Annotated in this window: 47 protein-coding genes and 1 tRNA gene (2 of these 48 only partly in view); 33 read left to right on the forward strand and 15 right to left on the reverse strand. The window is 68.1% G+C overall.

Features of this window, described 5'->3' with window-relative positions:
* Positions 1-479, forward strand: the 3' portion of a protein-coding gene (tpiA, locus tag HV742_RS00260; protein ID WP_026382285.1) for a triose-phosphate isomerase. The gene continues 268 nt to the left of window position 1, outside the view; only the last 479 of its 747 coding nucleotides appear in the window; its start codon lies off the left edge, out of view; the stop codon is at positions 477-479.
* Positions 480-500: 21 nt separating this feature from the next.
* Complete coding sequence (gene secG / locus HV742_RS00265; protein WP_059269463.1) at positions 501-992, forward strand: preprotein translocase subunit SecG; 492 nt, start codon at positions 501-503, stop codon at positions 990-992.
* An 89-nt stretch (positions 993-1,081) separates the two neighbouring features.
* On the opposite strand, the gene HV742_RS00270 is transcribed toward secG, so the two are convergent.
* Complete coding sequence (locus tag HV742_RS00270; RefSeq protein ID WP_049071878.1) at positions 1,082-1,261, reverse strand: hypothetical protein; 180 nt, start codon at positions 1,259-1,261, stop codon at positions 1,082-1,084.
* 332 nt (positions 1,262-1,593) lie between these two features.
* Here HV742_RS00270 and HV742_RS00275 point away from each other — a divergent pair.
* Positions 1,594-1,678: transfer RNA gene (locus tag HV742_RS00275), tRNA-Leu, on the forward strand.
* Between the two features lie 296 nt (positions 1,679-1,974).
* On the forward strand, positions 1,975-4,083 hold the full coding sequence (locus tag HV742_RS00280) for a PhoX family protein (RefSeq protein ID WP_175144262.1): 2,109 nt from the start codon (positions 1,975-1,977) through the stop codon (positions 4,081-4,083).
* 147 nt (positions 4,084-4,230) lie between these two features.
* Here HV742_RS00280 and HV742_RS00285 read toward each other — a convergent pair whose 3' ends face one another.
* Entirely contained in the window at positions 4,231-4,536 is a 306-nt protein-coding gene (locus HV742_RS00285) for a hypothetical protein (RefSeq protein ID WP_175144263.1), read from the reverse strand.
* Positions 4,537-5,058: 522 nt separating this feature from the next.
* On the opposite strand from HV742_RS00285, the gene HV742_RS00290 reads away from it, so the two are divergent.
* Together HV742_RS00290 and HV742_RS00295 are read left to right on the forward strand one after the other, a co-directional pair.
* Complete coding sequence (locus HV742_RS00290; RefSeq protein WP_175144264.1) at positions 5,059-5,658, forward strand: nitroreductase family protein; 600 nt, start codon at positions 5,059-5,061, stop codon at positions 5,656-5,658.
* Between the two features lie 207 nt (positions 5,659-5,865).
* Complete coding sequence (locus tag HV742_RS00295) at positions 5,866-6,480, forward strand: hypothetical protein (RefSeq protein ID WP_054417559.1); 615 nt, start codon at positions 5,866-5,868, stop codon at positions 6,478-6,480.
* A 14-nt stretch (positions 6,481-6,494) separates the two neighbouring features.
* Here the strand turns inward: HV742_RS00295 and HV742_RS00300 are convergent, their stop codons facing one another.
* Both HV742_RS00300 and HV742_RS00305 read right to left on the reverse strand, forming a co-directional pair.
* Positions 6,495-7,427 (reverse strand): hypothetical protein, encoded by a 933-nt coding sequence (locus HV742_RS00300; RefSeq protein ID WP_175144265.1) that lies wholly within the window; start codon positions 7,425-7,427, stop codon positions 6,495-6,497.
* Positions 7,428-7,507: 80 nt separating this feature from the next.
* Positions 7,508-8,293, reverse strand: coding sequence for a substrate-binding domain-containing protein (locus tag HV742_RS00305; RefSeq protein ID WP_175144266.1), 786 nt, complete (start codon positions 8,291-8,293; stop codon positions 7,508-7,510).
* A 184-nt stretch (positions 8,294-8,477) separates the two neighbouring features.
* Here HV742_RS00305 and proA point away from each other — a divergent pair, with 184 nt between their 5' ends.
* The 5 genes from proA to HV742_RS00330 all read left to right on the forward strand — a co-directional run bounded on the left by proA (position 8,478) and on the right by HV742_RS00330 (position 19,757).
* The gene (gene proA / locus HV742_RS00310; protein ID WP_175144267.1) at positions 8,478-14,462 is read left to right on the forward strand and encodes an anti-phage protein ProA; all 5,985 of its coding nucleotides are present in this window, start codon (positions 8,478-8,480) and stop codon (positions 14,460-14,462) included.
* 401 nt (positions 14,463-14,863) lie between these two features.
* A complete protein-coding gene (locus HV742_RS00315; protein ID WP_198512915.1) occupies positions 14,864-15,592 on the forward strand; it encodes an META and DUF4377 domain-containing protein in 729 nt (242 codons plus the stop codon).
* 148 nt (positions 15,593-15,740) lie between these two features.
* A complete protein-coding gene (locus HV742_RS00320; RefSeq protein ID WP_006389156.1) occupies positions 15,741-16,268 on the forward strand; it encodes a sigma-70 family RNA polymerase sigma factor in 528 nt (175 codons plus the stop codon).
* 6 nt (positions 16,269-16,274) lie between these two features.
* Positions 16,275-17,225, forward strand: a complete 951-nt coding sequence (locus HV742_RS00325) for a FecR domain-containing protein (RefSeq protein WP_175144268.1) — start codon at positions 16,275-16,277, stop codon at positions 17,223-17,225.
* Positions 17,226-17,312: 87 nt separating this feature from the next.
* A complete protein-coding gene (locus tag HV742_RS00330; RefSeq protein WP_175144269.1) occupies positions 17,313-19,757 on the forward strand; it encodes a TonB-dependent siderophore receptor in 2,445 nt (814 codons plus the stop codon).
* Positions 19,758-19,781: 24 nt separating this feature from the next.
* On the opposite strand, the gene HV742_RS00335 is transcribed toward HV742_RS00330, so the two are convergent.
* Positions 19,782-20,867: a M48 family metallopeptidase gene (locus HV742_RS00335; protein WP_175144270.1), complete on the reverse strand. Its 1,086-nt coding sequence runs from the start codon at positions 20,865-20,867 to the stop codon at positions 19,782-19,784.
* Entirely contained in the window at positions 20,851-22,026 is a 1,176-nt protein-coding gene (locus HV742_RS00340) for a YjgN family protein (RefSeq protein ID WP_175144271.1), read from the reverse strand. The genes HV742_RS00335 and HV742_RS00340 overlap by 17 nt, the downstream gene beginning before the upstream one ends.
* 262 nt (positions 22,027-22,288) lie before the next feature.
* Between HV742_RS00340 and HV742_RS00345 the strand changes: the two genes are divergently transcribed.
* The 9 genes from HV742_RS00345 (at position 22,289) to HV742_RS00385 (ending at position 34,005) form a co-directional block, all read left to right on the forward strand.
* Entirely contained in the window at positions 22,289-23,248 is a 960-nt protein-coding gene (locus tag HV742_RS00345) for a hypothetical protein (RefSeq protein WP_254600894.1), read from the forward strand.
* Positions 23,249-23,530: 282 nt separating this feature from the next.
* Positions 23,531-24,046 (forward strand): sigma-70 family RNA polymerase sigma factor, encoded by a 516-nt coding sequence (locus HV742_RS00350; protein WP_254600896.1) that lies wholly within the window; start codon positions 23,531-23,533, stop codon positions 24,044-24,046.
* A 40-nt stretch (positions 24,047-24,086) separates the two neighbouring features.
* Entirely contained in the window at positions 24,087-25,106 is a 1,020-nt protein-coding gene (locus HV742_RS00355; RefSeq protein ID WP_175144273.1) for a FecR family protein, read from the forward strand.
* Positions 25,107-25,230: 124 nt separating this feature from the next.
* A complete protein-coding gene (locus HV742_RS00360; protein WP_175144274.1) occupies positions 25,231-28,164 on the forward strand; it encodes a TonB-dependent receptor in 2,934 nt (977 codons plus the stop codon).
* Positions 28,165-28,483: 319 nt separating this feature from the next.
* Positions 28,484-28,819: a hypothetical protein gene (locus HV742_RS00365; RefSeq protein ID WP_175144275.1), complete on the forward strand. Its 336-nt coding sequence runs from the start codon at positions 28,484-28,486 to the stop codon at positions 28,817-28,819.
* 116 nt (positions 28,820-28,935) lie between these two features.
* Positions 28,936-31,704 carry a magnesium-translocating P-type ATPase gene (mgtA, locus tag HV742_RS00370; RefSeq protein ID WP_081330412.1) on the forward strand — a complete coding sequence of 923 codons (2,769 nt, stop codon included), beginning with the start codon at positions 28,936-28,938 and terminating at the stop codon, positions 31,702-31,704.
* Between the two features lie 18 nt (positions 31,705-31,722).
* Positions 31,723-31,917 carry a hypothetical protein gene (locus HV742_RS00375; RefSeq protein WP_100505510.1) on the forward strand — a complete coding sequence of 65 codons (195 nt, stop codon included), beginning with the start codon at positions 31,723-31,725 and terminating at the stop codon, positions 31,915-31,917.
* A gap of 388 nt (positions 31,918-32,305) precedes the next feature.
* Positions 32,306-33,385, forward strand: a complete 1,080-nt coding sequence (locus HV742_RS00380) for a sensor histidine kinase (protein WP_175144276.1) — start codon at positions 32,306-32,308, stop codon at positions 33,383-33,385.
* Entirely contained in the window at positions 33,382-34,005 is a 624-nt protein-coding gene (locus tag HV742_RS00385; protein ID WP_175144277.1) for a response regulator transcription factor, read from the forward strand. The genes HV742_RS00380 and HV742_RS00385 overlap by 4 nt, the downstream gene beginning before the upstream one ends.
* Positions 34,006-34,130: 125 nt before the next feature.
* Here the strand turns inward: HV742_RS00385 and HV742_RS00390 are convergent, their stop codons facing one another.
* From HV742_RS00390 to HV742_RS00405, 4 genes are all read right to left on the reverse strand, one after another.
* The gene (locus tag HV742_RS00390) at positions 34,131-35,213 is read right to left on the reverse strand and encodes an ABC transporter substrate-binding protein (protein ID WP_175144278.1); all 1,083 of its coding nucleotides are present in this window, start codon (positions 35,211-35,213) and stop codon (positions 34,131-34,133) included.
* Complete coding sequence (locus HV742_RS00395; protein ID WP_217482363.1) at positions 35,203-36,609, reverse strand: sensor histidine kinase; 1,407 nt, start codon at positions 36,607-36,609, stop codon at positions 35,203-35,205. Before HV742_RS00395 ends, HV742_RS00390 begins: the two co-directional genes overlap by 11 nt.
* 4 nt (positions 36,610-36,613) lie before the next feature.
* Positions 36,614-37,312, reverse strand: coding sequence for a response regulator transcription factor (locus tag HV742_RS00400; protein WP_068950191.1), 699 nt, complete (start codon positions 37,310-37,312; stop codon positions 36,614-36,616).
* Positions 37,313-37,545: 233 nt separating this feature from the next.
* Positions 37,546-41,592: an autotransporter domain-containing protein gene (locus HV742_RS00405; protein WP_175144280.1), complete on the reverse strand. Its 4,047-nt coding sequence runs from the start codon at positions 41,590-41,592 to the stop codon at positions 37,546-37,548.
* A gap of 389 nt (positions 41,593-41,981) precedes the next feature.
* Between HV742_RS00405 and HV742_RS00410 the strand changes: the two genes are divergently transcribed.
* Both HV742_RS00410 and phbB read left to right on the forward strand, forming a co-directional pair.
* Positions 41,982-43,322, forward strand: a complete 1,341-nt coding sequence (locus HV742_RS00410; RefSeq protein ID WP_100505516.1) for a CitMHS family transporter — start codon at positions 41,982-41,984, stop codon at positions 43,320-43,322.
* Between the two features lie 39 nt (positions 43,323-43,361).
* Positions 43,362-44,102, forward strand: a complete 741-nt coding sequence (phbB, locus tag HV742_RS00415) for an acetoacetyl-CoA reductase (protein ID WP_054417571.1) — start codon at positions 43,362-43,364, stop codon at positions 44,100-44,102.
* A 52-nt stretch (positions 44,103-44,154) separates the two neighbouring features.
* On the opposite strand, the gene HV742_RS00420 is transcribed toward phbB, so the two are convergent.
* Positions 44,155-44,919, reverse strand: coding sequence for an SDR family oxidoreductase (locus HV742_RS00420; protein WP_063583005.1), 765 nt, complete (start codon positions 44,917-44,919; stop codon positions 44,155-44,157).
* 167 nt (positions 44,920-45,086) lie between these two features.
* Here HV742_RS00420 and HV742_RS00425 point away from each other — a divergent pair, with 167 nt between their 5' ends.
* Entirely contained in the window at positions 45,087-45,446 is a 360-nt protein-coding gene (locus HV742_RS00425; protein ID WP_054417573.1) for a hypothetical protein, read from the forward strand.
* A 16-nt stretch (positions 45,447-45,462) separates the two neighbouring features.
* On the opposite strand, the gene HV742_RS00430 is transcribed toward HV742_RS00425, so the two are convergent.
* Positions 45,463-45,918, reverse strand: a complete 456-nt coding sequence (locus HV742_RS00430) for a hypothetical protein (RefSeq protein WP_175144281.1) — start codon at positions 45,916-45,918, stop codon at positions 45,463-45,465.
* 440 nt (positions 45,919-46,358) lie between these two features.
* On the opposite strand from HV742_RS00430, the gene HV742_RS00435 reads away from it, so the two are divergent.
* The 3 genes from HV742_RS00435 (at position 46,359) to HV742_RS00445 (ending at position 47,394) form a co-directional block, all read left to right on the forward strand.
* Positions 46,359-46,562 carry a cold-shock protein gene (locus tag HV742_RS00435; RefSeq protein WP_049071966.1) on the forward strand — a complete coding sequence of 68 codons (204 nt, stop codon included), beginning with the start codon at positions 46,359-46,361 and terminating at the stop codon, positions 46,560-46,562.
* 47 nt (positions 46,563-46,609) lie between these two features.
* Positions 46,610-46,867: a hypothetical protein gene (locus HV742_RS00440; RefSeq protein ID WP_049071968.1), complete on the forward strand. Its 258-nt coding sequence runs from the start codon at positions 46,610-46,612 to the stop codon at positions 46,865-46,867.
* Positions 46,868-47,040: 173 nt separating this feature from the next.
* A complete protein-coding gene (locus tag HV742_RS00445) occupies positions 47,041-47,394 on the forward strand; it encodes a gamma-glutamylcyclotransferase family protein (RefSeq protein ID WP_049071971.1) in 354 nt (117 codons plus the stop codon).
* 84 nt (positions 47,395-47,478) lie between these two features.
* Here the strand turns inward: HV742_RS00445 and HV742_RS00450 are convergent, their stop codons facing one another.
* Entirely contained in the window at positions 47,479-47,787 is a 309-nt protein-coding gene (locus HV742_RS00450) for a DUF1272 domain-containing protein (RefSeq protein ID WP_175144377.1), read from the reverse strand.
* Between the two features lie 166 nt (positions 47,788-47,953).
* On the opposite strand from HV742_RS00450, the gene HV742_RS00455 reads away from it, so the two are divergent.
* Positions 47,954-48,865 carry a DUF808 domain-containing protein gene (locus tag HV742_RS00455; RefSeq protein ID WP_054417575.1) on the forward strand — a complete coding sequence of 304 codons (912 nt, stop codon included), beginning with the start codon at positions 47,954-47,956 and terminating at the stop codon, positions 48,863-48,865.
* A 30-nt stretch (positions 48,866-48,895) separates the two neighbouring features.
* Here HV742_RS00455 and axcR read toward each other — a convergent pair whose 3' ends face one another.
* Complete coding sequence (axcR, locus tag HV742_RS00460) at positions 48,896-49,780, reverse strand: putative beta-lactamase transcriptional repressor AxcR (RefSeq protein ID WP_175144282.1); 885 nt, start codon at positions 49,778-49,780, stop codon at positions 48,896-48,898.
* A 100-nt stretch (positions 49,781-49,880) separates the two neighbouring features.
* Here axcR and blaAXC point away from each other — a divergent pair, with 100 nt between their 5' ends.
* On the forward strand, positions 49,881-50,777 hold the full coding sequence (gene blaAXC / locus HV742_RS00465) for an AXC family carbapenem-hydrolyzing class A beta-lactamase (RefSeq protein ID WP_254600898.1): 897 nt from the start codon (positions 49,881-49,883) through the stop codon (positions 50,775-50,777).
* A 54-nt stretch (positions 50,778-50,831) separates the two neighbouring features.
* On the opposite strand, the gene HV742_RS00470 is transcribed toward blaAXC, so the two are convergent.
* Entirely contained in the window at positions 50,832-52,988 is a 2,157-nt protein-coding gene (locus HV742_RS00470) for a TonB-dependent receptor family protein (protein ID WP_175144284.1), read from the reverse strand.
* Between the two features lie 292 nt (positions 52,989-53,280).
* On the opposite strand from HV742_RS00470, the gene HV742_RS00475 reads away from it, so the two are divergent.
* The 5 genes from HV742_RS00475 to HV742_RS00495 form a co-directional block, all read left to right on the forward strand.
* Positions 53,281-53,706 carry an Lrp/AsnC family transcriptional regulator gene (locus HV742_RS00475; protein ID WP_047992161.1) on the forward strand — a complete coding sequence of 142 codons (426 nt, stop codon included), beginning with the start codon at positions 53,281-53,283 and terminating at the stop codon, positions 53,704-53,706.
* 601 nt (positions 53,707-54,307) lie between these two features.
* On the forward strand, positions 54,308-55,171 hold the full coding sequence (locus HV742_RS00480) for an alpha/beta hydrolase family protein (protein ID WP_059269488.1): 864 nt from the start codon (positions 54,308-54,310) through the stop codon (positions 55,169-55,171).
* A gap of 58 nt (positions 55,172-55,229) precedes the next feature.
* Positions 55,230-56,174, forward strand: a complete 945-nt coding sequence (locus HV742_RS00485) for an ABC transporter permease (RefSeq protein WP_006393367.1) — start codon at positions 55,230-55,232, stop codon at positions 56,172-56,174.
* Positions 56,171-56,992: an ABC transporter permease gene (locus HV742_RS00490; protein WP_049071983.1), complete on the forward strand. Its 822-nt coding sequence runs from the start codon at positions 56,171-56,173 to the stop codon at positions 56,990-56,992. The genes HV742_RS00485 and HV742_RS00490 overlap by 4 nt, the downstream gene beginning before the upstream one ends.
* Positions 56,989-57,511, forward strand: partial view of an ABC transporter ATP-binding protein gene (locus tag HV742_RS00495; protein WP_175144285.1) — the 5' end (the start) only. The gene runs 1,133 nt beyond the window's last position; the window shows 523 of its 1,656 coding nt (coding positions 1-523); its start codon is at positions 56,989-56,991; its stop codon lies off the right edge, out of view. The genes HV742_RS00490 and HV742_RS00495 overlap by 4 nt, the downstream gene beginning before the upstream one ends.

A 57,511-nucleotide genomic window follows, 5' to 3' on the forward strand; every position in this document is an offset into this window, starting at 1 on the left:
TCGGCTGCCGTTATGCGCTGGCCGGCCACTCCGAGCGCCGCGTGCTGCACGGTGAAACCGACCAGATGGTCGCCGACAAGGCGCGTGCGGCCCTGGCCGCCGGCCTGACCCCGGTGGTGTGCGTGGGCGAGTCCCTGGCCGACCGCGAGGCCGGCAACACGCTGGCCGTGATCGAGCGCCAGCTCAAGCCGGTGCTGGCGCTGGGCGCCGAGGCCGTCTCGCGCATGGTGCTGGCCTACGAGCCCGTCTGGGCCATCGGCACCGGCCGCACCGCCAGCCCCGAGCAGGCGCAGGAAGTCCACGGCGCCATCCGCGCCGCCCTGGCCGCGCTGGGCGCGGCCCAGGTGCAGGTTTTGTACGGCGGCAGCGTCAAAGCTGCCAATGCCGCCAGTTTGTTCGCCATGACTGATATCGACGGAGCCCTGGTCGGCGGCGCGTCGCTCGTGGCCGAAGAATTTTTGCGAATCGCCGCCATCTAAGTTTCCGTTCCGGAGTCTGTAATGCCCTTGATGCTCAAACTTCTGCTGGCCGTCCAAGTGATCTCGGCGCTGGCTATCATCGTGCTGGTCCTGCTGCAGCAGGGCAAAGGCGCCGACATGGGGTCCGCGTTCGGCAGCGGCTCGTCGGGCAGCCTGTTCGGCGCCACCGGCGCGGCCAACTTCCTGTCGCGCGCCACCAAGTGGGCCGCGGTGGTCTTCTTTGCCTCCACGGCCGGCCTGGCCTATGTCAGCCACAAGGGCACCAGCGGCCCGGCCGTCGACTCCGGCGTGATGCAGAACTTCCCGGCCGACCGTTCCGTGCCGCAGGTGCCGGGCGCCGCGCCCGCTCCGCAGGGCGCCGGTGCGTCGTCGGTGCCGGGCGCCTCGTCCGTGCCGGGCGCGGCCTCGTCGGTGCCTGGCGCCGGTTCGGCCCCGGCTGCCAAGCCGGACGCCTCGGTGCCGTCGGCCCCGGCCGCTTCGGGCGACAAGCCGGCTGAAACGCCGGCCAAGTAAGCCTCGACAGCATGAGAAAGGCCGGCGGATCGCCGGCCTTTTTTCTTGGTGGCGCCGCAGCGGCGCCGGTTGGTGGGGCAAGGATGCGTTCAGGCGCCCGGCAGCATGTGGCGCGCCGACACCGCCAGGATGCGTTCAGCGGATTCGCGCAGCTGGCGCGCTTCGCGGTAGGCCCGCAACGACAAAACGGCGTCGTAGCGGCGCGAACTGCGCGGGCCGGCGAGCAGCGTGGGGCGACGAGCCAGAATGGGGGAGATCAGACGTTGCATGGTGGAACCTTTCTACGGGCCTGAGGCCCTGTTGTGTATGGCTGGCATCGTAAGCCGGCCAGGCATGCGCGCCAACGAATTCCCTTTCATATGAATATCCGGAGGAAATTCCCCGGGAACAACCCCGGGTGTGCGCATGAGGATGCCAGTATTGCCGGGCGACATGACAGATTGATGCCAGCGGCCGTCGCGCTTGTAAGGGCTTGTTGCCCGAGCGGGAAGGGCCTGTTCGGCAGCGGCGGGGTGAGCGACGTGCCGGGACGAATTGACGCGAAGCGGCAATTGCGTGATAGAATGTTCGACTTTCCAGGAAAGCACTGCTTTTCCGAGAAGCCGACGTGGTGAAATTGGTAGACACGCTATCTTGAGGGGGTAGTGGCGAAAGCTGTGCGAGTTCGAGTCTCGCCGTCGGCACCAGGAATTCCTCGTGAAACGCCCGCTGAAACGCAAGTTCCAGCGGGCGTTTTGCATGGGCGCTCCATATATGGCCCCGGTGTGGCCTGCCCCAACGTCGCTGGCGCATGGCGCTAGGCGCTAGGCGCATGGCCGATCCTTGCGCGCGAGCCCGCCTTCTGCTTTACCCCTCCTGCTTTACCTTTCCTTCACCAACCTTTCATTTAGCTGTTATTCCCACGTCATGTTGGGGAACGATCATGCCGCCAGGCTGGATCGCGGGTGAACCGGCCAGAACATCGAAAATGACAGGAAATCTGATGAGCGTTTCGGACCAGGACGACATCCCGTCCAACCCCTCCACGGCACCGCATTTCAATGAAGTGGTGCGACGCGCGGTGTCGCGTCGCGGTTTTCTCAAGGCTGGCCTGGGGGCTGGCGCCGTCGGCTTCATGGGCGCGGGCCTGACCGCCTGTGGCGGGGATGACAACGATGACGATTCCCCCGCCGGCGAAAATCCCGGCGCCACCAACCCCGGCGGCGAAACGCCCGCCAAGCCGGTGGAACTCAATTTCAAGGCCGTGCCCATCAGCACCGCCGACACCGTGGTGGTGCCCGAGGGCTACCAGTTCGCCGTGATCAGCCGCTGGGGCGATCCGCTGTTCGCCGGCGCGCCGGCCTTCAAGGCCGATGCCAGCAACGGCGGCGACGACCAGGCCCGCCAGCTGGGCTACAACCATGACGGCCTGCATTTCTTCCCGATCGACGGCACCGATAGCGTCAATGGCAGCAGCGTGGAAGGCCTGATGGTCACCAACCACGAATACACCACGCCCGAGTACTTCTATCCCGTCGGCGTGCAGCCCGGCAACGCGCAGTGGAACCTGGACTGGGTGCGCAAGTCGCAGCACGCGCACGGCGTGTCGGTGCGCCATCTGCGTCTGACCAATGGCAAGTGGGAAGCGGTGCTGGATTCGCCCTTCAACCGCAGCGTCAATGCCAACGTCGCCATGCAACTGGTGGGACCGGCCGCCGGCAACCGCCTGGTGCGCACCAACGCCGACCCGTCGGGCACGCGCTGCTTCGGCACCTTCGGCAATTGCGGCAACGGCTACACGCTGTGGAACACCTACCTGACGTGCGAAGAGAACTTCACCGACTACTTCGGCGTCGGCACGGCCGACCCGGCCACGGTGAACTATCCCGACGCCGAATACCAGGCGCACATGGAGCGCTACAAGGGCTCGGGCAAGACCTCCAGCAGCTCGTACCGCTGGGATCACTACGACAACCGCTTCAACTGGGCGATGGAGCCCAACGAATACAACCGTTGCGGCTGGGTGGTGGAGATCGATCCGTTCGATCCGAACTCCACGCCCAAGAAACTGACCGCGCTGGGCCGCTTCAAGCACGAGAACGCGGCGATGACGCTGGCCGATGACAAGCGCGTGGTGGTCTACATGGGCGACGACCAGGTCAGCGAGTACATCTACAAGTTCGTGTCCGACGGCAAGTACGACCCGGCCCGCCCGGCGCTGAACCGCCTGCTGCTGGACAAGGGCACGCTGTACGTCGCGCGCTTCCTGGACGGCGCCGCGCAGGGCGATGCCATGGGCGTGGGCGAGTGGATCCCGCTCAAGCTCGACACGCCGGCGCTGGCCGGCGGCACCCTGGGCGCGCTGTTCAACCAGGACATGGGCGAACTGCTGGTCAAGACCCGCCAGGCCGCCGATGCGGTGGGCGCGACGCCGATGGACCGGCCCGAGTGGATCACCACCCACCCGACCACCCGCGAAGCCTACGTCACGCTGACCAACAACAGCTCGCGCGGCAGCAGCAGCGCGCGCTATCCGGGCGGCCCCCAGCATCCGGGCGCCAACGATGCCAACCCCCGCACCGGCAACCAGTACGGCCAGATCGTGCGCTGGCGCGAGAAGAACGGCGATCCGGCGTCGCTGACGTTCGAGTGGGACATCTTCGTGCTGGCCGGCAACCCGACGCTGTATCCGCGCACCGACCTGCGCAGCGGCTCGGCCAACGTCACGGCGGACAACACCTTCAACAGCCCGGATGGCCTGGCTTTCGACAAGCGCGGCCTGCTGTGGATCGAGACGGACGGCAACTACTCCAACACCGGCGCCTACGCCGGCCAGGGTAACAACCAGATGCTGGTGGCCAATCCGGCCACCAAGGAAATCCGCCGCTTCATGACGGGGCCCATCGGGTGCGAAGTGACCGGCCTGACCTGGACGCCGGACCAGAAGTACCTGTTCATCAACATCCAGCACCCGGGCGAAGGTCCGAGCGTGACGGATGCGCAGAACAATCCGCTGATGGCATCCAAGTGGCCCGACGACGCCACCGCCACGCGGCCGCGCCCGGCCACGGTGGTGATCTGGAAGCAGGACGGCAGCGCCGTCGGCACCTGACGACGATGCGCCGGATGGCGGCGGGCCGCGTGCCCGCCATCGTCGTGGCGCAGGCGTGAATGGCCGGCACCTTGTGTGCCGGCTTCTTTTTTTTGGGGCGGCGGCGCGCTGCCGGGCGTGCGTGGGAAAAGCGCCGTCCGCCTGCCGTCAATGCAGGTTGTGGCCGAAGGCAATGGCCGCGGCCACGAAGGTCGCGGCGCCGATGCCGGCCAGCCAGTAGGCCCGCCGGGCCGCCATCGCCTCATTGCGGCCGAACGCCACCAGCAGTGCGATCAGCGACCAGATGCCGGTGAAGGCGAGCAGGGCGAGGGTGTAGACGAAACCGGACAGGTCGTAGCCCCCGCCGCCGATGGACGGATAATCCGGGCTGCGCGGCCAGAGCAGGGCCACGTGCGGCACGGTGACCAGCGCGAACACGGCCAGCCAGATCAGGAATCGGCGGTCTTTCAGCATGGGTGGGCTCCGGATGGGGGAAACCGTAGTCTGACACCATTTGCGCCAGATCCGGCGCCGCCGTCGGCGCGGCCGCGACTCACACGGCGGCCGGCGCTTCGCCCTGGTAGGCGTGGTGCAGCATCGCAATGAAGTCTTCGGCCTTGGGCAAGACCGCGTGCACCACCCGGCTGACGGCCATGCCGGGGGGGCAGGGAGTTCATCACCGGGGAGGGGGACGGGGCGGCGCGGGACAGGCTGCGCTTGCGCGCACTATCCGGGATCGCGCGAGGTCCGGGAAACGAATGTTGCTTAAGGGATCTTCAAGCGGAACTTGACGATCAGCGTCGTGGCGCGGAGGCGCGGCGCCGACGTATCGCTGCACGGGGCCAGGCATTCGAGGTCATTGGCTACAAAACTGGAACAGTTTGTTCCGGGAAAAATCGCCGTTTTTGGCCCGGGGGCGGTGGTCGCCCGCGATGGCGGCCAGTAGAATTTGCTCACTCCCTACCCCTCTATCTACCAGTCGAAAGGCATATCCTCATGAGCAACGCATACCTCGACGCACTGAAGAAGCGCCGCACGCAGTATTCGCTGGGCCGCAACCTGTCCGCCTCGAAAGAGGAACTGGCGTCCCTGATCCAGGAAGCGATCAAGCACAGCCCCTCGTCGTTCAATTCGCAGAGCTCGCGCGCCGTGATCCTGTTCGGCGCCGAAAGCGACAAGCTGTGGAACCTGGCCACCGAGGAAGTGCGCAAGGTCGCTCCGGCCGAGAGCTTCCCCCAGACCGAAGCCAAGCTCAAGAGCTTTGCCGCTGGCGTGGGCACCGTGCTGTTCTTCGAAGACCAGGACGTGGTGCGCAGCCTGCAAGAGAAATTCGCGCTGTACGCCGACAACTTCCCGGTGTGGTCGGAACAGGCGGGCGGCATGGCCCAGCTGTCGGTCTGGACCGCGCTGGCCAACGCCGGCGTGGGCGCCAGCCTGCAGCACTACAACCCGCTGATCGACGCCGCCGTGGCGCGTGAATGGAATGTGCCCGCCAGCTGGAAGCTGCGCGCGCAGATGCCGTTCGGCTCCAATGAAAACGGCTTTGGCGAAAAGGCCTTCATGGACGACGCCGAGCGCTTCCGCGTGTTCGGCTGATCCGGCGGGCGCCTAGCGCGCCCGGCTTCGGACCGCCAGACCCGCACATCCCGTTCACGGGGTCTGCGGGTTTTTTCATGCAATGCGCCCGTCCGCCATGGATCGGGAAAACCCGCGGGCCCTGCGGACACGCCAGCGGCCTGGGGCCTGTCGGGGCTGCGGACAGGCATAATCCGAGGTTTTGTCCGTATCCAGAAAGGCCCCGCCGTGACCGACGCCGTCCCCATCAGCCAAGCCGACTACGACCTGCCCCTAGAAACGCTGGAGGCCCATCTGCTGGCGCAGCGCCAGCGCGCCGCCGACGTGGTCAACGCGGCCACGCGCACGTGGACCTGGATCCGCCATGGGTCGTTTCTCGCGTCCATTGTCATCGTCGGCATCGAGAAGCTGACCACCGGCAAGGTGGGCGCCCATACCGCCGTGTTCGCCAGCGTGATGCTGTTGATGGCGCTGAGCTTCATCGCCGCCGCCAAGACGCGCCGCATCATCAAGGGCCTGGGCAACGGCCAGCCCACGCCCAAGTGGGTGCTCAAGCGCATGATCCGCAAGACCATCTTCAAGGGCGCCGCCAGCCTGAAGGGATCGGCGCGTTTTTATGCGGACCGCTTCGTGCTGGATCAGAATGGCAGCCATTTCGAGTCCGCCTACGAGAACGACAAGATCGAATTGATCGCGCTGACGCCGGATTATCTGCAGATCATTCCGGTGCAGCGCCAGGACGTGCCGGACGAGGTGTATTTCATTCCGCTGGCGCAGGTCAGCCAGCCCGAGGAACTGCTGAAGTTCCTGGGCGGCAAGCCGAACTACGTGGATGCGGCCTGAGGGCCGGCGCGGGTCTACTCGTAGGCCCGCTTCTGCGTTGACCACTTGAAGGTGCGCTTCCACTTGCCGCCCTGCTGGCGCAACTGGATGTCGAAGTAGCCGCCGGTCTTGCCCGGCAGCATCACCAGCGCGTTGCTGGCGTCGGATTCGTCGTGTTGGCGCGTGCCGTCCGGGTTCCAGTCGCCGGCAATGCTCTTGACGAACGACATGGGCTGGGCGAACACCACTTCCAGGGCAGCGCCCTCGATGCGGAACAGGTACAGCGCCTCGAAGTCGGCGCCGCCGCCGGCGTAGCCTTCGCTCCAGCCGGCGCGCAGGCCGAAGGCGGTGGCGTCGGGGGAGATGCGGTAGGGCGCCAGGTCGAAGCGCTTCCAGCTTTCGGGCGTGGACAGCATCGGCGCGCCGGCATCCTGCATCGCCAGGTCCATGGGCGGGTCGATGTCGGTGTCGCTCCAGTCGGTCGGCGCCGTCACCGGCGTCTCGGTGCGGGCCACCAGCCGGGGCGCCGCGCCGGGCGCCGATTCGAATACCCCGACCCACACTTCATTCTTGTCCTGGTCGCGCGACAGGTTGGCGCAATCGCCGCCGCCGAACTGCTTGAGCCGTTCCGCGCGTTCGGCGCTGGCCGCCAGGCACACCAGCGCGACATAGGATCCGGGGCGCTGCGGCCAGGCCTTGGCGCCGGCCACGAGCAGGCGCTTGGGATTCTGGCCAGGCGCCAGCTGCCGCAGCAGGAAAGCGTCGCTGAAGCCCGGCGGCAGTGGCGCGCCCAGGCCGTCGGGCCGGGGCGCGCCGCTCATCTGGCTGTCGTACATCTTGCGGGCGTCCTGCGTTTTGATGGCGCCGGGCACCTGGTCCAGGGATTGCACCCGGGTGTCGGCGCGCGCCATCGGGGCGTGCGGGGCAAGGGCCAGCGGGCAGAGCAGCAAAGCGGCGCGGATACGCATCGGCGTGGCCCGGCGGCTGGCCGGGCGGTAGTGGGGGTGCCCGATTATCGCTGAACGCCGCTGACACGCCGCCGTCGGCATCAGTCGGTCTTCCAGCCCCACTTCTTGAAGATCGCGCGGCCCTCGGCGGAAGCAAGGTAGTCGACGAAGGCCTGCGCCTGCGGGTTGGCCTTGCCGTGGCGCGTGACCACCGCGCCGGCGTCGCGATAGATGCGGTAGGGCTCCTCCACCGGCACCACGTCGGCCAGCGTGGGATTGGAGACTTGCCAGATGTTCCAGATCAGCCAGGCGTCGATGCGCTTGTCTTCGGTCCACTGGGTGCGCGCCTGGGCGCTGTTGCCGGCCTCGGGCAGCACCAGGTTGGCGCGGAACGCACGCACGGTCTCGACGTCGCCGAGGCGGCCGGCCACGTCTTCCCATAGGCCGGTCTGGCCCGCGCCGGAGACGGCCATGACCTTGATGCCGGGCTTGAGCAGATCCTTGAAGCCCTGGATGCCCTTGGGATTGCCGGGCCGCACCAGGATGGCCGATGGCCGCAGATACAGCGTTCGCGCCTCGCGCAGATCGAACACGCCGGGCAGGGCGGCGGTAAAGCCGCTCATCATGTTCTCGGCGCCGCTGAACAGCACGTCGGCATCCTGCCTGGCCTGTTCGGCCCAGGCGGGCGTGGGGCCAGCGGTGACTTTCACCTGGATGCCGTGCTGCCTGCCGAATGCCTCGGCCGCTTCCTTCACGGCCGGGGCGGGGCCACCCGGACCATAGACGTTCAGGTCCTGCGCGGCCCAGGCGGCGGGGCTGGACAAGGCGGCCAGCGCCAGCAGGGCGCCGGCCAGTCGTTGCTGCAACATCGATCGATGCGATTTCATGTCGGGGATTCTCCGGCGGGCCGGTCGGTGCCCGGACTGTGGCTGACCGGCGGGTTGGCATTGGGGGGCGTGGCGCCATCGCGGCGCGGGTCCCACCTGTTGTGGACGTTGTGGCGGCCGCGAATATTCCCTCGATTCGGTATAGTCCCTGCCCAATGGCGATGAACCGAGCAGAGAGCGATCGATGGACAAGCGACTAGAGCTGGAACCCGCGGCGATTCAGGAGGGCGCGGCGCATGCCGGGCCGGCCGGCCCGGCCCCGGGCACGCCGGACGCGGTCGCGATCGAGATCGAGGCCGATCCGACGCTGGGCTACGCGTCGATCCAGAACGCGGTGCCGGTCCTGCGCTCGCTGCGACTGACCAACCGCTCGCAGGAGACGTTCGAGGACGTCGAGGTCCACATCCGTTGCAATCCGGCCTTCGCGCAGCCCGTGCGGCTGCGCTTCGACGCGCTGGTGCCGGGCGAAATCCGCCGCATCGCGCCGCTGGACCTGGCGCCCGACCATGCCTACCTGGCCGAGCTGCAGGAGGCCCAGCGCGCCGCCATCGAGGTGACGGCGCTGGCCGGCGGGCGCGAAGTGGGCCGGGCCGCGCAGGCCGTGGCCGTGCTGGCCTACGACCAGTGGGCCGGCACGCGCGCCCTGCCGGAACTGCTGGCCGCGTTTTCCATGCCCAACAACCCGGCCGTGGATGGCTTGATCGGCAAGGCCGCCCGGCTGCTGCGCGAGCAGCACAACGACCTGACCATGAACGGCTACCAGTCCAAGAGCCGCGACGTGGTCTGGAAACAGGTGTCGGCGATCTACAGCACGCTGGCGGCCGAATCGCTGCATTACGCCGAGCCGCCCGCGTCGTTCGGCGTCGACGGCCAGAAGATCCGCACGCCCGACCGCATCCTGGAGGCCCGCGTGGCCACCTGCCTGGATCTGGCCATGCTGTTCTCGTCCTGCCTGGAGCAGGCCGGGCTGCGTCCCGTGATCCTGATGAAGGAAGGCCACGCCTGGGTGGGGGTGTGGCTGCATCCGGCCTGCTTCGCCGACCCGCTGACCGATGACGTGCAGGCCGTGCGCAAGCGCGTGGACAGCGGCGAGTTCCTGGCGTTCGAAACCACGGGCATCGCCCAGCATCCGAATTTCCGGCCGTCGCTGCGCCTGGCGTTGGAACAGGGCGCGGCCCACCTGCGTGAAGACGACGCTTTCCGCTATGCCATCGACGTGCATCGCGCGCGCGAATTGCAGATCAAGCCGCTGCCGTCGCGCGCCGGCGCCACGGCGCCGGAGGGGGGCGACGCCGCCGAGGCGCCCGCCGCGATCGAGCCGACGCCCGACCTGCCGCCGCTGGACCCGGAATTCGTCATCAGCCTGGAGCCGGCCGACGACAGCCCCGAGGGCCGCCTGGCCAAATGGAAGTCGCGCCTGCTGGACCTGACGCTGCGCAACCGCCTGCTGAATTTCAAGAACACCAAGTCGACGCTGCCGCTGGTGGCGCCCGACCTGGCCCGCCTGGAAGACGCCATTGCCGATGGCAGCGAGTTCCGCATCCGTCCGTTGCCGGCGGCCTTGATGGAGGGCGGCGATCCGCGCGTGGCGCAGGTGCATGTCGACCGTGGCGGCCGCGCGCCGCTGGACGACATGGCGCTGGAGGCCCTGGGCAACCAGGAGCTGATCGCGCGCGTGCCGCAGGAGGCGCTGGATGCCAACCTGCTGACCCTCTTCGGCGCCGCGCGCACCGGCCTGGAGGAGGGCGGCGCCAATACGCTGTACCTGGCGATGGGCATGTTGCGCTGGACCGAGCATCCCGCCGCCGAGAGCGCCCACCTGGCGCCGCTGATCCTGATGCCGGTGTCGCTGCAGCGCCAGTCGGTGCGCAGCGGTTTCCGGCTGGTGCGCCACGATGACGAGACCATCATCAACCCCACGTTGTTGCAGATGCTGCGCAACAACTACGAGCTGCGCATCCCCGGCCTGGACGTGCTGCCGACCGACGACAAGGGCGTGGATGTGGCGCGAGTGCTGCAGGCGTTCCGACTGGCGGTGCGCGAGATCGCCGGTTGGGAAGTGCTGGAGCAGGTGCATCTGGGGATCTTCTCGTTCACCAAGTACCTGATGTGGAAGGACCTGCAGGACCGCAGCGGCCAGCTCAAGGCCAACCGCGTGGTGCGGCACCTGATCGACCATCCCGGCCAGGCCTTCGCACAGGAGCCCTGGGATCCGCGTTTCGAGCGCCTGGACGAGAGCTACCGGCCGCAGGACCTGTTGACGCCGCTGCTGTCGGATTCTTCGCAATTGAAGGCGATCTGCGCGGTCGACGCCGGCCGCGACCTGGTGCTGGAAGGCCCGCCCGGCACCGGCAAGAGCCAGACCATCACCAACCTGATCGCGCACCTGCTGGCGCGCGGCAAGACCGTGCTGTTCGTGTCGGAAAAAATGGCGGCGCTGGAGGTGGTGCACCGGCGCCTGGCCAACATCGGGCTGGCGCCGTTCTGCCTGGAGCTGCATTCGTCCAAGGCGCGCAAATCCGAAGTGCTGCAGCAGCTTGGCCGGGCGCTGGAACTGGGCGGCCAGCGCACCAGCGAGGAGTGGAACCGCGAGGCCGAACGCCTGGGCGTGCTGCGCCAGGAGCTGAACGGACTGGTCGAAGCGCTGCATCAGCGCCACGCCAATGGCCTGACGGTCTATGACGCCATCGGCACCTGCATCCAGCACGCTGGCCGGGAGGCGTCGCCGATGTACTGGCCCGATGCCCAGGCGCACGACGAGAAGGACCTGGAGCGGCTGCGCGAGGCGGCGCGGCGCATGTCGACGTTGTCCGGGGAGCTGGGGGCGCTGCACGGCCACGCGCTGGCGCACATCGGCATGACCGAGTGGAGCCCGAGCTGGCAGGACGCGCTGCTGGCGGCGGCTCAGGCGCTGGACCAGGCGGTGGACGCGTTCAAGACCTGCGTGGAGGCCGCCGGCGAGGAACTGGGCGTGCCGGCCGCGGGCTTGAGCCTGGACGCCTACGCGCGCCTGGACACGCTGATCGACGTCCTGCTGGCCGCGCCGCAGGTGCCCGCCGGCCTGGCCGCGCAGGCGCATGACCCGGCCGCGCGTCTGCGGGTGCAGGCCCTGGCCCGCCATGGCCTGGCGCGCAATGCGCATTGGGCCGATGTCGGCGCGCAATGGCAGGCGCGCCTGGCGGACCTGGACGCGGCGGCGCTGCGGGCGCAATGGCAGGCCGCCTGCGCCGCCTGGTGGCCCAAGTCGCTCTTCGCCAGGCGTGGGGTGCGCAAACGCCTGGCGGCGCTGCGCGTCGATGCGCGCCGTCCGGACGACGCCGCTATTGCCGCGATGCTGGAACCGCTGGCGCGGGTCAACGCCGAGGACCGCGAACTGGCGGCGCTCAAGGCCGATGCCGAGCGCCTGTTGCAGAATGACTATGCCGGGCTGGACACGGATTGGGAGCAGGTCGGGCGCCACGAGCAGTGGGCCGAACGTTTCGCCGAGGCGGTCACGCTGATGGCCGGCGACCCGGCCATGGCGTCCGCGCTGCGCACGCGCCTGCAGCCGCTGGTGGGCGAGAACCGCGCCTTGCTGCAGCCGGGCGCCGCGCTCGGCCAGCGCCTGCTCGACGCCCGCAACGCGTGGCGCGGGCTGCGCGATCAACTGGCCGTGGTGGAGGCGCTGGCGCATCCCGCCGCGCCGTTGGCGGGCCTGCCGCAGGACAGCGGCGCGCTCGAACGCCTCCAGGGCGTGCTGGCCGGATGGCGGCTCAACAGACAGAGCCTGATGCCGTGGTGCGTCTGGCGCCAGGCGCGCGAACAGGCGGTCGGCATGCAGTTGCAGGGGCTGGTGGCCACGCTGGAGGCGGGGCGCGTGCCGCTGGCCGGGGTCGAGGCGCATTTCGAATTCAGTTATCGCAACTGGTGGGTCAAGAAGATCATTGACCGGTCGCCGTTGCTGCGTTCGTTCTCCAGCGCCGACCACGATCGCAAGATCCGCGAGTTCCGCCTGGCCGACGATCGCTTCCAGCAGCTCACCTCGGCCTATATCGCGGCATTGCTGGCCGGCAAGGTGCCTGCCAACAACGCCGTCCTGGTCAGTCCCGACAGTGAGCTGGGCCTGTTGCGCCGCGAATTGCAGAAGAAGACGCGCCACGTGCCGGTGCGCCAGCTGATGCAGCGCCTGCCTTCGCTGCTGCCGCGCCTTAAGCCCTGCCTGTTGATGTCGCCGCTGTCTGTCGCGCAATACCTGGATGCCGGTCACTCGCAGTTCGACGTGGTGGTGTTCGACGAAGCCTCGCAGATTCCGGTGTGGGATTCGATCGGCGCCATCGCGCGCGGCCAGCAACTGGTGGTGGTGGGCGATACCAAGCAGCTGCCGCCCACCAGTTTCTTCAGCAAGTCCGCCAACGATGACGACGGCGCCGGCGACGATGGCCAGGTGGAAGACCTGGAGAGCATCCTGGACGAATGCCTGGGCGCCGACATGAACCGCCTGCGGCTGCAGTGGCATTACCGCAGTCGCCACGAAAGCCTGATCACGTTCAGCAACGTGACCTACTACGATTCGCAGCTGATCACCTTCCCGTCGCCGGTCACCGACGACGTGGCGGTGCGGCTGGAGCGCGTGGCCGGCGTCTACGACCGCGGCGGCAGCCGCAGCAACCGCGCCGAGGCCGAGGCCATCGTCCAGGGTATCGAGCAGCATTACCTGGACCCGGCGCGCCGCCGCCAGAGCCTGGGCGTGGTGACGTTCAACCAGCCGCAGCAGTCGCTCATCGAAACCCTGCTGGACGCGCGCCGGCGCGCCAATGCCGCCCTGGACAAGGCGATTTCGGCGCAGGCGCGCGAGCCGTTGTTCATCAAGAACCTGGAGAACGTGCAGGGCGACGAACGCGACGTGATCTATTTCTCGATCACCTACGGCCCCGACGCGGCCGGCAAGATGACGATGAACTTCGGCCCGCTCAATGGCGAGGGCGGCCATCGCCGCCTGAACGTGGCGATCTCGCGGGCCCGCGAAGGCGTGGTGATCTACAGCACGCTGCTGCCGCAGCAGATCGACCTGTCGCGCGTGCGCGCCGCCGGCGTGCGCGACCTGAAGCATTACCTGGAGTTCGCGTTGAAGGGGCCGCGCGCGCTGGTGGAACAGTCGCTGCCCACCGGCCGCGAACCCGACAGCCCCTTCGAGACGCAGGTCATCAAGGTGCTGCGCGAGCGCGGCTGGGTGGTGCATCCGCAGGTCGGCTGCTCGGGCTACCGCATCGACATGGGCGTGGTGGATCCGCGCGCGCCCGGCCGCTACCTGCTGGGCATCGAGTGCGATGGCCGCGCCTACCACGCCGGCGCCACCGCGCGCGACCGCGACCGGCTGCGGCAAGTGGTGCTGGAAGGCCTGGGGTGGCGCCTGCACCGGATCTGGTCGACCGACTGGTGGATCAATCCCGAACGCGAAGTGGAAAAGCTGCTGGCGCGCCTGGAGGCGGAACTGGCGCGCGAGGAGGAGGAGGCCGTGCCGGAGCCGGAAGTCGCGCCCGAGGCGCCGGACGCCGCGGACGACGACGTGGCATTCAGCATCACCACCGAGGGCGAGGCGCAGCCGCGCCAGGCCGGTCCGGCAGGCGCGCCGGCGGGCGGCATCGAGACCTACGCGGTGGCCGCGCTGCCAGCCGGCGATGCGCAGGCGTTCTACGTCCAGGCCAGCAACGCGCGGCTGAGCGCCGAATTGCGCCAGGTGATCGAGACCGAAGGCCCCTTGCCGGAAAGCGTGCTGCATCGCCGGGTGGCGCGGGCCTGGGGCCTGGAGCGCACCGGCACGCGCATCGTCGAGCGCCTGCGGCAACTGACGCCGGCAGACATCGGCCGCACGCAAGAAGGCGAGGTCACGTTCCTCTGGCCCGCGGGCACGCGGGCGGTGGACTGGGCGGGCTTTCGCGCCGCCGGCGACGATGAGGCCTCGCGCCGCCGCGTCGACGACGTCTGCCTGGAGGAGCTGGCCAACGGCGTGCTGCGGGTGCTGGCCATGACCGGCAACGCCCCGCGCGCGGATGTGATCAAGTCGGTCTGCCGCCTGCTGGGCCAGTCGCGCACCCCGGCGGACGCCGACGCGCGGTTGGGCCAGGCGCTGGCGGCGCTGCTGGCGCAAGGCCGGGTGCGCGAGGACGCGGGCATGCTGCGGGTGGATTGAGGCACCGCGGCGCGCCTCGGGCAAGAACGCCGCAAAACGCTGCATCACTGTGTGCAATGTTGCGGTTGGCGCGACGCGTAAGTGTCAGTCTGTAATCACACGGCGGGACGCGAGCGGCCCGCGCCGCGCCCCGCCATTCGTGGCGCCGCCGCAGGAGCGGCGCGGGGCGGACGCAGCCTTTGGTGTCAGCTTGTGTTCAGTCGGGCGGCAAGATTTTGATACGTCCGAGGGCAGGACTCGCCTATTTCGTCCATGGCGCGGACGTAGAATCGCGGTTTTCATCAGTGCCACACGGCTGATAGGAACAAACCATGAAAAAGACAATTCTCCTGGCGTCGGTCTGCGCCGCCTTGCTGCAGGCTTGCGCACCGGTTTCCCACACTGGCGAAGGATCTTCCACCATGTCCACCTCTTCCTCGACGCCCGCCGCCAACGCATTGAGCCTGCCGGCCTACTATTGGCGCCTGGTGTCGGCCACCGAGGCCTCGGGCAAGTCCATCCCCGCGCTGCAGAAGGGCGTTGAGCAGCCCCTGCGCCTGTCGTTCACGGCCGACGCGCTGAACGTGCGCGGCGGCTGCAACACGCAGTTCGGCGGCTACACCTACAAGGACGGCGTGCTGCGCGTGGCCAATCTGGCCTCGACCATGAAGGCCTGCGAGCCGGCCCTGATGCAACTGGATGCCGAGATCGGCCAGCGCCTGAAGGGCGACCTGCGCGCCACGCTCGGTGGCGAGTCCACCGAACCGACCCTGGAACTGGTGGCGCAGGACGGCAGCGTGCTGAAGTTCGTCGGCGAGCCGACGCCGGAAACCCTGTACGGCAGCGCCGGCGAAATCATGTTCCTGGAAGTGGCGCCCAAGCGCGCCGATTGCAGCCATCCCATGATTCCGCGCTACCAGTGCCTGATGGTGCGCGAGCGCCGCTACAACGAGGCCGGCGTGCAACTGCCGCCGCAGGAAGACTGGCACCCGCTGTACCAGTCGATCGAAGGCTACGACCACCGCGATGGCGTGCGCACCGTGCTGCGCGTCAAGCGCTACGACTGGAAGAACCCGCCGGCCGACGCGCCCTCGAAGGTGTACGTGCTGGACATGGTGGTCGAGCAGGACGCCTCGGGCAAGAAGAAGTAAACGCCGGCCGCGCCCATCCGGGCGCGGCGCCTCAAGCGGCTCCCCGCGCGCCCCGGTCGCGGAAAGGGAAGGCGGCGGATTGAACGCCTTCATCAATAATGATTACAATTCCCATTCCCGAAATTCACAAGGCGCTGACGCGACGGCCATGTCGTCCACGGAATCCCTGGAGCACCGCGAGCTGGGCAGGCTCTATCGCGACCATCACGGCTGGCTGCGCGGCTGGCTGCTGCGGCGCCTGAACGTGCCGGCCGAGGCCGCCGACCTGGCCCAGGACACCTTCCTGCGGCTGCTGGCCTCGCCGGCGTCGATGGCGCAATTGCAGGGCGTGCGGCAGCCGCGCAGCTTCCTGGCCACGGTGGCGCAGCGCACGCTGGTCGACCACATCCGCCGCCAGGTGCTGGAACGCGCCTGGCTCGAAACCCTGGCGCAGCAGCCCGAGGCCAGCGCCATATCGCCCGAGACGCGGGCCATCCTGCTCGAGACCATCCGCGAGATCGACGCCATGCTGCACGGCCTGGGCGACAAGGTGCGGCGCGCTTTCCTGATGTCCCAGCTGGAAGGGGCCAGCTACGCCGAGATCGCCGCCCGCCTGGGCGTGACGGTCAGCTCCATCAAGAAGTACATGGCGCGCGCCACCGAGCATTGCCTGGTGTACGCGCTAGCCCGGCAGTAGGCGGCCATGGCGGACAAGACCATCGCCGCGGCGGCGCAATGGTACGCGCGGCTCTGCGCGGACGACGTCAGCGCGGCCGACGTGGCGGCGCATGGGCGCTGGCTGGCGGCCGATCCCGAACATGCGCGCATCTGGAGGCAGGTGGAACGGTTGCGCGGCACGCTGGGAGCCGCGCCGGCGCGCCTGGCTGCCGACACGCTCAATCGTGCCGACCAGCATTTCTCGCGCCGCCGCGCCGCATTGCGCAACGGACTGGGCGCGGTGGCGCTGCTGGGCGTCGGCGGCCTGGCGGCCTGGCGCACCCTGCCGACGGAGCGGATGCTGGCCGACTACCGCACCGGGGCGGGCGAGCGCCGCGAACTGCGGCTGGCGGACGGCACCTTGCTCTGGCTGGACAGCGCCAGCGCGGTCGACGTGACCGTCGACGCCGGCCAGCGGCGCATCTTCGTGCATGCCGGCGAGATCCTGGTCGATACCGACAACGTCCGTCCCGGCCTGCCGCCCTTGCGCGTGCTCACCGCGCACGGCGCGGTGCGGCCCTTGGGCACGCGTTTCATCGTCACGCGGCAGGACGATCTGACGCGGGTCGCGGTGCTGCGCCATGCGGTGGCGCTGGAACCCGCGACGGGTGGCGCGCCCGAGATCCTGAAGGCGGGCGAGCAGGGCACGCTGGCGCCCGCGGGGGCGCAGGCGGCCGGGGCCATCACCGGCGAGCCCGACGCCTGGACGCGAGGCCTGCTGGTGGTCGACAACTGGCGCTTGGACGACTTCATCGCCCGGCTCGACCGTTATCGGCCCGGGCTGCTGCGATGCGACGATGCCGTGGCGGCGCTGCGCCTGTCGGGGGCCTTTCCCGTCGACGACACCGACCAGGCGCTGGCCGCCGTGACGCGCGCGCTGCCTGTGAACATCGTGCGCTTTACCCGTTATTACGTCCGCATCGTCGCCCGCCACTGATTTTTTTTCGCTCGGCATTGTCCTTTTTCCGCGCTCGTCCGACTTAGCAGGGATTACGTCGGATCTGCCACACGGAAACCTGAGTCCATGCCTTCTGTACCCTTGCTTCGTCACTCCACCAAACTCGCGCCCCTGGCGCGCGCCCTTGTCATCGCCTTGACCGCCCTGGGCGCCACGCCGTCCGCGCAGGCGCAGGCCGTTTCCAGCGCGCAGGCGTCGCGCCACTACGAGGTGCCGCCCGGCCCGCTGGGCCTGGCCCTGAGCCGGTTCGCCGCCCAGGCCGGGGTGGTGCTGTCGTTCGACGCCACGCTCACCCAGGGCCGCCAGAGCGCCGGCCTGCAGGGCGACTATGGCGTGGCCGCGGGCCTGGCGGCGATGCTGTCGGGCACCGGGCTGGAGGCCGTCAACCAGGGCGGCAACCGCTATGGCCTGCGCGCCGCCAATGCGCAGACCCTGGCGCCGGTCGAAGTGCTGGGCGCGCGCGAACCCGTCCCGAGCGAAGGCACCGATTCGTATACGGTCGGCGTATCGAACACCGCCACCCGGCTGCCGATGACGCTGCGCGAGACGCCGCAGTCGGTCTCGGTGATGACGCGCCAGCGGCTCACCGACCAGGGCCTGAACACGCTGGAAGACGCCATCGTCAACACCCCGGGCCTGACCTTCAAGAAGAAGGGCTCGGCCGACGACAACGAGAAGGGCCTGTATGCGCGCGGCATGGAAATCACCAACATGCAGGTCGACGGCGTGCCGACCCACAAGGACTTCAATGCCCTGGGGCTGGACACGGCGCTGTATGACCGCATCGAAGTGGTGCGCGGTTCCACCGGGCTGCTGAGCGGGGCGGGCAACCCGGCCGCCTCCATCAACCTGGTGCGCAAGCGGCCGACCCGCGAGTTCGAGGCCGGCGTCGGCGCCAGCATCGGGTCATGGGACTACAAGCGCACCGAGTTCGACCTGGGCAGCCCGCTGGATGCGTCGGGCAAGCTGCGCGGGCGGCTGGTGGGCGCCTGGCAGGAGGGCGGCTCGTTCATCGACCGCGTCAAGCAGGATTCGCAACTGCTGTATGGGGTGGTCGAGGCGGACCTGACCGAGCGCACCCTGCTGACCCTGGGCGCGGAATACCAGCGCAAGAAGTGCACGGCGTGCTCGTACTTCGGCTTTCCCGCGTACTACGCCGATGGTTCCAAGACCGATTTTCGGCAACGGTTCAATTCCGCCACCAACTGGAGCCGCCAGGAACGCACGCGCTACAACGTCTTCGCCACGCTCGACCACGAGTTCTCGTCATCATGGAAGGGGTCGCTGACGCTGTCGCGCACCGGCGACGACAATGACCGCACCTATGGCTGGTTCAGCAGCAACGGCTGGGCCGATCCGCAGACCGGGCAGGGCGCCTCGGTCTGGGTCGCCAAATGGCCGATCCCCAAGACCCAGAACGCGCTGGACGCCAGCCTCAGCGGCGCCTTCGACGCGCTGGGCCGCCGCCACGACCTGGTGCTGGGCGTGAGCCTGTCGCGCACCCGGGGCGACTACGATACCTATCCGCTGTGGACCGCGCCCGGCTATGACCCGGTCATCCCGGACGTGCGCGCCTGGGATGGCGACATGCCGCAACCGCAGTGGCAAGCCACCGGCAAGCGCTACTACACCGAGAAGCAGAACGCGGTCTATGGCGCACTGCGCCTGCGGCCGACCGACGCGCTGTCGGTGATCCTGGGCTCGCGCATCACCTGGTGGGACCAGCAGGCCTCCTACACCTACAACGACGGCTCGGCCTATCCGGACAACATGCGCGAGCAGGGCGTGTACACGCCGTATGCCGGCGTGGTCTACGACCTGACGCCGACGCTGTCCGCCTATGCCAGCTACACCAGCATCTTCCTGCCGCAACAGGCCCAGACCGTGTCGGGCAGCGGCATTGCGCCGATCAAGGGCAATACCTACGAGATCGGCCTCAAAAGCGCCTGGCTGGACGGCCGCCTGAACGGCGCGCTGGCGCTGTTCCGCACCCGCCAGGACAACTACGCCATACTGGACGGCGACAAGCTGGCCCCCAACGGCGACAACGCCTATGTCGCCGCCAACGGCGCGGTGTTGCGCGGCGTTGAGGCCGAGCTCAGCGGTGAACTCATGCCCGGTTGGCAGATGCAGCTGTCGTACGCCTACGTGGACCGCCGCCTGCCGGCGGGCTTCTCGACCCAGGTCGGCCTGCCGCGCCACATCGCCAAGCTCTACACCACCTACCGCCTGCCCGGCGCCTGGAGCGCGCTGACCGTGGGCGGCGGCGTGCGCTGGGAAAGCCAGAGCGGCTTCACCAGCCGCGGCCCCGGCGGGCAGCAATTCGATTCCTCGCAGAGCAGCTATGCGCTGGTCGATCTGATGGCGCGCTACCAGTTCAACCGCCAATGGTCGGCCACGCTGAATCTGAACAACGTGCTGGACAAGAAGTACTACGCCAGCACCAACGTCTACAGCAATTACTACGGGGCGCCGTTCAGTGCGATGCTGGGGGTGAATTACCGGTATTGATCGGCTTGTCTTGCAATACGCGAGTTATCGGCCTTCCAGCATCAGGCGCGTGCGTTCTTCGGTCGATGGATGGCTGGAAAGCCAGTTCGGGGTGGTGCCAGCCACTCTGGACTGCGCCGCCAGGTCTTGCAGCAGCTTTGCCAGCAACGCAGGGTCCTTGCCGGTCTTGCGCATGAGCGCGACGGCGGTGGCGTCGGCATCCCGCTCGAAATCGCGGGAGTAGGACAGGTCCAGCAGCCCCGTGCCCAGCACGCTGGCTTGGTGCAGCAGGCTGGAGGCATCACCGGTTAAGAACAGCGCCACGGTCGACAGGCCCGCCAGCCGGCCAAGACGGCGTATGCCGTGGCGGTGCTGGATGTGGCCGAGTTCATGGGCCAACACGCCCGCAAGGGCCTGGGCTGTTCCGGCCAGGCGCGCCAGTTCGTCCGTGACGATGACGGGGCCGCCCGGCAGCGCCATCGCGTTGGCGCCCACCAACGGGCCGCCTTGGCGGAACAACAACTGCGGTGGCGTCGCGCCCAGGTCGGCGTGCACCACGAGTTCATCGAATACGGCCTGGATGGCCCGCCGGGTGTCGGGGGCGAGTTGGCTGGGGCGCAGCACAAGGCGATCGAGTGTATGCAGGACGTTGGCGCCGATGCGCGCTTCGGTAGCGGGGGGAACGGTGCGTGCAAGGCTGTCGCCCAGCCAGGGGATGGTCCAGCGCAGGCTGACGACGAACGCCAGGGTAGCCAAAGCCGCCAGTCCAAGCGCGGCCAGATTGAGGCGCTCCAGGCGATGCAGCAGATGGCTGCGGCGGCCGAGCAGGCGTTCCAGGCGGTCGACCTGATCGTTGTCATCGGTTTCGAAGACGCTGTCGTCGGGCAGCGTGGCACGCCGGGCTGTCGTGCCGATACGGCTGGACCATCGCAGCACGCCGGCCGGCAGCGTGCGGCGCGCCTGGCCGTGCAGCAACGACACGGAGCCATCCGCCTGCCATTGCAGGCTCGCCGGATGGCTGGCCGCGCTGCCGGCGGCGTAGAGCCGGCCGTGGATGATGACCGATACGGCGTCGCCTGGCGACGCCGGGGAGCCCGCCGGCTCATCCGTGTGGTCAGAGGGCCGAGACACCGTCAAAACCTTCGAGCTGGCTGAACTCGGCACCGAAGGCGCCGGGGACATGGGCCAGTTGCCGTGACACGAATTCATCCAGGCCAGGCGCCGCCAGCACGGTGATGCGCTGCGTCACGTAGCGATACTGGCGCACGCGCGCCCAGGGGTAGGCCAGCCCCAGCGTCAATATGCTGGCCGCGATGCCGGACAGGGTGATCCAGGTGTAGCGCCAGGGCGCCACGGCGCTGTGCAACCGGTGCCTGCCTTGTAGCGTGCATCGGTTGAGAATTTCATTGTGGGCGCAGGCGCCGTAGTACAACGCGGCTACGATCAGCGCGGCGTAGAGTGTCGCGAGCAGAACGGGGAAAACGGAGAGGAACATGTGCGGTCCGGCCGAAGGATGGCGATGCGACGGGTCGGTAAGCCCCCGCAGCATTTCGGTAAACGAGAACTCGGGATTTGCGGCCTGACCGACCCATTGCGAGGCCAACATTCCGACCAGGCAGACGACTATGAATATGCCCATGCCGCGCAGCAATCCGGCATACAGGATCGCCAGGCGAGGGGCGCTGAAGAAGGCGGCGTAGCCGTAACGGTGGCCTCCCGCCACATAGCTGGCACGTTGTTGCGTGGCCAGCGGGGTCAGCAGCCCGAGCGTGAAGATAGAGAGCAGCGGCAGACATACGAAGACGAGCAGCGCGCGTCCGTAGCTGCCCTGAAAGGCGAACCGCACGTTGCTCCAGGAGGTCATGTACGCGCGGAAACCCAGGCTGGCATTGACCAGCCATGGTACGGCCAGCAGGATGAAGATCGATAGCAGCCGTTCGGCAAGCGGCCATATCGCGCCGATGAGCGAGACAGCGGCGATGATTGCAATGGCGAGCAGGCGCCCTTTGAATATCTGCCCGCCCGTGGCGTGATAGTCGAACCCGGCGCCTGCCAGGTAGGTGTGGCCGCGGAACCAGCGCATCGTCCTGACCTTGGCCCAGGCCGACCAGATGCCCAAGGTGCATAGCGTCAACAGGACATTCACCGCCCACACGCCAAAGTAATCACGCGCGCGGCCGCGGAACTGCAGCGGCAGCGCTTGTGACGCTTCGTCGGGCACCGATGGGAGGGGGGGCGTGCCGCTGGCAGCGTGGGTGCCCGCAGGGGCGGGGGAGGGAAATTGCGACATCGGACTATCTCGGGAATGGCTAACGAAGGGTTTCGCGGATCGTAGCGATGCAGGCATCGGCGATGCCATCGGATAGGTCTGCTATTGGGACGCGGTCCTCGCGGTTTAGGATAGGTCCGCCAGGTTGTCCGGGGCTGGACGCGCCATTCAGTACACTTGCCGGTGCGATGATCTCCGGGCGGTTGCCTCCCGCGATGCGCGCCGCAGCCACGCGGGCGGGGCGTCCGTCCTTGCCCCAACGATATTCCACGGATTCCCTGCCATGCCCGCTGCCCACGCCACGCTTGCCACCGCGCTGCGCACCCCGGTCGTCTCCGCCGACGACGCGGAAACACTAGACGGCTTTTTCAAGCGGCCTGAGGTGCGCGCGTTTTACGAAGATGCCTTGACGTCCGCGCACACCGCCGCCAGCCTGCGGTTCTGCGCCGAACTGCTGCCGTCCCTGCACCCCAGCCGGGCAGCGGCGCTGGCGCTGATGTGCGGCTCGCTGGTGGAGGACGGCGCCGATCCCGTGCTGCTGTTCCCCGCGTTGCAGGCGTTGCTGGGCCCGTGGTTGCGGACCCTGCGGCCGTATTGCGCGCTGGAGGTCGAGGATGACGACGACGAGGTCGAGGAGGCCGACCGCCTGGCCTGGAAAGAGGCGGTGGCGCGGCTTGAAGCCATTCCCGAGGACCGGCGCTGGGAACTCGATGCGCAGGTCGCCGCCATCGACACCCTGGTGCTGCCGATGATGGCCATGCTGATGCGCGACCAGCGCAATCACCAGGCCTTCGTCGCCGACGCCGAACTGATGGACCTCCTGTACGCCATGACCACGCTCAACGACAACCTGCCGTTCGAGCAACTGCATTACCTGTGGCTGGCCTCGCGCATCAGCTACGAGGAAGAACTCGTGGTGGTGTTGCCCACCTCCGGCACGGGCTTCGTGGCGCGGGCGCATGGCATCAACAACAATTTCCACGCCTTCACGCTGTTGCAGAACCTGATGCGCGACCGCGTCCAGGCCCTGGGCGTGCGCCGCGAGATCGCCGCGCGCGAGCCGGACGCCGAGCGCGACAGCGCCGATTTCCAGTGGTTGCAGGCCGATGCCTATGCGAATGGCGCGCTCGTCAACGACATGCGTTTCGCCTGGGGCGAGGCGGCGCTGCGCGACAACCTGGCCAGGCACGGCAAGCGCGTGCTGATCGCGCTGGAGACCGAGGACGGCATGCAGCGCAACTGATCGGGCTTCAACGGCGCGATCCATGATGCGCAGCAACCGTCGATGACGTTCGTGCGTTATCTGACAGCGGATGAGGTAGCGGCGTACCTGACCTGAGCAGCGGGCAGCGGTGCCGCGTGGACGGAGGGCGACGAGGCGGGCGGCACGACGCGGTGCAACAGATGAGCAACGGATGTTTCTCTTGTCTTGCGCAGCGCTTTTCATCCACATAGCATTGAAACTCATTTTTATTTGAGTTTCTCAAGACGCCCGCCGGTCGGTCGCGTCGGAATGAAGTGGATCGTGACTGCAGCCCATCCCCTGGTCTCGGCCGTCAAGGCACTCTATGTCGACCATCACGGTTGGCTCGCTTCCTGGCTGCGCCGCCGGTTGGGATGTCCGGAGCAGGCGGCGGATCTGGCCCATGACACTTTCCTGCGGCTGCTGACGGCCAGGGTTCCCCCCGCCGAGCTCGCCGAGCCGCGGGCCTGGCTGACCACGGCCGCGCGCCGGCTGATGCTCGACCGCCTGCGGCGACAGCGCGTCGAACAGGCCTATCTCGACGCCATGACGCTGGCGGCGGATGCCTTGCCGCAAGGGGCGCCATCACCCGAGGCGCTGATGAGCGCGATACAGGCGGTGGAGCAGCTGGCAGCCGCGCTGGCTGCGCTGGCGCCGAAAGGGCGCGAGGCGTTCCTGCTGCATTACCTGGAAGACCACAGCCAGTTGGTGGTGGCCGAGCGTCTCGGAATCTCCGTGCGGATGGTGCAGAAGTATCTGGCGCAGGGGCTGGTGCGTTGTCACCGGGTGCTGGCCTGATGATGGCCGGGCGATCCGGTCGCCAACCGGAAGCCGCCGCATGAGGCGCGTGCCGATTCCCGATGCCATCGCCGAACAGGCCGCCCGGTGGGTCGCGCGTCTGAGTTCTGACGACGCGGCCGAGCGCGAGGCTGTGCAGCGCGAACTGGAGGCGTGGATGCGGCAGAGCCCCGTGCACGAGGCGGCGGCGCGGGGTATGCGACTGGTGGTGGACCGGATGCAGGCTCTGCGCGGCTCGGCGGCGCAATCGGGGGCGCCCGCGCGGGCGGGATTCGAAGCGGCGTTTGCGCATGTGGGCAAGCGCCGCGCGAGCCGGATGCTGTTCATGATCGGTGCGGCGTTGCTCGTGGCCGCGGCGGGCGGGATGACACTGCGGGTGTATCCCGCGGCCTATCTGATGGCGGATGTGCGCAGCGTGACCGGCGAGTGGCGCGTCGAGCTGCTGGAGGACGGCTCGCGCCTCACCCTGGCCGGTGACAGCGCGGTAAACCTGCGATTCGACCGCCAGCGCCGGGAGCTGGAATTGGTGCAGGGACAGGCGCTGATCGAGGTGGCGAAGGACGCGATGCGTCCCTTCGTGGTGCGCACGCGCGAGGCGCGGCTGGTCGCGCTGGGTACGCGCTTCGCGGTGGATCGGCATGACGGCGTGACGAAGCTGGCAATGATCGAATCGCGCGTGCGGGTGGAGGCGGCCGGCCCGACACCGACGCGAGCGCTGGTGGTGCGCGCCGGGCAGCGCGTGGCGGTTACGGCACAGGGCGTCGGGCCGATTGCGGCGGTCGATCCCGGCCAGGTGGAGGACGCCTGGAGATTCCATCAGTTGGCGGTGCGGGACCAGCCGCTGGCGGACGTGCTGGAGGAGCTGAATCGGCACCGGTCCGGCCGCATTTTCTATGACGAGACCGCCTTGGCGGGGATCCGCATGACGGTGGTGTTGCCATTGGACGATACCGACCGGGCGTTGCGATTGCTGGCCGAGAGCGTACCCGGCCTGACGCTGCGGTTCGCCTCGTCCTATTTCGTGTGGGTGGGGCGGACCGGAGGCGAAGCGGTCCGCTAGGCCGAAAAAAAAACGCCCCGCGATGGCTGGTTCGTGTTTTGGAGCCTGGCGCGTCATGTCTTCTGAATGGCGATGATCCGGGACGTATCGATAGGTCCCGGCGCCCGAGCTGAGGACCACGATCATGCACAAGCTCCACCCGGCAGGCCCGCGCCGCCGTTTCCGATTTTCACCGCGGCGGCAACCCCGCGGCCTGCCCCCCGCTGCCCGCCTGGTGCTGGCCGGGTTGGGCGCTTCGGTCGCGCTGGTCGCCCAGGCGCAGCACCTCGACAGGCAATACGACATTCCCGCCGGCTCGCTGGCGGACGTCTTGAGCCGCTATGCGCAACAGTCCGACATTGCGTTGTCGCTGCTTGCCGAGCAGGTGGCCGGTCGCCTGAGTCCGGGGCTGCATGGCCGCTACGCGCTGGAAGAAGGCTTCGCGGCGCTGTTGCGCGGTACCGGCCTGCAGGCCCGGCGCGGCGCGTCAGGCTATGTGCTGGTGGTGTCGCCGGGAGCCTTGACCCTGGCGCCGGTCGAAATCGAGGGCGATGCGGTGGCCGGGAAAGAGGTCTACACCGCGCCGCGATCATCCGTGTATCTGTCGAGCCAGGACCTCGACCGATTCGGCAGGGTGTCGGTCGGCGATCTATTGACCGGCATCCCGGGCGTGCAGGTCGGCGACAGCCGCAACGGCGGCGCGCTGGACGTCAACATCCGCGGCATCCAGGGGCAGAGCCGGGTCGCGGTGCGGGTCGACGGCTCCGAGCAGGCGCTGGACGTGTACCGCGGATACGGGGGCACGGCCCAGCGCAGCTATATCGACCCGGACCTGATCAGCGACGTGACCGTCAACAAAGGTCCTTCCGTGACGTCCGGCGCCATCGGCGGGTCGGTGGAGATGCGCACGCTGGGCGTGCGGGACATCCTGACGGAAGGCAGCCGGGTCGGCCTGCGCCTGAAGGGCGAGTTATGGAACAACGGCGTGGCGCCGCCGCATCGCGGCGTCGCTCCGCCGCCGTCCTCCACCGGCGAGCCCTCGGCGAATGATCTGAGAGCCGTGCCGCACGATAGCCATGGCAGCCTGTTCGGTTCGCGCGCGAAATCGGGCAGCCTGGCCTTTGCCTATGCCAACGACCGCCTCGACTTCGTGGCGGCCTACGCGCACCGTACTCAGGGCAACTACTTCTCGGGCAAGAAGGGGCGAGAGCGTTATCGCATGTATTACCCGGGTGGTCGCTACGAGAGGAACAGCGTGGCCAAGTCCTACAATCCAGGCGAAGAAGTGTTGAATTCGTCGGCCGAAACCGAGTCGACGCTGTTGAAACTGACGCTGCGACCCGCCGAAGGCCACACGCTGGAACTGGGCTATCGCCGCTACGACGGCAAAATCGGCGAAATCATGCCGTCGGACATCATCCGGTCCGGGACGGCGGGCATCACGCAGTATCCGCTGGGGGAAACCGGTATCGACACCTATACGGCGCGCTACCAGTTCCAGCCGGCGGACAATCCGCTGGTGGACCTGGGCGTGAACCTGTGGATGACGGATGCCAAGACCAGCCAATTGACCTCGGTGTGGGCGCCGGCGTCCCAGGCCTACGTGACGGACCGCCGATGGACCCGGCAGGCCGACCGCCGCATCGGCGGCGATCTGGCCAACACCTCGCGGTGGCGCACGGCGCACGGCGATGTCAACCTCAACCTGGGCGGCTCGTTCCAGGTCGAGGATCTCCGGCCGCAGCGCGGCGTGGTGACGACGCAGCAGGACATCGACGGCAACCGCGTGCTCCGCGATGCCTCGCGCCGGGAGTTCAGCCTGAACGGCAAGCTGGAATACCGGCCGGTGGCGTCGCTGACGTTGTGGGGCGGTGGCCGCTACAGCCATTTCGACGTCAGGGACCGCGGCGTGTATTCCACCGCCATCCGCGAACTGCGCCCCTATCGCGCCATCATGGTGAAAAAGCCGGGCGAGTGGTGGTGGCCGGGCAACTTCGGCTACCAGACGTGGTGGCCGGACGAGAATGGCCGGTACACGGACGCCACCGATCCGCGCCTGCATAACGGCATCGTGTACCAGGACAGCAACCGCCCCGAGGTCGGCGTGCCGTACGACGACTTCGGCGCGGGCTCGACCCGCGTCTATGACGAAGATGTGAAAGAGGTCGTCACCGGCTATGCGCATGCCCCCAGGCTGCGCAGCCGCTGCGGCGGCTTTGCCCCGTCGGCGGGCCTGAACCTGGAACTGGTCCCGGACACTTTCGTCTATGCCTCGTACACCCAGGGGCTGCGGTTGCCATCCCTGTTCGAGACCAGCCTCGGCACGATGAGCCTGTCACCGGGCAGGGGACTCAAGCCAGAGCGTTCCAACAGTTGGGAATTCGGCGCCAGCACGGTGCGTGCCAACCTGTTGGCCGATGGCGACACGGTCGCCGCCAAGTTGGTCTATTTCAACAACAACATCAAGAACTACATCGTGCGCTACTACGACTATGACGGCGTGGAGGCGCTGACCGAAAAGGCGTTGCGGATGAGGAACACCGATCGCTACAAGACCAGCGGATTGGAATTCCAGTCGCGCTATGACGCCGGGCGGGTGTTCGCGGATCTGGCGGCCACGTATTACCTGAAGACCGAGACCTGCGACGCGGCCTTCGCGCAGCACTTGCGTGACAACCCCAGCGCTTCCCGGCACACGGAAAACACGCCGACGTGCACGCCGGGAAGTTTCATGGGTTCGTATACCAACACCCAGAATCCGCCCAGGCTGGCCTTGAGCCTGACCGCCGGCCTGCGCTTCTTCAATGAAACGCTGACGCTGGGCGGGCGCATGGCCTACACCTCGGGCCCCACGGTCAAGGCCGACCAGCCGTGGCAGGAAACACCGACGACGAAACAGCTCGTGTACCACCCCGTGACCCTGTTCGACCTGTTCATGACCTACCGGCTGCGCGAACGGGTGATGGTGAGCCTCTCGGTGCAGAACCTGACGAACCGCTATTACCTGGATCCGCTGGCGCAGAGTTTCATGCCGGCGCCGGGCCGGACGGTCCGGATCGGCATGCAGACGCGCTTCTGAGCGCGCATGGCGTCGGTGGGCGGGCAGCCTGCATGGCCTGTCTGCCCGCCTGCCCGAGCCGATCGCTATACCAAGGTATACGTTCCATGATCTGTTCGGAACACCGGTGCAGACCTACACTGCCGCCTGTTGCCACCCTATAGGAGCCCGCCGTGGAAGACGACGGAAGTACCAGAACCCACGGCGCACGCCGGGTCTAGCGGGTCTGCACGTTTTTCTGCCAGCCGCCACGCCCGTCCGGATCGACCCGGAGCCGCGACGGCTTGCATGCGCCACCTGAACCCCTGCGGGCGGAATCGCCTGTTTCCAGGAGACGCGCATGCTGTCCCATATCCTGTCCCCCAACCCCGTGCGCCGCGCGGCCCCCGCGCCGGCCTTCATCAACCTGACTTTCTACGGCAGCCCCGCCGTGCTGGCCCTGATCCGCAAGCGGCTCTACGAGGAGCTGCGGCAGCGTGCCGAGACCGTGACGGACGTGCGCTATTCAGCCGACGGCGAGCAAGCCTGCACCGCCGTCTGCCTGCGCAGCGACAGCGGCAATCCGTGGCCCGTGATCACCTGGCTCAGCGACCTGTGCCGCGATCTGGGCGTGCAGACGCTGCGCGTCGGCGTGGCCCCGGCGCCACGCGCGCAGGCGGCGCTGGTCCCGCATTGATTCCGCCTTACCCGATTCACAATATCCACCAAGCCCGCGCGGGCCGTGGACGGGGGCTGCTCGCGTCTTGACGGGGCGGCTCCTGCCGGCGGCGCGCGCGGGCGGGAGCAGCGAACATGAAACCAATCCAGGAAGCCTCCCTGCCGGCCCCGCGGGGTCCGCGCGGCGAGAAAGCGCCCGCCGCCGCGACGGCGGGCAAGACCCGCGCCATGCCCGTGGCGCGCCACGCCGGGCTGTCGGTGCATGACAGCCTGCAGGCCCTGCAAGCGCACCGCGAGGGTCTGACCGAGGCCGAGGTGGCGGCGCGCCGCGCCATCGATGGCCTGAACGAAGTGGCGCATGACAAGCCGGCGCCAGCCTGGCTGCAATTACTACGCGCTTTCCGCAATCCCTTCGTGCTGGTGCTGCTGGGGCTGGCGGCGGTGTCGTACTTCACCGACATCCAGTTCGCCGCGCCCGCCGACCGCGACTGGACCGGCATCGTCATCATGTTGACCATGGTGACCATCAGCGGGCTGCTGCGGTTCATCCAGGAGTACCGTTCCGGCCGCGCGGCGGAAAAACTCAAGTCGATGGTGCGCAGCACCGCCACCGTGTTGCGGCGGGGCAGCGTGTCGGGCGAACCGGCGCGGCGCGAGCTGCCGATGAACGAACTGGTGCCCGGCGACATCGTCGAACTGCAGGCAGGCGACATGATCCCGGCAGACATCCGCCTGCTGCAATCTCGCGACCTGTTCATCAGCCAGGCCATCCTGACGGGCGAGGCGCTGCCGGTCGAGAAGTACGACACGCTGGGCAGCGTCAGCGCCAAGCGCGCCGAGGCCCAGGCAGGCGAGAACGCCGAGCTGCTGGACCTGGCCAACATCTGTTTCATGGGCACCAACGTGGTCAGCGGCACCGCCACGGCGGTGGTGGTGGGCACCGGCCCGAATACCTATTTCGGTTCGCTGGCCAGGAATGTGGTGTCGACCAAGCGGGTCGAGACCAGCTTCGACCGCGGCGTCAACAGCGTGTCTTGGCTGCTCATCAAGTTCATGCTGGTGATGGTGCCGATCGTGTTCGTCATCAACGGCGTGACCAAGGGCGACTGGGTTACCGCGCTGACCTTCGCGCTGGCCGTGGCGGTGGGGCTGACGCCGGAGATGCTGCCCATGATCGTCTCGGCCAATCTGGCCAAGGGCGCGGTGGCGATGGCGCGGCGCAAGGTGGTGGTCAAGCGACTGAATTCGGTGCAGAACTTCGGCGCCATGGACGTGCTGTGCACCGACAAGACCGGCACCTTGACGCAGGACCGCATCATCCTGGAACACCACTTCAACGTCGATGGCGAGGTCGACGACGAGGTGCTGCGGCTGGGCTGGCTCAACAGCGCCAACCAGAGCGGCCAGCGCAACCTGATGGATCGCGCCATCCTGGCGCGCGCGCGCGAACTGCGCGGCTGGGAACGCAGCGCGATGCACGAGAAGGTCGATGAGATCCCGTTCGACTTCGTGCGCCGGCGCCTGTCGGTGGTGGTGCGCAGCGTCGATGGCGGCCTGGAGATGATCACCAAGGGCGCGGTCGAGGAAATGCTGGCGGTCAGCACCGGCGTGGTCATCGATGGCCAGGAGCGGCCGCTGGACGCGGCCATGCGCAGGCGCCTGCTGCGCAGCGCCGAGGCGTACAACCAGGACGGATTCCGCGTGCTGCTGGTGGCCTCGCGCCGCCTGGAGGACACCGGCCGCACGCAGTTCCAGGCCGGCGATGAAAGCGGGCTGGTGCTGCGGGGATTCCTGACCTTCCTGGACCCGCCCAAGGATTCGGCGCAGGCGGCGATCCGCGCGCTCAATGACTATGGCGTGGCGGTCAAGGTGCTGACCGGCGACAACCCCATCGTCGCCGCCAAGGTCTGCCGCGACGTGGGCCTGGACCTGGGCAACGATGACGCTCGCATCCTGCTGGGCGCCGACATTGAGCGGATGGATGACGTGGCGCTGTGCCGGCGCGTCGAAGGCGTGGTGCTGTTCGCCAAGCTGACGCCGCTGCAGAAGTCGCGGGTGGTCAAGGCGCTGCAGGCCAACGGCCACACCGTGGGCTTCCTGGGCGACGGCATCAACGATGCCCCCGCGCTGCGCGACGCCGACGTCGGCATTTCGGTGGACAGCGGCGCCGACATCGCCAAGGAAACCGCCGATATCGTGCTGCTGGAAAAGGACCTGATGGTGCTGGAGCAGGGCGTCATCAAGGGCCGCGAGACCTTCGGCAACATCCTCAAGTACCTGAACATGACCGCCAGTTCGAACTTCGGCAACGTGTTTTCGGTGCTGGTGGCCTCGGCCTGGCTGCCGTGGGAGCCGATGCTGTCGCTGCAGCTGCTGATCCAGAACCTGGTGTACGACATCTCGCAACTGACCCTGCCGTGGGACCGCATGGACGACGAGTTCCTGAAGAAGCCGCGCAAGTGGGAAGCGGGCAACATCCAGCGCTTCATGCTGTGGCTGGGACCGACCTCGTCGGTGTTCGACATCACCACGTATTTCCTGATGTGGACGGTGTTCGGCGCGGGCGCGGCCTATGCCCTGCACGGCGGCGACGGCGGCCAGACCATCATGAATTCGGGCTGGTTCATCGAGGGCCTGGTATCGCAGACCTTCGTGGTGCACATGCTGCGCACGCGCAAGATCCCGTTCCTGCAGAGCACGGCGTCGCTGCCGGTGCTGTTGTCGACCACCGCCGCGATCGCGCTGGCGTGCTGGCTGCCGTTCTCGCCGATCGCCGAGTCGATCGGGTTCGTGGCCCTGCCGCCGATCTACTTCGGCTGGCTGGCGCTGACCATCCTGGGCTACATCGCGCTGACGCAGCAGGTCAAGACCTTCTACATCCGCCGCTACGGCCGCTGGTACTGACATGCCGGGAGAGACGACATGGAAAAAGCGTTCGAGGAAATGCGCAAGTTTTCGCGCGACATGCACGCCTACGAGATCGAACGGGCCGCCTTGCGCCGGCCCGGACAGACGCCGGACCTTCCGGACGGTCCGCTGATCCCGCTGCGGCTGCTGGTGCCGATGCTGCTGGCGTGGATGTTGGGTGTGGGCGGGATCCTGTGTTTCCTGCCCTGACGGCGGGACGGGCAGGCGGGCGGCGAGGCGCCGCCCGCCTGCCTCAGGCGATGCGGTGCAGCGCCTGGAGCACGCCGAGCGCGATCCAGATGCCGACGAGCACGGCGCCGCGGACGATCCAGAGGGCCTTGATGGACGGTTTCATGGGGAGGCTGCCGGTAGGCGTTGGCGGGACGGCGCGGCCCGCGGACGCGTCGCTGGGGACCCGAAAATTATAGGAACCGGCCCCCGCCCGGGCGAGGCGCCATTGGGATGGCGGGCCTATACCTTGGTATATGCCGGCTTTCCGATAGTGCGCGGCGGCCCGCGCCTGTCTCTACAATGGCGTCTCGCGGCGCGCGGCCATCGGGGCCCGGCGCCGGCGTCCATTCAACGGGGTGGCAGCGCCATGTTCCTCAAGCCGGCCAGGTATCTGAAGCAGCGTCCCGGCGCGGGCGTCGCATTGCTGGTGGCGCTGATGGCGCTGGTGTTCCTGGTGGACACCTTCACCCGCCTGGAAATCGCCGTGGCGGTGTTCTACGTGGCGGTGATCCTGGCGGCGCTGAGCTTCCTGCCGCGGCGCGGCGTCACCATCGTGGCGGTGGCGTGCGCGGCGTTGACGCTGCTCAGCCTGTACCTCACGCCCAACGGCGGCGTGCTGCGCGAGCTGGGGCTGATCAATGCGCTCATCAGCATCGCCGCCATCGGCGTGACCACCTACCTGGCGCTCAAGCGGGCGGCGGCCGAGGACGCGGCGTTCGAGGCGCGCGCGCAGCTGGCGCGCATGGCGCGCATTCACAGCCTGGGCGAGCTGACCGCGTCCATTGCCCACGAGATCAACCAGCCGCTGGCGGCCATCGCCACCAGCGGCAGCGCCTGCCAGCGCTGGCTGGAGCACGATCCGCCCAACATCGAGCGGGCCCTGCGCGCGCTGCAGCGCATGACCAGCGACGTGCACCGCGCCAGCGAGGTGGTGGCGCGCATCCGCCGCGATGCGCGCAATGCCGCGCCGCAACGCGAGCGGCTGGACCTGGCCGACGTGATCGGCGAGGTGCTGGAGCTGGCTGGCGACGAGCTGGCGCGCAACGACGTGGCGGTGTCCACCCGCATCCAGGAGCGCGTGCCGGCGGTGCTGGGCGATCGCGTGCAGCTGGGGCAGGTGCTGGTCAACCTGGTGCTCAACGCCATCGAGGCGATGCAGCAGACCCCGGCCGGCGCGCGCCATCTGACGTTGCGCCTGTCGTGCCAGGCGCCGGGGCAGGTGCAGTGTTCGTTGACCGACACCGGCCCGGGCCTGGACCCGCAGGCGCGCGAGCGCCTGTTCGATACCTTCTGGAGCACCAAGCCGGAGGGCACCGGCCTGGGCCTGACCATCAGCCGCGGCATCATCGAGAGCCACGGCGGCCGGTTGTGGGCCGAGCCCGCCGCGCGCGAGGGCGCGGTGTTCTGTTTCATGCTGCCGGCGGCGGCCAAGGATGAGTCTTCATGATCGCGAGCACGCGGCCCGAGCCGGCCACCATCCACATCGTCGATGACGACGCCTCGCTGCGCGAGTCGCTGGAGGACCTGATGCATTCGGTCGGCCTGCCGGTGCGCGGCTATGGCTCGGCGCAGGAATTCCTGGACGCCGATCCGGGCGCCGGCCCCGCCTGCCTGGTGCTGGACGTGCGCCTGCCGGGCCAGAGCGGCATGGACCTGCTGCGGCGGCTGCAGCAGGAGCGGCGGCGCATGCCGGTGGTGATGATCACCGGCCACGGCGACATCCCCATGTCGGTCGCGGCGATGAAGCTGGGCGCGGTGGACTTCCTGACCAAGCCGTTTCGCGACCAGGACCTGCTGGACACCATCCACGCGGCGGTGGAAAAGGATCGGGCGCACCTGGCCAGCGCGTCGGGATCGGACGAGGTCCAGGCCCGCTGGGACACTTTGACCGACGGCGAGAAGGCGGTGATGGAGCGGGTGGTGCGCGGCATGCTGAACAAGCAGATCGCGGCCGAACTCAACGTCAGCGAGATCACGGTGAAGGTGCGGCGCGGGCGCGTCATGCGCAAGATGCAGGTGCGCACGCTGGCGGACCTGGTGCGCGCGGGCGGGCAACTGGGCGGTTAGCGTGCGTGGTCGCGCAAAGGCGTGCGGCCGGTCCGCGGCTGGCAGGCCGCCGCGCTGCGGGGAAGGCGGCGTCGCGTCGCTCCCGCTTGAAGGGCAGCGGATGCCGCGCGGCGCGGGCGGCCGCGTCAGTCCGGTTTGCCGGGCGGCTGCGCCGCGGCGCGCCACAGGTCGAGGAAGTGGCGCTGCTTCAGCGGGTCCAGGTACACCAGCAAGCCCACGCCCAACGCCACCGGCCGCACCCCCGCGGCCGGCACCATCGAGGCGCCTACCGGGCGCATGCCGGATTGACGCGCAATCATTTCCTGGCCGCGCGGCGACAGCAGGTAGTCGAGAAAGCGCGCGCCCAGGTCGGCGCGCGGCGCCTGCCGCGGAATGATGGCCGAGCGCGACAGCATCAGCGTGTAGTCCTGCGGATAGACGATGGCCAGCGGCGCGCCCTGGTCGATGCGATGGCGCGTGTAGGATTCGAGCAGGTTGTAGGCCAGCGTGATCTCGCCGCGTTCGAGCTTGTCGAGCGCGTGCTCGGTCGATTCGTGGACGCGCACGCCGTTGCGGCCCAAGGCGGCCAGCAGCGCGCCGGCCAGGCTGTCCAGGCGCGCGTCCTGGGTGGCGGCTAGGTAGCCGATGCCGCTGCCTTCGACATCGTAGGTCGAGATGCGGCCGGCCAGCGGCTGGTCGGGCGCCTGCAGCAGCGCCAGCAGTTCGCGGCGGGTGCGGGGCGCGCGCGCGGCGTCGAGCCGGCGGGTGTCGTAGACCATCACGATGGGGTCGGTGCCGATGCTGAAGACCTCGTCGCGCCAGTTGGCCCAGGCGGGCAGGGCGCGGGTTTCCGGCGATACGTGCGGCTGCGCGTGGCCATCGTTGACCAGCTTGGTCTGCAGGTCCATGGCGCTGCTGATGACCAGGTCGGGGCCGGCCTTCTCGCCCGGCGCCTGCGCGGCACGGGTCGCCACTTCGGCATACAGTGCCTGGGTCGACAGCTCCGTGTATTCGAGGCGCACGCCGGGGTTGAGCTGGCTGAAGTCTTCCAGCACGCCGCGAAACACCTGCACGCTGTTGGAAGCGTGCAGCACCAGCACGTGCTTGCTGTCGGCCGGGCCCAGCGTCAGGCCGTCGGCGCTGGTCTCGGCGGCGGGGCTGGCGCCGGCCAGGATCAGGGCGGCGCCGGCCGCGGCCAGGCGCGCGAGCAGGGGAAGTCTAGGCGTCATGGGCGTTGGCGGGCAGATGGACGACGGCTTCGAGACCGCCGCCGGGGCGGTTGCTGAGGTTGAGCCAGCCGTGGTGGATGTCGACCACGCGCTTGACGATGGACAGTCCCAGGCCGGCGCCGGGCGTGCGCGGGTTGGGGCCGCGCGAGAAGCGCTCGAAGGCGCTTTGCGCCAGCGCGGGCGGGATGCCGGGCCCCTGGTCGGCCACGGTGATGCGCCAGCCGGCGTCGTCGCGTTCGAGCCGCACGTCGATGTGGCCGTCCGCCGAGGCGCCATGGCGCAGGGCATTGTCGATCAGATTCTTGAAGGCCTCGCGCAGCATCAGGCTGTCGCCCGCGATGCGGGGCGGCGCGCCCTCTTGCGCGGCGGGCAGGCGCAGCCGCACATCGGGCTGCGGGTCGGCCTGCGGCACGGTGTCGTAGACGGCCTGCGAAAGCAGCTCGGCCAGGTCCACGGGACCGAACTTGCGCACGTTGCTGCGGTGGATGACGCTGGCGTCGCTGAGTAGCTGGTTCACCAGCCGCGACAGTTTCTCGGCATTGCGCAGCACCGCCAGCAGGCTGCGGCGCTGTTCGGCCGGGTCTTCCTCGTCCAGCGCCACTTCCATCTGCGCGTGCAGCGCGGCCAGCGGCGTGCGCAACTGGTGCGCGGCCTCGGCGATGAACAGGCGCAGGGTGTCGAGGTTCTCGGACAGCCGCGCCATGAAGCCGTCGAGCGAATGCACCAGCGTGTCCAGTTCCTCGGGCACCGGCGCGGCGATCGGATGCAGGTCGGCGGCGCCGCGCGCGGCCAGCTCGCGCTCGATGCGCTGGATCGGCGACAGCGAGCGCCGCAGGCCCCAATAGGCCAGCGCCAGCGCCGCGGCGGTAAAGCCCATCAGCGCCAGCGTGCCCTGCCACAGGATGCGCTCGGCCAGCGCGTTGCGCGCCTCGCGCGTCTGCGCCACCTGGATCAGCGCGGTCTCGGTGGCGCGCGGGCCGGCGATCTTGCGCTCCATCCATGCCACCCGCACGGCGTGGCCCTGGTAGTCGGCGGTGAACAGTTGCGGCGCGGCGCTGGCGTCGGCGCCGTGAGCGGGTGGGGTGGACAGGTCGGCGTAGCCGGAAATCAGCGCGCCGTCGGCGGCCGTCACGCGGTAGAAAACGCGGTCGCGCGGCGCCTGTTCCAGCAGCGCCAGGGCGGCGTAGGGCATGTCCATCTGCCACTCGCCCTGCACCAGCTGCAGGCTGTCGGCCATCGACAGCGCCGAGGCGCGCAGCAGTTGGTCGTAGGTGGTGTCGGCGGTCTGCTGCGCATAGCCGCGCACCAGCAGGTAGAGCGCGCCCAGTCCCACGACGAACAGCCCCAGCAGCATCGCCAGCAGCCGCCGGCGCACGGAAATACGGCGGGACCGCACCGTTTCAGTCCCTTGGCGCCGCGGTGGCGTCGGCATCCCCGGCCGCCGTCAGCAGATAGCCCGTGCCGCGTTGCGTTTCGATGCGCAGCGGCGAGCCTTCCAGCTTCTTGCGCAGCCGCGCGATGTAGACCTCGATGGCATTGGGCGCGGCCTCGTCATCGAACGCGAACAGCTTGTTGGCGATCTCGGCCTTGCTGACCGCGCGGTTCATGCCGGCCAACAGGATCTCGAGCAGGCTGTACTCCCGCTTGGGCAGATCGATGCGCTGCCCCGCCAGGCTGACCTGCCGCGCCGCGCTGTCGATCACCAGTTCGCCAAACCGCAGCACCCCCGCCGCCTGCACGCTGGGCCGCCGCAGCAACGCCCGGCAGCGCGCCTCCAGCTCGCGAAAGTCGAACGGCTTGGCCAGGTAATCATCGGCCCCCGTATCCAGCGCATGGACCCGATCCTCGATATCGATGCGCGCCGTCAACGCCAGCACCGGCGTCTTGCTGCCCCGATCCCGCAACCGATGCAGGATCTCGAACCCCGACATGCGCGGCAATCCGATATCCAGGATCACCAGATCGAAGGTCTCGTACTGCAACACCCCATCCGCGTTCAACCCATCCATCTGGCAATCAACGGCATGCCCAAGACGACGCAGTCGGCGTACGAGCGCGTCGGCCAGGTCCTCATCATCTTCGATCACCAGAATCCGCATGCGCGAGATTGTCGCATAGCGGCAAGTTCCGCCTTTGCCTCGTATCCGTCCCCTGAATGTCTCTGCCATAGCCGGCGATTGGCTCGGCGGGCGCGTCCAAGCCTGGCCCGGGGGCGGCGGTTTTCCAGCATGATTGTCCAGGTATCCATGGACGTGGCGCGCAGGCGTCGGGCGTGTCCGGCCCGGCCTTGTATGCGCGGCGCCGACGGCTGTTAGCCGGCGCCGCGCACGCCTCAGAAGCGCCAGCGGACGTCAAGCGACCCGGCATGCTGGCGGTTGCCGCCGCCGAACTCGCCGCCGTAGCTCAAGCCGGCCGTCATGTTGCGTATCTGCACCAGGTCCGCGCCCAGTTCCACACGTGCGGCATCGCGCGCGATCGGCGCGCCCGCCACGCTGAACGCGGGCCCCTGGTCGAATGACAACGCGACCGAAGGCCGGGTGTTGCCGTAGACATGGCGCCAGCCGACCATGCCGCGCAGCGCGATGCTCGAGTCGGGCACCAGCCAGTTGCCGCGCAGGCCGGCCAGGCTGCTGACGTTGCGCTGGCGCTGTCCGTCGCTGGACAGCGCGGCCGAACCGCCCGATTCGGAGAACGCTCGCATGCGCAACTGGTTCCAGGCCAGGCCGATGAACGGTTCGACGCCGGCCGCGTCCGACAGGGGCAGCGCGTATCCGACCTCGGTGAACAGTTGCGTCGTGGCGCCGCGATAGTTGGCGCTGAGCCGCTGATCCAGGCTGCCGTAGCGCACCTGGCGTTGCGAGTCGACCACGTGCCAGGAATAGGCGCCGCCGGCCATCAGCTTGAGCGCGCCCGCGCCCAGCGCGTAGGCCTTGCCGCCATAGACGGTGGCGCTGTAGCTATCGGTCCTGGCGCTGGCCTGGCGCGCTTGCGCGCTCAACCGCGCGTCGGTGTAGCCGAAGGCGCCGCCCATGCGCCAACCGCCGCCTACGGCCGCGTCCCCGCCTATCGTCAGCGACGTGCTGCGCTGAGTCAGGTTCGGCGCGTTGCTATCGCCGGCCAGGTTGCGCCATTCGCCGCCAAGCTGGATCCACAACGGCGACGCGCCGCTGCGCGGCAGGGCCGAGGCGGGTGGCGGCGCGCCATTGTCGGCGGCCGCGGTGGGCGCGCCCGGCTGCATGGGCGCCGACAGATTGTGGCGCAGGGCCGCCAGTCCGTTCAGCGCGGCCGGCGCCATCGTCACGCCGGCCAGCGCCGAGGCGACGCTGGCGTGGGTGTCGCCGGACAGCTGGGCCAGCGCCGGGTCCAGGGCGGCGACGTTATTGCTCAGCGCGATGGTGCGCCACACTTCATGGCTTTGCGGCAGGGCGTCGATGGCCGAAGCCACGCTGGCCTGGTTGGCGGAGCTGGCCAGGGTGGACATGCCGCGGTCGTTGCGCTTGAGCGCGAGCGTGACGTCATTGCCATCTCCGCCCGTGGTGCTGACCGGCGCGTCCAGAAAGAGCAAGGGGTTGCGTACGGTGGTGAATGCGCCTTTGACCGCGCCGGGGCTGTCCTTGGCGATCAGGGTATAGGGGCCATTCAGCGGCTGCCAGGCGGCGGCATCCATCGGGGAGAGCTGCAGTTCCAGCGTGGCGCCGGTGATGTCCACCCCGCCGGCGACATCCACGCGACTCACGGCCGACGGCGCCCCGCTCGCGCGCAGCGTGCCGCGATTGACGTAATCGCCGGTGACCGTCTGCGTGCCGACAGGATTGCCAGGCGCGTGCACCGCGCCGGCTTCGATCGTCGTGGCGCCCAGGGTGCCCGTGCCGCCCAGCAAGGCGCCCGTGCGCGCCAGCACGCTGGCGCCGAGCCGCGCGTCGTCGCGCAGCCACAGGCCGCCGCCGCTCACGGTGATCTGGCCTCGATAGGCGCTGTTGTCGGCGCCCAGCGTGAACACGCCCGCGCCGGTCTTGGTCAGGCCCCCGGTGCCTTGGATCCGGCCGGTGTAGACGCTGTGCTGGTTGTCCGCGCCGGTGGTCAGGGTGGCCGCGCCCAGCGCGACGGCACCGCCGCCCGACAGCGAGCCGATGGCCTGGTCCCAGCCGCCCAGGTCGAGCTGCGTGCCGGCGCTCAACATGAAGGCGCTGCGTGACGAGAAAACGCCGGCCGAGCCGGCGCGCAAGGTGCCGTCCAGGAGCAGCGTCGGCCCGGAATAGGTGCTGGCGCCGGCCAGCACCAGCGTGCCGGCGCCCAGCTTGGCAAGCCCGCCGGCCGCCTGGCCGTCGGCCAAGGCGCCTGTCAGCGTCAGCATCCGGGCCTGTGTGTCGACCTTGCCGAGGCCGGTGAGGGTGATCGCATTGCCCAGGGACAGATTGTCGGCCGCCGCCAGCAGCGTCGCGCCGTTCGCGATGGCGAGCGCACCGATGCCGAGCGCGTTGTTGTGGCCCACGCCCAGCGTGCCTTCCCGCAGTTCGGTGCCGCCCGAGTAACTGTTGTCGCCAGCCAGGATCAGCGTGCCCGCGCCGGCCTTCACCAGACTGCCCCGGTAGTCGGCGTTAGTCTTGGCGGCCAGCGCGTTGACTCGGACCTGCCGGACGTCGATCTGATCCGCGATCGACTTGTTCTGGTTGATCGTGGCGACGCGAAGGGCGTCGAAGGCCGCCTGTGCCAGATCACCGTCACTGCGCCCCGCGATGAAATTGGTGTAATCATCGGCCTTGCTGTAGCGGTCGCTCCATCTGGGGTTGGCTGCTTCGTACATGTCCAGCAGGAGGGACCCCTGCGGGGCCGCCCGCAGCGCGGCCAGCGCCGCGTCGAAGCGGGCCGCCGTATAAATGCCCTTGATGTTCGATTTGATGGCTTCTTCGAGCAGGGCACGCGCCTGCGCCATGCCAGTGATCAGGTCGGGAGTGGCTTGCCCGGCGGTGGGCACGGCCTTGATGCCGCTTTGCAAGGCGGATTTTTCAGTGGCCCAGGCAGCAACTTCCGCGGTCTCCTCGCGGCGGCGTTGCGTCAGCGCCGCTTCGGAAATATTGTTCTTCCACGTATCGGACATGCCGGCCGGCAGGTTGGCGGTGAACTTTCCCAGCAGTTGGGCGGGGCCGTCCATGCCTTTGCGCAAGTCCGGCACGCCCCAGCCATAGCGTTCGTTCGGCGTATCGGCGGAGCCCGCGCCCCGATGCGAAGCGGTGGTCAGCAGGATCGTGCGGATTTCCTCATTGCCCAGGTAGGGATAGCGTTCCATCAGGATGCCCAGCGCGCCGGTCACATGGGGCGCGGACATGGATGTGCCGCTGGACAATGTGTATTTGTCGTCGCCGGCCACGTTGGCGCTGAGGATGCCGAAGCCGGGCGCGGCGACGCACCAGTACTTGGCCAGCCCGCACTGGTTGAAACCCTGGTCGCCCGACTGCTGAAGGCCCGTTGCCGCGATCCAGTATTTCTCGACCTCGGGACGGAAGTAGGGCAAGCCGGCGCGTGTCGAGGCATTTGCAACCCCCGCGTTGCCGTTGGCCCAGACCTGCAGCACGCCATATTGCAGCGAGACGTCGGCGGCCGCGTCCAGCCAGGTTTTCTTGCCGGCGCTGTTCATGCGCAGATAGGCCTGGGTGAAACTCGGCAGCGTGTTGTAGTTGTCGGCGTCCGCTGGCGTGCCCCAGCTGCTGTTGATGGCGCGCACGCCCGCGGCCGCCAGGTTGCCATAGGCGGCCTTGAAATAGTTGTAGTCCATGTTGGACCCGTATCGGGACGAGTCCGTGCCGTTGGAGTTGGTGGTGTAGTACTGGCTGCCAAACGAGACGCCCATCATGCCCTGGCCGTTCTTGGCGGCGGCGATGGTGCCCGATACGTGGTTGCCGTGGTTGTCGTTCGCGCCGATTTTTTTAGCCGGATCCGTCGAGTCTATGTACGCGCCGGGCCGGTCGAAGGCTTCGCCGGCGCGCCAGGCGAGCTGCGAACCATCGAGTTGCTCGCCGTCGTTCAGATAAGTGCCTTTGACCCTGAGCGCGATGAAGCCGCGGCTGGCGAATTCCTGGTGCGTCGGCAGATACCCCGAATCCACCGCGCCCAGCTTCACGCCCGCGCCGCTCAGGCCGCGCGCGTAAGCATATTGCGCGTTCATCGCGCCCAAGCCCCAGTCTGCCTTGAATTCCGGGTGGTTGGCCCAACTCACGACCGCGGCCTGCTCGTCGTTGGTTCGGGTGCCGTCGTAGTTGACGTAAGTCTGCGCCTGCGCCGGGATCGAGACCGCCTGGCCCAATGCCAGAAGCGCCGCGTGCGTAGCCCGCACGCCCTGGCGCACCTTGGGAGGCCGGGCAGGGTGGCGTTTTCGGGACATCTTGCTTTTCATGCTTTCCCCTTGGGATGGTGCAACGTCCCGTCCGGGCGCCGTCGTCGCTCCCCGGGGGCGGGTGCTGCTTGTTATGGAATGACGTGAATGAGCAATTCGGAAATGCGTATGGATTGTGTGTCGCCGGACGAACGGGCGCTACATTTGCTGACATTTTCAGAATCGTCTTAGGTTTTCCCGATCTCCTGGCCGGAAGCCTTGGATGCGCTCGTCGACTCGAGTGATCGCCGGTCTGGGCTCAATGGGGGCAGGACGTCGCGCACGATCCTGGTGTGCCGTGCCCAAAAACGACAGGTTCCAGACAGCTTTTCTTCCTAGTCTTCCGCCCCAGCGCCCCACCGGCGTGCAAATAACAACGAGCCCGGAGATACCCCCTCATGCTTTTGACCCTGCTTGGCTTCGGCATGGTGATCACGTTCATGACGCTGATCATGACCAAGCGCCTCTCGCCCCTGGTGGCGCTGATCCTCGTCCCCATCCTCTTCGCCCTGCTCGGCGGCTTCGGCGCCGGCATCGACAAGATGATGCTCGATGGCATCCGCAAGATCGCGCCCACCGGCGTCATGCTGATGTTCGCCATCCTCTACTTCGGCGTGATGATCGACGCCGGCCTGTTCGACCCCATCGTCGGCCGCATCCTGCGCGCCGTGAAGGGCGATCCGCTCAAGATCGTGGTCGGCACCACCGTGCTGGCGCTGGTGATCTCACTGGACGGCGACGGCTCCACCACCTACATGATCGTGGTGGCCTCGATGCTGCCGCTGTACCGCCGCCTGAAGATGAACGCGCTGTCCATGACCTGTCTGGCGATGCTGGCCAGCGGCGTCATGAACCTGACGCCGTGGGGCGGGCCGACGGCGCGCGCCGCCAGCGCGCTGCACGTGGACGCCGGCGACATTTTCGTGCCGCTGGTGCCGGTGATGGGTGTGGCCATTGTCGCGATCCTGATCCTGGCCTTCTTCCTGGGCCTGCGCGAACGCCGCCGCCTGGGCGTGCTGTCGCTGCCCGACGGCGCCTCGCTGCACGCCGGCTACGACGAGGACGGCCCCAAGAACCTGCCCGAGATCGAGGTCGACCACGACCTGCGCCGTCCCAGGCTGCTGTGGGTCAACGCTGGCCTGACGCTGGCGCTGATGGTGAGCCTGGTGATGGGCGTGCTGCCGCTGCCGGTGCTGTTCATGATCGCCTTCGCGATCGCCCTGATCATCAACTACCCGAACCTGGCCGAGCAGCGCCGCCGCGTGGCGCAACACGCCGGCAACGTGCTGTCGGTGGTGTCGCTGATCTTCGCGGCGGGCATCTTCACCGGCATCCTGTCGGGCACGGGCATGGTGGAAGCCATGTCGCGCAGCCTGCTGGCGGTGATCCCCGACGCGCTCGGGCCGTACCTGGCCGGCATCACCGCGCTGGTCAGCCTGCCGTTCACCTTCTTCATGTCGAACGACGCTTTCTACTTCGGCGTGCTGCCGATCCTGAGCGAAGCCGCGCAAGGCTATGGCATCTCGCCGGTGGAAATGGCGCGCGCCTCGCTGATCGGCCAGCCGGTGCACCTGCTCAGCCCGCTGGTGCCGTCGACCTACCTGCTGGTGGGCCTGGCGGGCGTCGAGTTTGGCGACCACCAGCGCTATTCGCTCAAGTGGGCCACGATGGTATGCCTGGTGATGCTGGCGGCCGCGCTGGCGTTCGGCCTGTTCCCCCTGGTCGGTTCCGTCGCCTGACGGCCGCGCCTCTACGCGTTTCTTGAAAGGAGAACGTTCATGGCTTTGCGCATTGCTTACGTCACCAGCGGGATGGGCCACACGGGCACCGCGATCTGCCAGGCACTGCACCGTGCCGGTCACCGCGTCATCGCCGGCTGCGGGCCGCGCTCGTCGCGCAAGGACCACTGGCTGAAGGAACAGAAGTCGCTGGGTTACGACTTCATCGCCTCGGAAGGCGACGCCACCGACTGGGCCTCGACCGAGGCGGCCTTCGCCAAGGTGCGGCGCGAGGTCGGCGAGATCGACGTGCTGGTCAACAACGCCGGCGCCATGCTCGACATGCGCTTTCGCCAGATGAGCCACGCCGACTGGTCGGCGGTGCTGCGCAGCAACCTGGACACGCTGTTCAACAGCACCAAGCAGGTGGTCGACGGCATGGCCGAGCGCGGCTGGGGCCGCATCATCAACATCGGCTCGGTCGCCGCCGAGAAAGGCCAGATCGGCCAGATCAACTACGCCACCGCCAAGGGCGCGGTGATCGGCTTCACCCGCTCGCTGGCGCAGGAAGTGGCGGCGCGCGGCGTCACCGTCAACCTGGTGTCGCCGGGCTTCATCGCCGACGACACCGTCAAGGCGTTTCCGCCGGCGCTGCTGGATCGCATCATCGAAAGCGTGCCGGTGGGCCGCCTGGGCACCGCCAAGGACCTGGCCGGGCTGTGCGCCTGGCTGGCGTCGGACGAGGCGGCGTTCGTGACCGGCGCCAATTACGCGATCAACGGCGGTGTTTACATGAGCTGAGGCGGCCAGGAACAAACGCACGGGCCGCCGCCATGCTCATTCCCGGACGTGCCTATCCGCGATGGATCGACACGCCGCCATCCACCAGCAATGCCGTGCCGGTGGTGAAGCTGGAGGCGTCCGACGCCAGGTACAGCGCGGATTGCGCGATTTCCCGTGGCGCGGCCAGTCGCTTGAGCGCATGCAGGCTTTCGACGTATTGGCGCGCTTCCTGCGATGGCATCGAGGCGCGGCCCATCGCGGTGTCGGTGCCGCCCGGCAGCAGGGCGTTGGCGCGGATGCCTTGCGCGCCGTATTCCGTGGCGATGGCCTGCACCAGGCCGATCAGGCCCGACTTGCTGGCGGCGTAGGCGCCCATGCCGGCAAAGCCGGCCGTGTGGCCGACGAAGGTGGACGTGAAGATCAGCGAGCCGCCGCCGCGCCGCAGCAGGGCCGGAATCTGGTGGCGCGCCCCGAGGAAAGCGCTGCCCAGGTTGGTGTCGAGGATCTGGCGCCATTCCTCGGGCGAGACCTGGTGCAGCGGTTGCGCCTGTCCGGTCATGCCGGCATTGTTGAAAGCGATATCCAGCCCGCCGTAGCGGCTTTCCGCCAGGGTCACGGCGGCGTCGGCGACGGCCTCATCGCGCACATCGCCGGCCAGGGACGCGGCCTGGCCGCCTTCGGCCTCGATGGCCGCCACCAGTTGGTCCAGTTCCGCCTGTCGCCGCGCCACCACGACGAGCCTGGCGCCTTCGCGGGCAAACAGTTTGGCCGCTTCGTAGCCGATGCCTGAACTCGCGCCGGTGATGATGGCGACTTTGCCGGTCAGTTGCCGCATGATCGTTCCTTGTGTGAAAGAGAGGACCCGGGAACGATAGGCGTGGCGCGCCGCGCCGGCTATCCGGTTCTTGCTGCCAGGCCGTTGCGCGTCCGCCAAGCGCCAGGTGCGGCCCCGCCCCGGCCATGCCAAAATCGGCGCTGGCCCATTGAATGCGAAGGAACGCCATGCCAGTCTTCCGTACCCGCCGCGCCCTGGGCGCGAGTGCAGCGGTGTTGCTGCTCCTGGCCGCGTGCGGCAAGAAGGCGGAGTATCCGCCCGAGGTGCAACGCGCCACCTACAGCTCCTGCCTGCAGGGTTTCAAGGCCAAGGCGCCCGCCACCATTCCCGCCAGCACGGTGGATGCCAAGTCCAAGGGCTATTGCCAATGCGTGCTGGATGGCCTGCAATCGAAAGTCCCGGAAAAGGACTTCCTGCGCTATGACCAGCTGCTGGCGACCCAGGCCAGCGGCCCCGAGGCCGACAAACTGCGCGATCAGGTAATGGGCGTGGTGAACGTCTGCCTGCAGCGGATGCCCGATTTCTAGCCGCATCCGCTGGCCGCTAGCGCGTCAGCTTCATCGAAACGTCGGTGTGCGAACCGCGGTCGAGGTCGGCCCCGAGAGGCATGCTGCACGCGGGCAGGGACAACAATTCGCGTCCCACTTCGCCGGCCTCGATTCTGTGAGCGATATCGTCGAGCAATTGCGTGCGCGTGGCGAAGCCCTGTCCCTTGAGGTTCCTCGCGTACAGGCGATAGCTGAGGTTGGGCTCGCTGCCCTTCATGACGCCAAGGTCGTGGATTTCGCCATGCTCGTTGCGGATCAGCAGGTGTCCCGGCCGCGCATAGATGCGGTAGATGCGCCACGGCGATGAAATCGCCGCATGAGCGGGGCGGAGGACGCTGGCGCCCTGCGAAGCATCGCGCGGCGGGGGGCTGATGGGCGGGGTCGAGGGCCGTGGCAGCAATTTGACGCAGGCGTTGGCGAAACGCGCGATAGACCGCTTGAACGCGCTCACGCGCGCGCTGCCGAAAAGCCGTGGCTGGGGCGGTTGATGCGGAAATGATGCGAGGTCATGGCCGTGCTCCTGTGCATGGCGATGCGGCGAGGGTCGCGCGGTCAAGCACCATCGGGACAGCATACGCGCTTTGTCGTGCGCGCGAGGGAAAACACGCCAGGTGTTACGCGAAAGCGCGGAATTGCCCGAAATCCGGACGTTCCCGGGTGGGGACGGGGCAATTCCGATGTTTGCCGCGTAACCGGGGTGCTATTTGGAAACGTTGGTTGACTTTGGCGTGTCCAGCACCCATAGTGGGATTGAAGCTTTTCGAGCATCGTGATCATCGTCCGGTATTGCTCCCCTCGCGGGGCGCCGCATTGTTCGCCGTCCTTTCCTTGACTGGCTCACTTCGCTGGTTCACTTCGCGGGCTATGCCCGCCATCTAAAAGGAATGGCTCATGGAAACCGGAATCGTCAAATGGTTCAACGATGCCAAAGGGTTTGGCTTCATCATGCCCGAGAACGGCGGCAAGGATTTGTTCGCCCATTTTTCCGAAATCGTCGGGGACGGTCACAAGGCGCTGATTGAAAACCAGCGCGTCAGTTATGTGACCGCGCAGGGCGCGAAAGGTCCGCACGCGACCCAGATCCGCGCGATGTAAATGAAGGGCCCGCGCAAGCGGGCCTTTTACTTATCGACGGGGGGCTTATGCTTCACAACAACATGGTTTACAAAGGCTATCGGCTGACCGCGAGCGTATCCCGCGTTTCGGTGGGCGGATCGGACCGTCCCGCCTTCACGGCGACCGTCGCGGTGGAGTTGGCGGGCGATCAGGACCGGCTGGGCGAACCCTACGCCGTGCCGTTGTTCGCATCGGGCGGATTCGTCTACAGCCCCAGCATGGCGGTGGATGCCGCCATCCACCACGGACGCACCGTGGTCGACGCGCATCCCCGGCCGGGGTGAACCAGGGGCACGGCGCGAAGTCGCGGTTAACGGCTACTGGTTGATGACATGGCCGCCTGGCGCAAGCGGGCGGCCTTTGTGTTGGCTGCCGGTCCGTCCCATAGGCGAAGATCCGCCGGATATCACGGGGTGAGGTAGAGTGGAGAACATGAAATTTCCTTAAGGACACAAAGGTGCCTGAATCGAACGAAACCCACGTCCTGCTGTTTTCCTACGGCACGCTGCAGGACAAGGCGGTGCAACGCGCCAATTTCGGCCGCGAGCTCACTGGCCGCGCGGACGCCATGACGGGTTATGTGCAGCGCTGGGTCGACATCACCGATCCCGAGGTGATCAAGACCAGCGGCCTGGCGCGCCACCCCATCGTCTACGCCAGCTACGATCCCAAGGACGAGGTGCCGGGCATGGTGTTCGAGATCACGCAGCAGGAACTGGAAGCCGCCGACCGCTACGAAGTGTCTGACTACAAGCGCGTTTCGGTGCTGCTCAAGTCCGGCGTGCACGCCTGGGTGTATATCAAGGCCTGACGCGGCGTCCGCGCGGCCTCAGACCTTAGGACCGAGCCGGCGCGCCTGCCCGCGCGGGGGGGGGGGCGGCGTCGACCTGGCGTATTAGCGGTCCTGCGCGGCGATGTCCCGCAGCGCCTGCCGCAGCAGGGCGTGGGCGGCCAGGTCGGCGGGCCGGTGCTTGCGCGTGCCGCTGGCCGGATACCTGCCCAGGAAATTGCCGTTGCGCCGGTCCGTGGCCGGCCGCACCGGCCGCGGCGCGAAGCCGCCGCCGCAATTGGGGCAGACGTTGCCCAGCACCTGGTCGGCGCAGCGCGCGCAGAAGGTGCATTCAAAGCTGCATATGCGGGCTTCGGTCGAGGCGGGCGGCAGGTCGGCGTCGCAATGTTCGCAGTTGGGGCGCAATTCGAGCATGGCGGTTTCCTTGAAGAGGGCGATTCCGGCCAGCATACCCGCCCCGGCGCGCCGCGCCGACGCCGTGCGCGGACAGGTAACGGGCGGAAACGGTCATGTGAGGGGCGCCTTTCCAGGCCGGCGGACGCCTGTACACTCGGGCATCTCCCCCTTTGCGGAAACCGCCATGGCCGGCAGCAGCTTCTTCGCACTGTTCGACGACATCGCCACCATCCTGGACGACGTCTCCGTCATGACCAAGGTGGCGGCCAAGAAAACCGCCGGCGTGCTGGGCGACGACCTGGCGCTGAATGCGCAGCAGGTTTCGGGCGTGCCGGTCAATCGCGAACTGCCGGTCGTGTGGGCGGTGGCCAAGGGCTCGCTCATCAACAAGCTGATCCTGGTGCCGTCGGCCCTGGTGATCAGCGCCTTCGCGCCCTGGGCGGTGACACCGCTGCTGATGGCCGGCGGCCTGTTCCTGTGCTTTGAGGGCGTGGAAAAACTGGCGCACAAATTCCTGCCGCACGGCGACACGGTCGAGGGCAATCATGCGGCCCGCGCCGAGGCCCTGCAGGACGCGGCGGTGGACATGGTGGCGTTCGAGCGCGACAAGATCAAGGGCGCGGTGCGTACCGACTTCATCCTGTCGGCGGAGATCATCGCCATCACCCTGGGCGCGGTGGCCGGCGCCGATCTGCTGCGCCAGACGGTGGTGCTGGCCGGCATCGCACTGGTCATGACGGTGGGCGTCTACGGGCTGGTGGCCGGCATCGTCAAGCTGGACGACCTGGGCCTGTACCTGAGCGGCCGTCGCGCCGCGCTGGTCGCCGCCCTCGGCAAGCGCATCGTGGCGGCCGCGCCTTACCTGATGAAGACCTTGTCAGTGGTGGGCACTGCCGCCATGTTCATGGTGGGCGGCGGCATCCTGACGCATGGCATCGCGCCGGTGGGCACGGCCATCGAGCATGTCGCGGCCGCCAGCGGCGGCGGCCTGTTGCCGCCGCTGGTGTCGACCTTGCTCAGCGCCCTGTTCGGCATCGCCGCCGGCGCGGTGGCGCTGGGCGTGGTCAGCGGCGTCAAGCGCTTGTTGGGCAAGTAGGGCGCCGCGGTTCCGTCGCGGGCCGCCGGCTCAGCCCGCCGTGGCCGCCTGCGGCCAGGCGCTCAGCGCATCGTGCATCCACGCGCCGAATGCCTGCATGGCGGCCGTCGGACGGCGGCTGGCGATGCGGGTGAGCCAGTATTGCCCGGTTTCCACTTCCAGCGCGAACGGGCGCACCAGCCGGCCCGACAGGAATTCGCGCTCGAACAGGCGCGTGGGCAGCAGGGCGACGCCGGCGCCCTGCGCGGCCGCGTCGGCCAATACCAGCGAGGAATCGAACATCGACCCCTGCACCAGCGGGGGCTCCAGGCCGGCCGCGGCAAACCAGGCGGGCCATTCATCCGGTCGATAGGATCGCAGCAGCGGCTCGCGCAGCACGTCGCGCGGTGCGCGCAGGCGCGGCGCCAGGGCGAGAGCGCAGACCGGCGACAGGGGCGCCGACAACAGCGGCTGCGCATCGATGCCATGCCAATTGCCATCCCCGAACCGTATCGCCAGGTCCAGGCCCTCGGCGGCCAGGTCGACACGATTGTTGTTCGAGAACACGCGCAGATCCACGTGCGGATGGCGCGCCTGGAAATCGCGCATCCGGGGCAGCAGCCAGCCCACCGCGAACGTGCCCACCACGCCCACCGACAGGACCTGTCGCCGCACCTTGCCGCGATAGCCCTGCAGCGCGGAGGTGATCCGGTCGAATGATTCAGACAATACCGGCACCAGCGCCAGGCCCTCGTCCGTCAGCACCAGGCCGCGTGGCACGCGCCGGAACAATGCCACGCCCAGCCGCGCCTCCAGGTTCTTGACGTGCTGGCTGACGGCCGCCTGCGTCAGGTTCAGTTCCTGCGCGGCGCGCGTGAAGCTCAGGTGTCGCGCCGACACTTGGAAGGCCCTCAGGGCGTTAAGAGGCAGGTCCACGGCGACGCATTAGTTTTTCTATGGGATGGCCACAATTATTCCCGTTTGTTGGCCGCGCCGTCCAGCCTCTAGGATGCAAGCGTTTTTAAAGGAGAACGCCTTGCTGACAAGAAGAACCTTCATCGCCTTGGCCGTGCTGGCCGGCGGGATGCCCGCCCTGGCGCGCGCCACGACGGATAAGAAAACTCGATGGACGCGCGACAGTCTCGCGACATTCCAACAGGCCCTGGCCAAGCTGGAGGCGGCCAGCCGTGGCCGGCTGGGCGTGGCCCTGCTCGACGTGGGCAGCGGGCAGGCCGCCGGCTATCGCGCCGACGAACGTTTCCTGATGCTCAGTTCCTTCAAGACGCTGTCAGCGGCCTATGTGCTGGCGCGGGCCGACCGTGGCGAGGATCAGCTGTCGCGCCGCATCCCGATCACCGATGCCGATGTGCAGGAGTATTCGCCGGTCACGCGGCTGCATGTCGGGCCGCGAGGAATGACCTTGGCCGAACTCTGTGAAGCGACGATCACCACCAGCGACAACGCGGCGGTCAACCTCATGCACAAGAGCTATGGCGGCCCGCAGGCCCTGACCCGCTACCTGCGCGGCCTGGGCGATACCGTCACGCGTCATGATCGTTATGAACCCGAACTGAACCGCCCGCATCCGAGCGAGCCGCAAGACACCACCACCCCGCGGGCCATGGCGCGCACGCTGGACACGCTATTGTTCGGCGACGCGCTCAAGCCGCAATCGCGGCAGCAATTGCAATCCTGGCTGCTGGCCAACACGACGGGCGGCAAGCGCCTGCGCGCCGGCATGCCGGCGGATTGGAGAATCGGCGAGAAGACCGGCACCTATTCGAAGGTGGGCTGTAACGACGCCGGCTTTGCGCAGCCGCCGGGCGCGGCGCCGATCATCATCGCGGCCTATCTGGAAACCACCGCGGTGCCGATGGAGGAGCGCGACCGCTGCATCGCCGAGGTCGGCAGGCTGGTGGCGGCATTGGGCTAGCCGTCGGGTCGGGCGCCACGCCGCCGGCGTGGCGCCCGACCCGGGGGCGATGCCTCAGTACGCCAGCGAGGCTTGCAGGTACACCGTGCGCGGCATGCCCACGTACTTGCCGGCGTTGTTGTCGGTGGAACGCGTGAAGTAGCGCTTGTCGAACAGGTTCTTCACGCCCAGCGCGATGTTCAGGTTGTGCATCTGCTTGCCGAAGTCGTAGGCGGCGCGCACGTGCACCGTGCCGTAGCCCGGAATGTCGCCATAGGCGCCGTTGGCGCTTTCCTCGGTCTGGTAGCGGGCGCCGGGATCGGGGGCGCCGGGCGAGCGCTGCTTGGACTGCAGGAAGGTATCGACGTTGAAGGTCCACTGGTTGCGCGTGTAGCGCGCGCCCAGCGAGGCCACGTTGCGCGAATAGAAGGGCAGGTCGCGGCCCTCGAACACGCCGGCCTTGTAAGTGGCCTGGGTGTAGGTATAGGTGCCGTACAGTGACAGGCCCGACAGCGCGGCTGTCAGTTCGCCCAGGTCGTACGACAGGCCGGTTTCCAGCCCGCGGTGGCGGGTGGCGCCCAGGTTGGTCCAGGCGTCCGAACCGCCGTTGGTGCCGCCGCGCAACTGCAGTTCGTCGTCGAAGTCGATGTTGAACAGCGTCAGTTCGCCCTTCCAGCCGCCGCCATTGAAATGCGTGCCCACTTCATAGGTGGTGGCCTTCTCCGGGTGCAGCCCGTTGGTGGTCGAGGCGATCTGGAAGTACTGCAGCGGGCCGAATGACTGGCCGGCGTTGGCGAACACGCTCCATTGTTCGCTGACGTGGTAGACCACCGACAGCGAGGGCAGGGGTTCTTCGGACTTGATGCTGGTATGGGTCCTGGCCGCGGGATTGGACTTGTCGTTCAGGAACGAGTCGATGAATTCGTAGCGCAGGCCCGGCGTGATGGTCCAGTTGCCCACGTTGATGGTGTCATCGATGTAGACCGCATGCGCCGTGGTGCCGCCGGTGCGGTACTGGTACTGCGGATTGGGCGCATCGAGCGCGTCGAAGCCGCTGTCCGGCACGTAGAACGCGGTGCGCGAGGCGCGTTCGTCGCTGGCTTCCTTCAGGTAGCGGTAGCCCACGCTGATTTCCTGCGTCACGCTGGCGCCGCGGAACAGGCGCGAATAGCGCGGCTCGATCGCGAACGTGTGATAGTTGCGCGGGTTGAACGTCAGGCGGCGCTTGCCGGCGTTGGCGCCGGTGCCCTCGGTCTCGATGCTGCTGCCGCGGAAGCTGTCGGTGTAGTAGGTGAGCAGCTCGAACTTGTTGATGCCGTCATCGTGGTTGTAGCGGAACGAGGCGTCGGTGCGGCGGCCGGTGAAGTTGTCGTAAGGCCGGGTGGACTGGAACGGATCCTCGGAATACTGCCGGGCGGTCAGCCCGCCCGGCATGCCGGCGCGGCCTTCGTAGTGATGCAGCGCGGCCGACACGCTGTCGTCGGCGCCGATGCGATAGGTGCCCTTGAGCATCACGTCATCGATGTCCACGCGATCGTTGCTCTCGCGAAAGCCGTTGCCGTGCGTGCCGGAATAAAGCAGTGCGCCGCCCAGGCCACGTTCGTTGGTGCCGCCGATGAATGCGCTGGGCGAGGTCTTCACGCCGCCGTGGCTGTACATGTCGGTCTCGACCGTGGCGTCGGCGGTGAAGTCCCGCGGAATCGCGCGCGTCACGAAGTTGATGATGCCGCCCACGTTCTGCGGGCCATAGCGCACCGAGCCGGCGCCGCGCACCACGTCCACCGCCGACAGGTTGCCCAGCGACACCGGCGCCATCGACAGCTGCGGTTGGCCATAGGGCGCCACCGCCAGCGGAATGCCGTCCATCAGAATGGTCGAGCGCGGCGACAGGCGCGAGGTCAGCCCGCGCACGCCCACGTTCAGCGACACATCGCTGCCGCCCGTGCCATTGCTTTCCTGCACCTGCACGCCCGGCACGCGGCGCAAGACGTCGCGCACATTGGTCGCGCCGGTGTCCTGGAACGACGAGCGCTCGATGATGGTGCGCGCGCCGCCGTGTTCCAGCACCTTCTCCTCATTCGGATTTTCCAGCCAGTCGCCCACGACGCTGATCGCGCCCAGGGTGTTGTCGGCGGGCGCGGCGTCTGCCGCGGTCTGCGCCTGGCTGTGGGCGGCCAGCGTCAGCATGGCCAGCGCGAGCGTCAGGCGTCGCGGGGGAAAAGGAATCGGCATCGGAAGTCCAGGAAGCGGGGAGGGCGCGCGTCATTAATACGAGCGTCAATCACATTGAGAATCTTTACTGGTTCGGCGCGGACGACTGCCAGGGGCGCGCACGAGCCGAGTCGGACCTTGCCCGACCGGCCCGAAATATATCAAAAATTGGCGCCAATCTAAACGCGGTAAATTGGGGTCGTGGCAAAAACACGCCACGGCCGGCAGGCCCGTGCGCCAGACAGCGCGCGCCAGCATCGCGTCGAATCCGTATAAGATGTGAAATTGGCGCCAATTTTTAGCTGGAACAATCATGGACACACTCGATCAGCAATTGCTGGGTCTGTTGCGCGCCGACGCTCGCGCAACCGTCGCGACCCTGGCCAAGAAGCTCGACGTATCAAGGGGCACCATCAACAACCGCATCGCCCGCATGGAAGACGAGGGCATCATCGTCGGCTACACCGTCCGGCTGCGCCCCGAATCCCAACCCGACCAGATCGGTGCCTGGATGAACATCGCCGTCGACGGCAACGAAACCCGCCGCGTCGTCAGCATCCTCCTGGGCGACCCCGCCGTCGTCGCCCTGCACGACACCAACGGCCGCTGGGACCTGCTGGCCGAACTGCGCGTGGCCAACATCGAGGAAATGTCCCGCGTCCTGGACCGCGTCCGTCTCATCAAGGCCATCTCCGCCACGGAAACCAGCATCCACCTGAAAAGCTACAAGCTCGATTGAGCCCCGCCGCCCATCTTTGTGACCGTCCCTCCCAGAGCGCAAAATCGCCGCTCTTGTCTCTGCCCTTCCTGTTGACGACGCCTACGTCATCTCCGCAAACCCGGACGCCGACGCCGCACCACCGAACGCCCAAAAAGGCCGCCTGCGCGGCCGCCTTGGGCGACCCCGCAAGATCTTCCTACTCCACACAACGTCGCCACGAAGCCCAAGCACGTGACACATCCCGGCGGCGTCTCGAAACGCGCTGACGCAGCGGGGTGGCCGGGCCGGGCGGAGGGCGGGGCGTGTAGATGCGCCCGACGGAATCTGAAGGGAAGGCCGAAGGCCTGGACGAAGATGAGGAAGGGGCAGTCCGGAGCGAAGGCTCCGGACCGCAATCGTAGCCCCGCCCTCCGCCCGGCCCGGTCACCACGCGTCAAAAGAACCACAGCCCTAACCGCCCGACCCATCCCTCCCGGGGCAACGTCACGAACCACCCGTTAGGGATTCCCCCCGCTTGCCCCAACCCAAACCTGGTTCCTAAAATTGGCGCCAATTTAGTCAAACATCCCCCGCCCGCAACACCCCCCCCGGCACACCCCGCCCGGGAATCGAGGAAACCATGCAGTCCACCGCAGCACCCGCCCTGGCCCCCGACGCCGCCCGCGCCCGCGCCATCTACGACCTCGGCCACAGCACCGTCTTCGCCTCGCGCATCGACCCGCGTTTCTCGTACTGCATGTACGTCCCCCCGCACATCGACCAGGCCAAACACCCCATGGAGCTGGTCGTCATCATGCACGGCACCGGCCGCGCTTTCGTCGAATACCGCGACGCCTTCGCCGAGTTCGCCCGCTGGAACGACTGCATCGTGCTGTGCCCGCTGTTCCCCGTCAGCCCGCTCGGCGACGGCAACCGCGACGGCTTCAAGCAACTGCGCGAAGGCGACATCCGCTACGACCACATCCTGCAAGGCATGGTCGCCGAAGTCGGCGAGAAATTCGGCCGCGACTTCTCCCGCTTCGCCCTGTTCGGCTATTCCGGCGGCGGCCAGTTCGTCAACCGCTACGCCCTGCTGCATCCCGAAACCCTGTGGGCCGTCTCGATCGGCGCGCCCGGCTCCGTCACGCTGCTCGACCCCAGCCAGGACTGGTGGGTCGGCGTGCGCGACGCCGAAGCCCGCTTCGGCAAAGCCGTGGACATCGAGGCCCTGCGCCAGGTCGCGGTGCACATGATCGTCGGCAAGGCCGACCTGGAGACCTGGGAAATCACCCACCGCGAAGGCGGCAAGTTCTTCATGCCCGGGGCCAACTCCGCGGGCGCCACGCGCCCCGAGCGCCTGGAATCGCTGCGCCGCTCGTTCGAGGCGGCTGGCGTCAAGGCCGTGCTGGACGTGGTCGACAACGTGCCGCACGACGGCCTGAAGTGCGTCGGCCAGGTGCAGGACTTCCTGGCCGCCGAACTGCGCAAGCTGCGCAATGAATAACGTCCACAACCCGATGGGCGGGCGCGCGAGCGCCTGCCTGCCGCGATAGGAGAGGGCCATGCTGCGTTTCGCGCTATCCCGTATCGTCATGGCCATTCCCACACTGCTGATCGTGGCGGTGGCGGTGTTCGTCATGATCCGCCTGATTCCGGGCGACCCCGCGCAATTGCTGCTGGGCGACCTGGCCACGCCGGCGGCCCTGGCCGACCTGCGCGCGCGGCTGGGCCTGGACCAGACCTGGCCCACCCAGTTCGGCATCTGGTTCGGCAACATGCTGCACGGCGACCTGGGTTCGTCCATCAACACCGGCCAGCCCGTGCTGCCGCTGGTGTGGGACCGTTTCCTGATCAGCGGCCGCGTGGTGCTGGTGGCCGTGCTGTTCGCCGCCCTGGTGGCCGTGCCCGCCGGCATGATCGCCGCCTGGAAGCAGAACAAGGCGCCCGACCTGATCCTGGTCGGCACCGCCACGCTGCTGGTGTCCATTCCCACCTTCTGGCTCGGCCTGCTGCTGCTGATCTTCTTCGGCCTGAAGCTGCAATGGCTGCCGGTGGTGGGCTACGTGTCGATCGGCGAAGACTGGAAGGCCGGCCTGCTGTACCTGGCCATGCCGATCCTGACGCTGTTCCTGCACGAGATCGGCGTGTTGATGCGCATGGCGCGCGCCAGCACCCTGGAAGTGCTGCGGCTGGACTACATCACCCACGCCCGCGCCAAGGGCCTGTCGGAATCCGCGGTACTGATGCGCCACGCCTTCCGCAACGCCTTCGGCCCCACCTGGACCCTGATCGGCCTGGTGCTGGGCAACCTGCTCGGCGGCATCGCCGTGGTCGAAACCGTGTTCACCATTCCCGGCCTGGGCCGGCTGCTGGTGGATTCGATCTTCGCCCGCGACTACCCCGTGATCCAGGGCTGCCTGCTGTTCGTCGGCGTGATCTACGTGATCGTCAACCTGCTGATCGACCTCTGCTATCCCATCTTCGACCCGAGAGTGACCGCCGAATGAAAAAGCGAATTGCAGCTAACGCGCTGATAGGCGGCGTGATCGTGGCGGCGATGCTCGTCGCGGCCATCATGGGCGCCTTCTGGACGCCGCACGACCCGCTCAAGATCAACTTCGTGGCGCGGCTCAAGCCGCCCGGCGGCGACTTCCTGCTGGGCACCGACGAGTTCGGCCGCGATGAACTGTCGCGCCTGCTGGCCGGCGCGTCCAGCAGCGTCTGGATCAGCCTGCTGACGGTGGGCTTCGCCATCATCGCCGGCACCATTGTCGGCACCCTGACCGGCTTCGTGCGCGGCTGGACCGACCGCATCATCATGGCCTTCAACAACGCCCTGCTGGCCTTCCCCGGCCTGCTGCTGGCGCTGGGCCTGCTGGCGGTGGTCGGCGCCAACAAGTACGGCATCATCCTGGCGCTGGGCCTGGCCTATACGCCATCGGTGACGCGCATCGTGCGGGGCACGGTGCTGTCGCTGCGCGAGAAGGAATTCATCGAATCCTCGCGCGTGCTGGGCAACTCCGAGCTCTACACCATGGTGCGCCACGTGCTGCCCAACTGCGTCGCGCCGTTGACGGTGCTGGCGACCTCGATGTTCGGCTGGGTGATCCTGGCGGAAAGCGCACTGTCGTTCCTGGGCCTGGGCGTGCCGCCGCCGGCGCCCACCTGGGGCAACATGCTGGCCGCCGCCCGGCCGTTCATGGCGCAGGCCTCCTATCTTTCCATTCTTCCGGGCCTGGCCATCGCGCTGGCGTTGCTCGGGATCAACCTGCTGGGCGACGCGGTGCGTGACCGTCTCGATCCCCGCATGAGGGGCGTGCAATGAGCGCACTGGTTACCGTATCGAATCTGTCCCTGACTGTGGGCCGCGGCGGTCGCGAGATCGTCAGCGGCGTGTCCTTCGAGGTGGCGCCGGGCGAAATGGTCGGCATCGTCGGCGAGTCCGGCAGCGGCAAGACCCAGGCGGCGCGCGCCATCATGGGCCTGACGCCGCCGCCGCTGGTGGTGGCTGGCGGCTCGATCCGCTTCGAGGGCGTGGAAGTCACCCAGGCCAGCCCGGCCGCGCTGCGCAAGCTGCGCGGCGCGCGCATCGGCATGGTGTTCCAGGAACCCATGACCTCGCTCAACCCGTCCATGCCCATCGGGCGCCAGCTGGACGAAGGGCTCAAGCTGCACCGCCGCGACCTGTCGACGGCACAGCGTCGCGAACGCATCCTGGAGATGCTGCGCCGCGTCGGCATCCGCGATCCGAAGGCCGCCGTCGAAGCCTGGCCGCACGAGTTCTCGGGCGGCATGCGCCAGCGCATGATGCTGGCCTCGGTGATGCTGCTGGAGCCGGCGCTGC

The organism is Achromobacter ruhlandii (assembly GCF_902859695.1).
Taxonomy (GTDB): Bacteria; Pseudomonadota; Gammaproteobacteria; order Burkholderiales; family Burkholderiaceae_B; genus Achromobacter; species Achromobacter ruhlandii.

Bases quoted from the DNA above. Each gene is read 5' to 3' on its own strand.
- secG (WP_059269463.1), top strand. From the start codon at position 501: ATGCCCTTGATGCTCAAACTTCTGCTGGCCGTCCAAGTGATCTCGGCG.
- HV742_RS00270 (WP_049071878.1), bottom strand. From the start codon at position 1,261: ATGCAACGTCTGATCTCCCCCATTCTGGCTCGTCGCCCCACGCTGCTC.
- HV742_RS00280 (WP_175144262.1), top strand. From the start codon at position 1,975: ATGAGCGTTTCGGACCAGGACGACATCCCGTCCAACCCCTCCACGGCA.
- HV742_RS00285 (WP_175144263.1), bottom strand. From the start codon at position 4,536: ATGCTGAAAGACCGCCGATTCCTGATCTGGCTGGCCGTGTTCGCGCTG.
- HV742_RS00290 (WP_175144264.1), top strand. From the start codon at position 5,059: ATGAGCAACGCATACCTCGACGCACTGAAGAAGCGCCGCACGCAGTAT.
- HV742_RS00300 (WP_175144265.1), bottom strand. From the start codon at position 7,427: ATGCGTATCCGCGCCGCTTTGCTGCTCTGCCCGCTGGCCCTTGCCCCG.
- HV742_RS00305 (WP_175144266.1), bottom strand. From the start codon at position 8,293: ATGAAATCGCATCGATCGATGTTGCAGCAACGACTGGCCGGCGCCCTG.
- proA (WP_175144267.1), top strand. From the start codon at position 8,478: ATGGACAAGCGACTAGAGCTGGAACCCGCGGCGATTCAGGAGGGCGCG.
- HV742_RS00315 (WP_198512915.1), top strand. From the start codon at position 14,864: ATGTCCACCTCTTCCTCGACGCCCGCCGCCAACGCATTGAGCCTGCCG.
- HV742_RS00320 (WP_006389156.1), top strand. From the start codon at position 15,741: ATGTCGTCCACGGAATCCCTGGAGCACCGCGAGCTGGGCAGGCTCTAT.
- HV742_RS00325 (WP_175144268.1), top strand. From the start codon at position 16,275: ATGGCGGACAAGACCATCGCCGCGGCGGCGCAATGGTACGCGCGGCTC.
- HV742_RS00330 (WP_175144269.1), top strand. From the start codon at position 17,313: ATGCCTTCTGTACCCTTGCTTCGTCACTCCACCAAACTCGCGCCCCTG.
- HV742_RS00340 (WP_175144271.1), bottom strand. From the start codon at position 22,026: ATGTCGCAATTTCCCTCCCCCGCCCCTGCGGGCACCCACGCTGCCAGC.
- HV742_RS00345 (WP_254600894.1), top strand. From the start codon at position 22,289: ATGCCCGCTGCCCACGCCACGCTTGCCACCGCGCTGCGCACCCCGGTC.
- HV742_RS00355 (WP_175144273.1), top strand. From the start codon at position 24,087: ATGAGGCGCGTGCCGATTCCCGATGCCATCGCCGAACAGGCCGCCCGG.
- HV742_RS00360 (WP_175144274.1), top strand. From the start codon at position 25,231: ATGCACAAGCTCCACCCGGCAGGCCCGCGCCGCCGTTTCCGATTTTCA.
- HV742_RS00365 (WP_175144275.1), top strand. From the start codon at position 28,484: ATGCTGTCCCATATCCTGTCCCCCAACCCCGTGCGCCGCGCGGCCCCC.
- mgtA (WP_081330412.1), top strand. From the start codon at position 28,936: ATGAAACCAATCCAGGAAGCCTCCCTGCCGGCCCCGCGGGGTCCGCGC.
- HV742_RS00375 (WP_100505510.1), top strand. From the start codon at position 31,723: ATGGAAAAAGCGTTCGAGGAAATGCGCAAGTTTTCGCGCGACATGCAC.
- HV742_RS00380 (WP_175144276.1), top strand. From the start codon at position 32,306: ATGTTCCTCAAGCCGGCCAGGTATCTGAAGCAGCGTCCCGGCGCGGGC.
- HV742_RS00385 (WP_175144277.1), top strand. From the start codon at position 33,382: ATGATCGCGAGCACGCGGCCCGAGCCGGCCACCATCCACATCGTCGAT.
- HV742_RS00390 (WP_175144278.1), bottom strand. From the start codon at position 35,213: ATGACGCCTAGACTTCCCCTGCTCGCGCGCCTGGCCGCGGCCGGCGCC.
- HV742_RS00400 (WP_068950191.1), bottom strand. From the start codon at position 37,312: ATGCGGATTCTGGTGATCGAAGATGATGAGGACCTGGCCGACGCGCTC.
- HV742_RS00405 (WP_175144280.1), bottom strand. From the start codon at position 41,592: ATGTCCCGAAAACGCCACCCTGCCCGGCCTCCCAAGGTGCGCCAGGGC.
- HV742_RS00410 (WP_100505516.1), top strand. From the start codon at position 41,982: ATGCTTTTGACCCTGCTTGGCTTCGGCATGGTGATCACGTTCATGACG.
- phbB (WP_054417571.1), top strand. From the start codon at position 43,362: ATGGCTTTGCGCATTGCTTACGTCACCAGCGGGATGGGCCACACGGGC.
- HV742_RS00420 (WP_063583005.1), bottom strand. From the start codon at position 44,919: ATGCGGCAACTGACCGGCAAAGTCGCCATCATCACCGGCGCGAGTTCA.
- HV742_RS00425 (WP_054417573.1), top strand. From the start codon at position 45,087: ATGCCAGTCTTCCGTACCCGCCGCGCCCTGGGCGCGAGTGCAGCGGTG.
- HV742_RS00435 (WP_049071966.1), top strand. From the start codon at position 46,359: ATGGAAACCGGAATCGTCAAATGGTTCAACGATGCCAAAGGGTTTGGC.
- HV742_RS00440 (WP_049071968.1), top strand. From the start codon at position 46,610: ATGCTTCACAACAACATGGTTTACAAAGGCTATCGGCTGACCGCGAGC.
- HV742_RS00450 (WP_175144377.1), bottom strand. From the start codon at position 47,787: ATGCTCGAATTGCGCCCCAACTGCGAACATTGCGACGCCGACCTGCCG.
- HV742_RS00455 (WP_054417575.1), top strand. From the start codon at position 47,954: ATGGCCGGCAGCAGCTTCTTCGCACTGTTCGACGACATCGCCACCATC.
- HV742_RS00470 (WP_175144284.1), bottom strand. From the start codon at position 52,988: ATGCCGATTCCTTTTCCCCCGCGACGCCTGACGCTCGCGCTGGCCATG.
- HV742_RS00475 (WP_047992161.1), top strand. From the start codon at position 53,281: ATGGACACACTCGATCAGCAATTGCTGGGTCTGTTGCGCGCCGACGCT.
- HV742_RS00480 (WP_059269488.1), top strand. From the start codon at position 54,308: ATGCAGTCCACCGCAGCACCCGCCCTGGCCCCCGACGCCGCCCGCGCC.
- HV742_RS00485 (WP_006393367.1), top strand. From the start codon at position 55,230: ATGCTGCGTTTCGCGCTATCCCGTATCGTCATGGCCATTCCCACACTG.
- HV742_RS00490 (WP_049071983.1), top strand. From the start codon at position 56,171: ATGAAAAAGCGAATTGCAGCTAACGCGCTGATAGGCGGCGTGATCGTG.